At 63.1% G+C, this 57671-nt stretch carries 52 protein-coding genes and 1 tRNA gene (2 of these 53 running past the window's edge); 25 read left to right on the forward strand and 28 right to left on the reverse strand.

Annotated features, from left to right (window positions below; all coding sequences use genetic code 11):
• Together glmU and ACIQH5_RS10650 are read right to left on the reverse strand one after the other, a co-directional pair.
• Positions 1-264, reverse strand: the beginning of a protein-coding gene (gene glmU / locus ACIQH5_RS10645; RefSeq protein ID WP_400402895.1) for a bifunctional UDP-N-acetylglucosamine diphosphorylase/glucosamine-1-phosphate N-acetyltransferase GlmU. The gene continues 1230 nt to the left of window position 1, outside the view; 264 of the gene's 1494 nt are visible here — the first part of the coding sequence; the start codon lies at positions 262-264; the stop codon falls past the left edge of the window.
• Between the two features lie 123 nt (positions 265-387).
• A tRNA-Gln gene (locus tag ACIQH5_RS10650) sits at positions 388-459 on the reverse strand.
• A gap of 289 nt (positions 460-748) precedes the next feature.
• Between ACIQH5_RS10650 and ACIQH5_RS10655 the strand changes: the two genes are divergently transcribed.
• Complete coding sequence (locus ACIQH5_RS10655) at positions 749-1348, forward strand: TetR/AcrR family transcriptional regulator (protein ID WP_400403087.1); 600 nt, start codon at positions 749-751, stop codon at positions 1346-1348.
• 208 nt (positions 1349-1556) lie between these two features.
• Positions 1557-1958 carry a VOC family protein gene (locus tag ACIQH5_RS10660; protein WP_400402898.1) on the forward strand — a complete coding sequence of 134 codons (402 nt, stop codon included), beginning with the start codon at positions 1557-1559 and terminating at the stop codon, positions 1956-1958.
• A gap of 215 nt (positions 1959-2173) precedes the next feature.
• On the opposite strand, the gene ACIQH5_RS10665 is transcribed toward ACIQH5_RS10660, so the two are convergent.
• The 5 genes from ACIQH5_RS10665 to ACIQH5_RS10685 form a co-directional block, all read right to left on the reverse strand.
• Positions 2174-4006, reverse strand: coding sequence for an ABC-F family ATP-binding cassette domain-containing protein (locus tag ACIQH5_RS10665; protein ID WP_400402901.1), 1833 nt, complete (start codon positions 4004-4006; stop codon positions 2174-2176).
• Between the two features lie 51 nt (positions 4007-4057).
• On the reverse strand, positions 4058-5050 hold the full coding sequence (locus ACIQH5_RS10670; protein WP_400402903.1) for a 4-(cytidine 5'-diphospho)-2-C-methyl-D-erythritol kinase: 993 nt from the start codon (positions 5048-5050) through the stop codon (positions 4058-4060).
• Positions 5047-5928 carry a 16S rRNA (adenine(1518)-N(6)/adenine(1519)-N(6))-dimethyltransferase RsmA gene (gene rsmA, locus ACIQH5_RS10675; protein WP_400402906.1) on the reverse strand — a complete coding sequence of 294 codons (882 nt, stop codon included), beginning with the start codon at positions 5926-5928 and terminating at the stop codon, positions 5047-5049. The genes ACIQH5_RS10670 and rsmA overlap by 4 nt, the downstream gene beginning before the upstream one ends.
• Before the next feature lie 26 nt (positions 5929-5954).
• Positions 5955-7121 carry a transglycosylase family protein gene (locus tag ACIQH5_RS10680; RefSeq protein WP_400402908.1) on the reverse strand — a complete coding sequence of 389 codons (1167 nt, stop codon included), beginning with the start codon at positions 7119-7121 and terminating at the stop codon, positions 5955-5957.
• A gap of 291 nt (positions 7122-7412) precedes the next feature.
• Entirely contained in the window at positions 7413-8309 is an 897-nt protein-coding gene (locus ACIQH5_RS10685) for a TatD family hydrolase (protein ID WP_400402911.1), read from the reverse strand.
• Between the two features lie 197 nt (positions 8310-8506).
• On the opposite strand from ACIQH5_RS10685, the gene ACIQH5_RS10690 reads away from it, so the two are divergent.
• Genes ACIQH5_RS10690 through ACIQH5_RS10700 form a run of 3 tightly spaced genes read left to right on the forward strand, consistent with a single transcriptional unit; the run spans position 8507 to position 13564 of the window.
• Positions 8507-9595, forward strand: a complete 1089-nt coding sequence (locus ACIQH5_RS10690; protein WP_024820140.1) for a MoxR family ATPase — start codon at positions 8507-8509, stop codon at positions 9593-9595.
• Between the two features lie 13 nt (positions 9596-9608).
• The gene (locus ACIQH5_RS10695) at positions 9609-11072 is read left to right on the forward strand and encodes a DUF58 domain-containing protein (RefSeq protein ID WP_400402914.1); all 1464 of its coding nucleotides are present in this window, start codon (positions 9609-9611) and stop codon (positions 11070-11072) included.
• Complete coding sequence (locus ACIQH5_RS10700) at positions 11069-13564, forward strand: DUF3488 and DUF4129 domain-containing transglutaminase family protein (RefSeq protein ID WP_400402917.1); 2496 nt, start codon at positions 11069-11071, stop codon at positions 13562-13564. Before ACIQH5_RS10695 ends, ACIQH5_RS10700 begins: the two co-directional genes overlap by 4 nt.
• A 127-nt stretch (positions 13565-13691) precedes the next feature.
• Here ACIQH5_RS10700 and ACIQH5_RS10705 read toward each other — a convergent pair whose 3' ends face one another.
• On the reverse strand, positions 13692-15173 hold the full coding sequence (locus ACIQH5_RS10705; RefSeq protein ID WP_141283012.1) for an NAD-dependent succinate-semialdehyde dehydrogenase: 1482 nt from the start codon (positions 15171-15173) through the stop codon (positions 13692-13694).
• A gap of 159 nt (positions 15174-15332) precedes the next feature.
• The gene (gene rsmI, locus ACIQH5_RS10710) at positions 15333-16202 is read right to left on the reverse strand and encodes a 16S rRNA (cytidine(1402)-2'-O)-methyltransferase (RefSeq protein WP_400403089.1); all 870 of its coding nucleotides are present in this window, start codon (positions 16200-16202) and stop codon (positions 15333-15335) included.
• A 133-nt stretch (positions 16203-16335) separates the two neighbouring features.
• On the opposite strand from rsmI, the gene ACIQH5_RS10715 reads away from it, so the two are divergent.
• Complete coding sequence (locus tag ACIQH5_RS10715) at positions 16336-18249, forward strand: dolichyl-phosphate-mannose--protein mannosyltransferase (protein WP_400402920.1); 1914 nt, start codon at positions 16336-16338, stop codon at positions 18247-18249.
• A gap of 13 nt (positions 18250-18262) precedes the next feature.
• Positions 18263-20095, forward strand: a complete 1833-nt coding sequence (locus tag ACIQH5_RS10720; RefSeq protein WP_400402923.1) for an AMP-dependent synthetase/ligase — start codon at positions 18263-18265, stop codon at positions 20093-20095.
• 44 nt (positions 20096-20139) lie between these two features.
• On the opposite strand, the gene ACIQH5_RS10725 is transcribed toward ACIQH5_RS10720, so the two are convergent.
• Positions 20140-21309, reverse strand: a complete 1170-nt coding sequence (locus ACIQH5_RS10725) for a TIGR01906 family membrane protein (RefSeq protein ID WP_400402926.1) — start codon at positions 21307-21309, stop codon at positions 20140-20142.
• 139 nt (positions 21310-21448) lie between these two features.
• Complete coding sequence (locus tag ACIQH5_RS10730; protein ID WP_400402928.1) at positions 21449-22444, reverse strand: stage II sporulation protein M; 996 nt, start codon at positions 22442-22444, stop codon at positions 21449-21451.
• 109 nt (positions 22445-22553) lie between these two features.
• Between ACIQH5_RS10730 and ACIQH5_RS10735 the strand changes: the two genes are divergently transcribed.
• The gene (locus ACIQH5_RS10735) at positions 22554-23357 is read left to right on the forward strand and encodes an RDD family protein (RefSeq protein ID WP_400402931.1); all 804 of its coding nucleotides are present in this window, start codon (positions 22554-22556) and stop codon (positions 23355-23357) included.
• A 109-nt stretch (positions 23358-23466) separates the two neighbouring features.
• Here ACIQH5_RS10735 and ACIQH5_RS10740 read toward each other — a convergent pair whose 3' ends face one another.
• The 5 genes from ACIQH5_RS10740 to ACIQH5_RS10760 form a co-directional block, all read right to left on the reverse strand.
• A complete protein-coding gene (locus ACIQH5_RS10740; RefSeq protein ID WP_400402934.1) occupies positions 23467-24291 on the reverse strand; it encodes a pentapeptide repeat-containing protein in 825 nt (274 codons plus the stop codon).
• 187 nt (positions 24292-24478) lie between these two features.
• Entirely contained in the window at positions 24479-25699 is a 1221-nt protein-coding gene (locus ACIQH5_RS10745; protein ID WP_400402937.1) for an Ig-like domain-containing protein, read from the reverse strand.
• A gap of 131 nt (positions 25700-25830) precedes the next feature.
• Positions 25831-27309: an adenosylhomocysteinase gene (gene ahcY / locus ACIQH5_RS10750; RefSeq protein WP_400402940.1), complete on the reverse strand. Its 1479-nt coding sequence runs from the start codon at positions 27307-27309 to the stop codon at positions 25831-25833.
• A 45-nt stretch (positions 27310-27354) separates the two neighbouring features.
• Entirely contained in the window at positions 27355-27573 is a 219-nt protein-coding gene (locus tag ACIQH5_RS10755) for a Trm112 family protein (RefSeq protein WP_400402942.1), read from the reverse strand.
• 143 nt (positions 27574-27716) lie between these two features.
• The gene (locus ACIQH5_RS10760; protein WP_062067026.1) at positions 27717-28115 is read right to left on the reverse strand and encodes a DUF3499 domain-containing protein; all 399 of its coding nucleotides are present in this window, start codon (positions 28113-28115) and stop codon (positions 27717-27719) included.
• Positions 28116-28259: 144 nt separating this feature from the next.
• Between ACIQH5_RS10760 and ACIQH5_RS10765 the strand changes: the two genes are divergently transcribed.
• Positions 28260-28778 (forward strand): metallopeptidase family protein, encoded by a 519-nt coding sequence (locus tag ACIQH5_RS10765; RefSeq protein ID WP_400402945.1) that lies wholly within the window; start codon positions 28260-28262, stop codon positions 28776-28778.
• 28 nt (positions 28779-28806) lie between these two features.
• Here the strand turns inward: ACIQH5_RS10765 and ACIQH5_RS10770 are convergent, their stop codons facing one another.
• The 3 genes from ACIQH5_RS10770 to ACIQH5_RS10780 are packed head-to-tail and all read right to left on the reverse strand — an operon-like array spanning position 28807 to position 34437.
• A complete protein-coding gene (locus ACIQH5_RS10770) occupies positions 28807-30474 on the reverse strand; it encodes a DUF5719 family protein (protein ID WP_400402948.1) in 1668 nt (555 codons plus the stop codon).
• A complete protein-coding gene (locus tag ACIQH5_RS10775; RefSeq protein ID WP_400402950.1) occupies positions 30467-33883 on the reverse strand; it encodes a glycosyltransferase family 2 protein in 3417 nt (1138 codons plus the stop codon). Before ACIQH5_RS10775 ends, ACIQH5_RS10770 begins: the two co-directional genes overlap by 8 nt.
• Positions 33884-33894: 11 nt before the next feature.
• Positions 33895-34437: a WhiB family transcriptional regulator gene (locus ACIQH5_RS10780; protein ID WP_014921116.1), complete on the reverse strand. Its 543-nt coding sequence runs from the start codon at positions 34435-34437 to the stop codon at positions 33895-33897.
• Between the two features lie 376 nt (positions 34438-34813).
• On the opposite strand from ACIQH5_RS10780, the gene ACIQH5_RS10785 reads away from it, so the two are divergent.
• Positions 34814-35509, forward strand: coding sequence for a TIGR03089 family protein (locus ACIQH5_RS10785; protein WP_400402952.1), 696 nt, complete (start codon positions 34814-34816; stop codon positions 35507-35509).
• A gap of 3 nt (positions 35510-35512) precedes the next feature.
• On the opposite strand, the gene ACIQH5_RS10790 is transcribed toward ACIQH5_RS10785, so the two are convergent.
• Positions 35513-36079 (reverse strand): GtrA family protein, encoded by a 567-nt coding sequence (locus ACIQH5_RS10790; protein ID WP_400402954.1) that lies wholly within the window; start codon positions 36077-36079, stop codon positions 35513-35515.
• A 180-nt stretch (positions 36080-36259) separates the two neighbouring features.
• On the opposite strand from ACIQH5_RS10790, the gene ACIQH5_RS10795 reads away from it, so the two are divergent.
• The 5 genes from ACIQH5_RS10795 to ACIQH5_RS10815 are packed head-to-tail and all read left to right on the forward strand — an operon-like array spanning position 36260 to position 41881.
• Positions 36260-37447: a 5-(carboxyamino)imidazole ribonucleotide synthase gene (locus tag ACIQH5_RS10795; protein ID WP_400402956.1), complete on the forward strand. Its 1188-nt coding sequence runs from the start codon at positions 36260-36262 to the stop codon at positions 37445-37447.
• On the forward strand, positions 37444-38007 hold the full coding sequence (gene purE, locus ACIQH5_RS10800; protein ID WP_062067006.1) for a 5-(carboxyamino)imidazole ribonucleotide mutase: 564 nt from the start codon (positions 37444-37446) through the stop codon (positions 38005-38007). The genes ACIQH5_RS10795 and purE overlap by 4 nt, the downstream gene beginning before the upstream one ends.
• Positions 38008-38021: 14 nt before the next feature.
• Complete coding sequence (locus ACIQH5_RS10805) at positions 38022-39644, forward strand: LCP family protein (protein ID WP_400402959.1); 1623 nt, start codon at positions 38022-38024, stop codon at positions 39642-39644.
• Positions 39645-39691: 47 nt separating this feature from the next.
• On the forward strand, positions 39692-40942 hold the full coding sequence (manA, locus tag ACIQH5_RS10810; RefSeq protein WP_400402961.1) for a mannose-6-phosphate isomerase, class I: 1251 nt from the start codon (positions 39692-39694) through the stop codon (positions 40940-40942).
• A 3-nt stretch (positions 40943-40945) separates the two neighbouring features.
• Complete coding sequence (locus ACIQH5_RS10815) at positions 40946-41881, forward strand: lipid II:glycine glycyltransferase FemX (protein WP_400402963.1); 936 nt, start codon at positions 40946-40948, stop codon at positions 41879-41881.
• Between the two features lie 147 nt (positions 41882-42028).
• On the opposite strand, the gene glpX is transcribed toward ACIQH5_RS10815, so the two are convergent.
• Entirely contained in the window at positions 42029-43051 is a 1023-nt protein-coding gene (glpX, locus tag ACIQH5_RS10820; RefSeq protein WP_261608935.1) for a class II fructose-bisphosphatase, read from the reverse strand.
• Positions 43052-43251: 200 nt separating this feature from the next.
• Here glpX and ACIQH5_RS10825 point away from each other — a divergent pair, with 200 nt between their 5' ends.
• The 5 genes from ACIQH5_RS10825 to ACIQH5_RS10845 all read left to right on the forward strand — a co-directional run bounded on the left by ACIQH5_RS10825 (position 43252) and on the right by ACIQH5_RS10845 (position 48788).
• On the forward strand, positions 43252-43947 hold the full coding sequence (locus tag ACIQH5_RS10825) for a DUF4245 domain-containing protein (RefSeq protein ID WP_400402965.1): 696 nt from the start codon (positions 43252-43254) through the stop codon (positions 43945-43947).
• A 215-nt stretch (positions 43948-44162) separates the two neighbouring features.
• Positions 44163-44777 (forward strand): carbonic anhydrase, encoded by a 615-nt coding sequence (locus tag ACIQH5_RS10830; protein WP_026542810.1) that lies wholly within the window; start codon positions 44163-44165, stop codon positions 44775-44777.
• An 87-nt stretch (positions 44778-44864) separates the two neighbouring features.
• A complete protein-coding gene (locus ACIQH5_RS10835; protein WP_400402968.1) occupies positions 44865-46292 on the forward strand; it encodes a class II fumarate hydratase in 1428 nt (475 codons plus the stop codon).
• Positions 46293-46434: 142 nt separating this feature from the next.
• Positions 46435-47121, forward strand: a complete 687-nt coding sequence (locus tag ACIQH5_RS10840) for a TetR/AcrR family transcriptional regulator (protein ID WP_400402970.1) — start codon at positions 46435-46437, stop codon at positions 47119-47121.
• Positions 47118-48788 (forward strand): MDR family MFS transporter, encoded by a 1671-nt coding sequence (locus ACIQH5_RS10845; RefSeq protein WP_400402973.1) that lies wholly within the window; start codon positions 47118-47120, stop codon positions 48786-48788. The genes ACIQH5_RS10840 and ACIQH5_RS10845 overlap by 4 nt, the downstream gene beginning before the upstream one ends.
• 2 nt (positions 48789-48790) lie before the next feature.
• Here ACIQH5_RS10845 and ACIQH5_RS10850 read toward each other — a convergent pair whose 3' ends face one another.
• Both ACIQH5_RS10850 and ACIQH5_RS10855 read right to left on the reverse strand, forming a co-directional pair.
• Positions 48791-49267 carry an NUDIX hydrolase gene (locus tag ACIQH5_RS10850; protein ID WP_400402976.1) on the reverse strand — a complete coding sequence of 159 codons (477 nt, stop codon included), beginning with the start codon at positions 49265-49267 and terminating at the stop codon, positions 48791-48793.
• A 124-nt stretch (positions 49268-49391) separates the two neighbouring features.
• Positions 49392-49943, reverse strand: coding sequence for a prepilin peptidase (locus tag ACIQH5_RS10855; protein WP_400402978.1), 552 nt, complete (start codon positions 49941-49943; stop codon positions 49392-49394).
• Between the two features lie 61 nt (positions 49944-50004).
• Between ACIQH5_RS10855 and ACIQH5_RS10860 the strand changes: the two genes are divergently transcribed.
• Entirely contained in the window at positions 50005-50766 is a 762-nt protein-coding gene (locus ACIQH5_RS10860; protein WP_400402980.1) for a hypothetical protein, read from the forward strand.
• A 31-nt stretch (positions 50767-50797) separates the two neighbouring features.
• Positions 50798-51442 (forward strand): GNAT family N-acetyltransferase, encoded by a 645-nt coding sequence (locus ACIQH5_RS10865; protein WP_400402983.1) that lies wholly within the window; start codon positions 50798-50800, stop codon positions 51440-51442.
• Between the two features lie 173 nt (positions 51443-51615).
• Here the strand turns inward: ACIQH5_RS10865 and ACIQH5_RS10870 are convergent, their stop codons facing one another.
• Positions 51616-53010: a PhoH family protein gene (locus ACIQH5_RS10870; protein WP_400402985.1), complete on the reverse strand. Its 1395-nt coding sequence runs from the start codon at positions 53008-53010 to the stop codon at positions 51616-51618.
• A gap of 238 nt (positions 53011-53248) precedes the next feature.
• Positions 53249-54055 (reverse strand): isoprenyl transferase, encoded by an 807-nt coding sequence (locus tag ACIQH5_RS10875; RefSeq protein ID WP_400402988.1) that lies wholly within the window; start codon positions 54053-54055, stop codon positions 53249-53251.
• A gap of 108 nt (positions 54056-54163) precedes the next feature.
• On the opposite strand from ACIQH5_RS10875, the gene ACIQH5_RS10880 reads away from it, so the two are divergent.
• Positions 54164-54805 (forward strand): hemolysin III family protein, encoded by a 642-nt coding sequence (locus ACIQH5_RS10880; protein WP_400402991.1) that lies wholly within the window; start codon positions 54164-54166, stop codon positions 54803-54805.
• A 20-nt stretch (positions 54806-54825) separates the two neighbouring features.
• Here ACIQH5_RS10880 and ACIQH5_RS10885 read toward each other — a convergent pair whose 3' ends face one another.
• Together ACIQH5_RS10885 and mca are read right to left on the reverse strand one after the other, a co-directional pair.
• A complete protein-coding gene (locus tag ACIQH5_RS10885) occupies positions 54826-55098 on the reverse strand; it encodes a hypothetical protein (protein WP_400402994.1) in 273 nt (90 codons plus the stop codon).
• A gap of 106 nt (positions 55099-55204) precedes the next feature.
• Positions 55205-56110, reverse strand: coding sequence for a mycothiol conjugate amidase Mca (mca, locus tag ACIQH5_RS10890; RefSeq protein ID WP_400402997.1), 906 nt, complete (start codon positions 56108-56110; stop codon positions 55205-55207).
• Between the two features lie 75 nt (positions 56111-56185).
• Between mca and ACIQH5_RS10895 the strand changes: the two genes are divergently transcribed.
• Both ACIQH5_RS10895 and greA read left to right on the forward strand, forming a co-directional pair.
• The gene (locus tag ACIQH5_RS10895) at positions 56186-56644 is read left to right on the forward strand and encodes a DUF4307 domain-containing protein (RefSeq protein WP_400403000.1); all 459 of its coding nucleotides are present in this window, start codon (positions 56186-56188) and stop codon (positions 56642-56644) included.
• Between the two features lie 152 nt (positions 56645-56796).
• Positions 56797-57291 (forward strand): transcription elongation factor GreA, encoded by a 495-nt coding sequence (greA, locus tag ACIQH5_RS10900; protein WP_026542824.1) that lies wholly within the window; start codon positions 56797-56799, stop codon positions 57289-57291.
• Between the two features lie 141 nt (positions 57292-57432).
• Here the strand turns inward: greA and ACIQH5_RS10905 are convergent, their stop codons facing one another.
• Positions 57433-57671, reverse strand: partial view of a rhomboid family intramembrane serine protease gene (locus ACIQH5_RS10905; RefSeq protein ID WP_400403002.1) — the end only. The gene runs 376 nt beyond the window's last position; only the last 239 of its 615 coding nucleotides appear in the window; its start codon lies beyond the right edge, outside the window; its stop codon occupies positions 57433-57435.

The raw sequence follows: 57671 nt of genomic DNA on the forward strand, positions 1-57671 counted from the left end.
ACCGGTGCCGGGAACCTCGTCCTGGTCAACAATCAGTGCTTCCGGATCAAGACCGGTGACGTGCTCGGCTACGCGGTCACGCTCATGGCGGACAACCAAGGCCAGTTTCAGTGGATTGATGGCACGTGCGGCAAGAAGGGCGTGGCCAACCATGGAGCGGCCGCCGATTTCGTGGAGGATCTTGGGAGTCCGCGACTTCATGCGCGTTCCGGCACCTGCGGCCAAAACGATCACCGCTGCGGGACCGATGGTTTCGGGGCTCACGTACTGGCTCTCCTTGCTCGGTATGTCCCGGGTAACCCGGCTTCGGAACGCTGCCATCCAACAATGGACCCAGGCACCATGAGAGCCGCTACAGGTACAGAGAAGGAGCGCATTTTCCGACCGTTCCGCCCATAGGATTCGAACCTATACTCCACGGCTCCAAAGGCCGGGGTGCTGCCATTACACCAGAGCGGACCGCGCATGCTTTTGTCCCCCGAATCTTGCGGCCCGGAGGGTTTCCCGGATCACCGGGATGCACACACAAGAATCTAGTTTGCCATGACCACCGCGTGCTTCGCGACTTGACCGCCCCGCATACGCTCCGAGCCTCCCCCTTCCACCCTCCGTGAGCCCCTGCATCAGCCCCTCCAGAGGCTACTTAGGGCATGATGGTCACGTGAGCAACCGCACTGACCTCCCCCGCCCGGCGGCCGCGTCCGAGCCCGCGGAGCACGTCACCCACGCTCCCGCAGTGCGCGTACGGATGACCGGGCAGCAGCGCAAATCCCAGCTCATCGGTGTCGGACGCGCACTCTTTGCAGCCCGCGGACTGGACGGCACCACCATCGAGGAAATCGCCGCCTCCGCCGGTGTTTCCAAACCCGTGATCTACGAGCACTTCGGATCCAAGGAAGGCCTGTACCGGCAGGTGGTGGAGACTGAATTCCATATCCTGCTGGACTCCATCACCGAGGCCCTCAGTACTGAAGCCAAACCCCGGGTGCTGGTGGAAAGGGCGGCGCTGGCCCTCCTGGGGTACATCGAAGACCGCACCGACGGATTCCGGATCCTCATGCGCGACGCTCCGCCCTCGCAGCCCGAGGGCGCCTTTTCCACGCTCCTCTCCCACGTCACTGCCCGTGTGGAACACCTGCTCTCCGACGAGTTCGCGCGCCGGGGGTTCAGCGCGGCCGACGGAGCCATGTACGCCCAGATGCTCGTTGGAATGGTGGCCATGACCGGCCAATGGTGGCTCGACAGCCGCACTCCGGACAAGAGGGCCGTTGCAGCGCACCTGGTGAACCTGGCCTGGAACGGCCTGACGGGGCTGCAAAAAGAGCCCGGGCTCCGCAGCGAGGACTAGGACTATTCCCGCGTTGGGGCCGCCATCCGCGCTGTGGCAGCCATCCTCTGCGTGCTGCTCCTTCGTCGCTTGACGCACGCTGCCGGATGCCAGCCACAACGCTCTCTCACATCCCACCCCCTTGAGCCCCACCCTCTCTCACATCCCACCTGCTTGAGCCCCACCCTCTCTCACATCCCACGTGCTTGATGATTTGTAGGATGTAGTCATGACGGCACCGCAGCTCTATGTCAGCTTCCCCGGGACGGCGCGTGAGGCGCTCGGCTTCTACGCGGAGATTTTCGGCGGGGAACTTTCCTTGTACACCTACGCTGAGTTCAGCCGGACTGACGGGCCGCTTGATGCGATCGCCCACGGCGTCCTGAGTGGGCCGGTTTCACTGGGTGGATCTGACGCTGCGGATGGCGAAAAATCGGTAGCCATGGAAGGCGCCATGCTGTCTTTACTGGGTGCAGCCGCACCACATGTTCTCCACGAGTGGTTCGACAAGCTGGCCGACGGAGGCCGGATCGTGGACCCGCTCGCGCCAAAACCGTGGGGCGCATCAGACGGCCAGGTAGTGGACCGCCACGGGCTGCACTGGCTCATAGGCTACGAACCAGCCCAGTAACCCGAGGATGTGCAAGAGGGATCGCCCCCAAACCCGAGGGATGTGCAAGAGGGATCGCCTCAAGCCTTAGGGATGTGAGAGAGCGTTGGTAATCGGCGGTCAGGCGTTCGGAAGCGGGCGGCTAAGCGACGGCGAAACGCACCAGCTCCGCCCTGCTCGCCGAGGATTTCGTCCTGCTCGCCGAGGATTTCGTCCAGCGCGCCGAGGATTCCGCCCTACTCACCCAGGGTTTCGGCGGCCTCCAGCCATTCGAGCTCCAGGCCCTCTTTTTCCTCAAGCAACTCCTGCAGCTTGGCGTTGAGCTCCCCTAAAGCGTCGAAGTCTCCGGATTCGGACTTCGCAGCCATCTGGGTGTGGAGCTTTTCTTCCTGCTGGGAGATCTTGCCGAGTTGGCGGTCGATCCTGTTGAGGTCCTTCCGGGCTTCACGCTTTTCCGCTTCGCTGGCACCGTATGTAACAGCACCTGACGCGGAGGAACCCGAGGCCGCCGTCGGGGCACTCTGGCCACTGCGGACTGCGCCTGAAGCCAGCGCGGCTTCGCGCAGTTCAAGGTATTGATCCACGCCGCCGGGCAGGCCACGGAGCTTGCCGTCCCCGAGCAGCGCCATCTGGTTGTCGGTGACGCGTTCCAGGAGGTAACGGTCGTGGCTGACCACCACGAGGGTTCCGGGCCAGCCGTCCAGGACGTCTTCGACGGCGGCAAGGGTGTCGGTATCGAGGTCGTTGGTGGGTTCGTCGAGCATGAGGACGTTGGGTTCCCCTACCAGCAGGCGCAGGAGCTGGAGTCGCCGCCGCTCACCACCGGAGAGGTCGCTGACGGGTGTCCACTGCTTTTCCTTGGTGAACCCGAGTTGCTCCACGAGCTGGCCGGCGGTGAATTCTTTGCCGCCCACGTTGAAGGACCGCTTTTCGCGTTCGATGACCTCGATGACGCGAAGGTCGGAGACGTCGTCGAGCTCTTTGACGTCCTGGGTGAGCACGGCGGTGACTACTGTCTTGCCGCGTTTCACCTTGCCTGAGCTGGGCTGGATTTCACCGTTCAACAGCTTCAGCAGAGTGGACTTTCCGGCCCCGTTGACGCCCACCAGGCCAAGCCTTTCACCGGGCGCAAGGCGCAGGGTGATGTTGTCGAACAGCTTCTGTCCCTCGGCTCCGTCGAGGAAGTCCAGCGTCACATTCTCGAGGTCCAGGACGTCCTTGCCCAGGCGTGCGGTGGCCATTTTGCTCAGCGCCACGGAGTCGCGGGGATCCGGCACGTCGGCAATGAGGTCGTTCGCGGCTTCGATGCGGAACTTGGGTTTGGCGGTTCGGGCAGGAGCGCCGCGCCTGAGCCATGCGAGTTCCTTCTTGACCAGCTGCTGACGTTTGCCTTCGACGACGGAGGCCATGCGGTCGCGCTCGGCGCGGGCCAAAACATACGCGGCGTACCCGCCGTCGAACATGTCCACCATGGCGTCGTGGACTTCCCAGGTGTAGTTGCAGACTTCGTCAAGGAACCAGCGGTCGTGGGTAACCACCAGGAAGGCGCCTTGGTTGGCGCGCCAGCGCGTTTTCAGGTGGCGGGCCAGCCAGGCGACGCCTTCGACGTCGAGGTGGTTGGTGGGTTCGTCCAGCATGATGACGTCGTGGTCTTCGATGAGGAGCTTGGCCAGCGCTACACGGCGTTTCTGCCCACCGGAGAGGGCATGAACGTTGGCGTGCCAGTCGACGTCGCCCACCAGTCCGCCCATGACTTCGCGGATTTTGGCGTTGGCGGCCCATTCGTGGTCTGCGCGGTCGCCGACGATCGCAGCGCCCACTGTCAGGTCGCCGTCGAGCACGTCGCCCTGGTCCAGGTAACCGACGTTGACGTCGCCGCGTTTGGTGACGCGGCCGGAGTCGGGCGTCGAACGCAGGGCGAGCAGGCGCATGAGCGTCGATTTACCGTCGCCGTTGCGCCCCACCATGCCGATGCGGTCGCCATCCTCCAAGCCGAGGGTGACGCCGTCGAGGACAGTGCGGGTCGCGAACGAAACCGTGAGGTTTTCGCCGCCAAGCAGGTGGGCCAATGGGTACTACTTTCTACTGCTGGAATGCGGGGGTACAGGAGGTGAGGGGTACTACAGGAGGGTATCGGAGATGATCCGGGCGCCGGGAACGGGACCGTGAACGGCCAGGGCATTGTGTCCGCGGTGGGCCAGTTCTTCCGCAAGAACCGTGGCAGAGACAGAGTCCCGGGCCAACAACGCGATGGTGGGGCCGGAGCCGGACACCATACCGGCGAGGGCGCCGCGCGCTTCACCCAGTCCAATGGTGTCGCGAAGCCGGGGAGCCAGGGTGATGGACGCCCGCTGCAGGTCGTTGATCAGCACCCGGCTGAGGGTCTCAGGGTCTCCGTTGCGCAGGGCCTGGAGGATGGTGGGGTCTACATCAACGGGTTCTGGAATCTCAGCTGCTTCCGAGTCCCGAAGACCGTCAAGCGTGCGGAAAACATCAGGGGTGGACAATCCGTAGTCGGCGAAGACCAGGACCCAGTCCATCTGTGCCTTGGCCAGTGCTGGTGAGAGTTTGTCTCCCACGCCAAGCCCGACGGCGGTGCCTCCCAGAAGCGAAAATGGAACGTCCGCGCCCAGTTCGGCCGCCAGGTGCGCGAGTTCCTCGCGTGAAAGGCCGCTGTTCCAGAGTGCGTCGCACGCCAACAGGGTGGCTGCGGCATCTGCAGAACCGCCGCCCATTCCACCTGCCACGGGAACGCGTTTGGTGATTTCCAGGTGCACACCCGTCGGCTTTTCGGACATTTCAGCCATGATGGCTGCAGCCTTGTAGGCGAGGTTGCGCTCGTCCAAGGGAATGTCCACGCCATCGAGGTCCAGCGTGCTGTCCGGGCTGATGCTGATGGTGATTCCTTCAGCCTCCGTGCTGGTGGCAGCCACTTCCTCATACAGGGAAACGGCCAGGTACACGCTGGCAACCGAGTGGTAACCATCGGGGCGCAACGGACCCACGCTCAGGGAGACGTTGACCTTGCCCGGGGCTTTGACGCGAACCGTGCGGGCATGGAAGCGGTCCCCCACAAACGGGAGGCTGCTGGGTTTACGGCTACCCGGGTTCATGCGTCCACGGGGTGGCGGGCTTCGGCGATCTTGACATAGGCATTGATGTCCAGGACCTCGCCGCGCGCTGTGGGGTCAACACCGGCGGCCACAAGGCACCGCTCAGCTTCGGATGCGCTCCCCGCCCAACCGGCGAGTGCGGCGCGCAGGGTCTTGCGCCGTTGCGCGAACGCGGCATCGATGACGGCGAAGACCTGTTCGCGGGTTGCATGCGTTACCGGGGGCTCGTGCCGGGTGAAGGCCACCAGGCCGGAGTGGATTTTCGGCGCGGGCCAGAACACGTTCATCCCGATCACGCCGGCTTTTCGCATGTGCCCGTACCAGGCCGCCTTGACCGACGGAACACCGTAGATCTTGGAGCCCGGGGTGGCGGCAAGGCGGTCAGCAACCTCATCCTGCACCATGACCAGGCCATGTTGAAGGCTGGGGAAATGCTGCAGCAGGTGAAGCACCACCGGCACGGCCACGTTATAGGGCAGGTTGGCCACCAAAGCGGTGGGAGGCAATGGCAGTTCGGTGACCTTCATGGCATCGGAGAGCACCAGGTGGAAGTTCTCTTCCGCCCCGGGCCGCCACGCGCGCACGGTCTCCGGCAGCTTCGCCGCCAGCACGGGGTCAATTTCGACGGCGACCACCGCCTTGGCCGCGTCCAGCAAGCCGAGCGTGAGGGAGCCGAGGCCTGGGCCTACCTCCAGCACGGTCTCACCGTCGGCGATGTTGGCTGCGGACACAATCCTGCGGATGGTGTTGCCGTCGATCACAAAGTTCTGCCCCAGGGTTTTCGTGGGGCGTACACCGATTTCCTCGGCGAGCCGTCGGATATCTGTGGCACCCATCAAAGGCGCGACGGCGGCGGGTTCGGAATTCGGTTCAGTCACCTAGGTATCGTATCGCCTGTGCGGTGTCAGGCCGCGTGGGCGCAGCCCCAGTCGCTGAGGCCGTTCTTTGCGTAGAGGCGGTTAGCGATGTCAATCTGCTGTGCTTTGCTGGCCAGGCTGGCGTTGGGAGCATAGGCTCCACCACCGTTTGCCAGCCACGTGGGGCTGGAGAACTGCAGTCCGCCGTAGTAACCGTTACCGGAGTTGATGGACCAGTTTCCGCCTGATTCGCACTGCGCAATCCTGTCCCACATGGCTTCGTTCGGGGCGCCCGTGGGGCCGCTGGCTGCGGGGGCAGCGGCTGCTGCTGCCTGCGGTGCGGGAGTGGCGACGGGGCGGGCCTTGGTGCCGACGCTGATCTTCTCAGCTACCGGCTGCGTAGCCACGTTGCTGGATACCAGGGTGCGGGAGGCTTCACGGCCGTCCACGAGGACCAACTTGAACGTCTTGACCAAGGATCCTGCGACGCCTTCCTGGGTCACTTTCTCCTCGCCCTTGAAGAGCTCTGCACTGTCACTCTTGACGCTTTCGAAGGGAACTTCTTCTGTGGCTTCGGCTGTCTTGCTGGTGTCCACGCGGGAGACCTTGATCACCATGTCCTGGACGATGGGAGCATTGCCGGGCTGGGAGATGTGGTCGTTGGCGCCCACGGTGACTCCAGTGTCCTTGAGCACGGTGGCGACGTCGGTCGCCGTCGTGGTGGTGCTGGTGTCCTTGCCGTCAGCTACGACGCTGATGGTCTTGGGAGTGGAAATGGAGACGAAAGAGCCGGTCACTTCCAAGGAGGCTTCCTTGGGCTGGGAGATCTCGGAGGAACTTGCCACGCCGAGTTCGCTCACCAGTCCAGCAACGTCAGGGGATGTGGTGTTGACGGTCTTCCGGGCGCCATCGAGTTCGATGGACACGGCCTTGGCGAGGTTGACGTTGACCACGGAGCCGTTGTCGATCTTCGCGTCGAGTGCCGGTGAAACGCGGTCCGCGTCCTTCAACTCGACCTTGGCCGCCTTGACCACCTGGTCCACAGTGCCGCCGAAGGTCTGGATGGAGCTCACTTTGCCGTCCACGTTGAGGGTGACGGTCTTGTTGTTGCCCACAAAGGCCACAACACCAACCACCAGTGCTGCAACTACCAGCAACTGGGTACCTACTTTGAGGAAGCTGAACTTGCCATCCGTTGTGAAGAACTTGATCACGATCGCCCATTACTCTCAGACCATCCGGGCACGGGGAAAAGCGCAAAAGTAATGCCGACCGCAAAACGCAAGGGCCAGGCAATACGCCTGGTCCCACTCTTGCTGCCGGCATCTGCGCCGCCAAAAAACATTGAACTGATTGCACCGGAATGAACCGGAACAGTTGTCCGAAGGCCTTCCCCGACCCCGGCTATTTGTTTAACACAGTAACCGATCCGTTATAAACGAACCAAGTAACGTGCATACCGGGTATCCAGTGAGACCTCTGGGAGCGGAGTCGAATGAGCCCGCTTAAGCCCAGGATCCGTAGGCATTCAGGGTATTTTCGGCCAATCGCGAACATAGTTCGGACAAGTCATCTCCTGTCACGTCCGCCATGGACCGGACCGTGTAGGGAACCATGTAGCTGGCATTCGGCCTTCCACGGTGGGGATGCGGTGTAAGGAAGGGCGAATCCGTCTCCACCAGAATCCTGCTTGGTTCGGCGACGGCCAGGGCGGCACGGAGGTTCCCCGCGTTCTTGAACGTCATGGTGCCGGCGAAGGACATGTACCAGCCGTTCCGGTTACAGATCCTGGCGAGTTCTTCATCTCCGGAGAAGCAGTGGAAAACCACCCGTTCCGGAGCGCCTTCCTCCTGCAGCACCTGAACAACGTCGTCGTGGGCGTCGCGGTCGTGAATTTGGAGCGTCAGGCCAAGCCGTTTCGCGATGTCGATGTGGCGTCGGAAGGAGTACCGCTGATGTGCCAGCCCCTCACCATGGGTCCGGAAGAAATCCAGCCCTGTCTCACCGATGGCCCGGATGCGCGGATGGCCGGCCAGTTCCTCGATCTCGGCGAGCGCCGATTCCAGCTCCCCACGGGCCGCGTATTCGGGGGCGTCGTTGGGGTGGATGGCCACAGCGCCGAGTAGCCGGGGATCAGCTTCCACGGCCTGCACTGTGAATCTGGACGATTCCAGATCGCATCCCACCTGCACGGCTCCCTGCACGCCCACCGCTTCTGCCGAGTCCATCGCATCCCGGACGGAAACCTCGATCAGGCCGTGCCTGAAGTCCAGGTGCGTGTGGTTGTCCATGACCGCCACGGGGAGCGGCTCCGGCGCTGGCGGGTATTCCCGACGCTGATCTTTTTCTTCTGTTGCATCGGATGGCGCCCTGTAGGGTGCGGGGGCGAGGGAGTTGCACATGCTTCCACCTTAATCGGACTGCGGTCCTCCTTGGGCAACGAGGAAGGTGCGCACCTTAAATTCCATATGGCACATAAATTCGGGAGCGCTATGTCTGCGGCAGCCATTGTCTGGGTAGTCTGGAACGGACAAGCGGCCACCACCAACAGCGTTAAGCGAAGATTGCTGTTGCCTAGGCCACGGCTGAAGGGCGATTCATGGAGTCCAAGCGACAAGTCACCGTTGAACCCTCTCCTGTCCAGGGCGAGGCGTACAGCCCCCTGCCGCGGGATGGCGCGGGACTCAACGGGCATAGGCCGCACGTCATGGACGCGGAGCGGTTCCATGACGCCAGCGAGCGCATCCTGGGTTCCATCAATCAGGTCATTGACGGAAAAGCCGATGCGGCAAAGCTTGCTCTGACGGTCCTCCTGGCCCAAGGTCACCTTCTTCTGGAGGACGTCCCGGGTGTGGGCAAGACCCTGCTGGCAAAGACGCTGGCGCGGAGTGTGGACTGCACGGTGTCTCGAATCCAGTTCACCCCGGATTTGCTGCCCTCCGATGTGACCGGCGTGTCCATCTACAACCAGTCTTCCCGGCAATTCGAGTTCCGCCCCGGCGCCGTGTTCGCGAACATTGTCATTGGCGACGAAATCAACCGTGCATCGGCCAAAACCCAGTCGGCCCTCCTTGAATGCATGGAGGAGCACCAGGTGACCGTGGACGGTCACTCGTACCAGCTGGGTTTGCCCTTCATGGTGGTGGCCACGCAGAATCCCATCGAAATGGAAGGCACATATCCGCTGCCTGAAGCCCAGCGTGACCGTTTCATGGCCCGAATCTCCATGGGCTACCCGGACAAGGATGCCGAGATCGAGATGTTGGAGACCCACCAGGCGTCATCGCCCCTGGTGAAGGTGACTCCTGTGGTGACGGCCGCCGATGTTGCTGCCATGATCGCCACCGTCCAGCAGGTCTACGTTTCAACAGCCATCAAGGAGTACACGGTGGCCATTGGACGGGCCACCCGGGACAGCGCCCGCCTCCGTCTCGGTGCGAGCCCGCGGTCCTTGCTCCAATTGTTGCGGGCGGCCAAGGCCACGGCAGCTTTGGATGGCCGGGATTTTGTCCTCCCGGATGACGTGGTGGACGTGGCCGAGTCGGTGCTGGCCCACCGGATCATTTTGGACCGCAAGGCCGCGAGTTCGGGCGATACACCGCAAAGCATTCTCCGGGGTATTTTCGCTTCCCTGCCCGTTGCCCAGGAACCGCCCGGCGCATGGCGCAGGGACAGGAACAGCGTTTAGGAGACGTGCCCTCATGGCGCTCATGGATCGGCTTCCCAAGCACTTATTCACCAACCGCGGCTGGGGGCTCCTGGCAGCCGGGGCGCTCTCGCTGGGGTGCGCCTACGTCATGGGCAGGCGCGATCTCCTGTCCTTGGCCATTTTGCTGATTCTCCTTCCCTTGGTTGCGCTTGCCGGTGTCAGGGTGCTCAAACCCAAGTTCCAGGTGTACAGGGAGTTCAATCCGTCCACGGTGGAGACCTCAAGCACCACCACTGTTCGCTTGGCTGTTGCCCGTTCCTCGTATGCCACGGGGCAGGTCATTATGGAGGAGCAGTTGCCTCCTCGTTTCGGGGAGCCTCCCGCTTTCCGTTTTCCGGCCAGATCGGCGTCCGGTGGCACCAGCCGCTACGAATATCACCTCCGCTCGGGCAAGCGGGGACAGTTCAGGATTGGTCCGGTCACGGCTGAGTTCAGTGACCCGTTCGGCTTGTCGTTGCGCAGGCACGCCATTGACGACGGCGACATCCTCACCGTGACGCCTGCCGCCGTCGAACTTCCCGTCACCGGCCTCGCCGGTGCGCGCGGCAACGATGGCGTGACGGCCACCCGCATCCGGGCCAATCCCAGCGATGACGACATCATGACCCGTGAGTACAGGCACGGTGACCCCATGCGCCGCGTTCACTGGGCCGCTACCGCACGGCATGGCCAACTGATGGTCCGTCAGGAAGAGTCGGTGACCACACCGGAAGCCACCCTCATCCTTGACCAGAGGTTCTCCGCGTTTGCCGCCGGAAACGGGTCCGTGTTCGGGAGCCGTGACGAAGACTCGGATTTGGTGACCAGTCCCAACTTTGAGTGGATTGTTACGGCGGCGATGTCCATCGCCGCGCACTTGGCGGAACGAAATTACTCCCTGAGGCTCCTTGACTCATTCGGCGGACCGGCGTTCCACCGTTCGCGGTCCGCCACGGATCCGGATGCTGAGGAGTTCCCGGGTGCGGGCGGTCTTCAGGCAATCGCCGAGGCACTGGCGGCCGTGGAGCTCAGCGGTCCCAGGCACATCAGGGCGGAACACCACCGGACCGAGCACGCAGACCACAAATCCGGTTCAGAACACAAAGAAGGCTCCCCCGGCGTAGCCGCAGCAGAGACTGCAGATTCTCCCTTCAACGACCGCCTGATGGACAAACTCTCAGCGCATCGCTTGCGTGGCCCCCTGCTGGCCCTGCTGGGCAACCTGACTCTCGCGGAGGCGCGGGCGCTTGCTCCCGCGGCCGGGTACGGAGCCAATGCCTTCGCCCTGGTGATGACCGATGCTTCACGGAACAATGACGAAGTACTGGAGATTCTGCGCCTGGCAGGGTGGAGAGCGGCCGCTGTCACCTCAAAGACCCTCTTGACTGCAGCCTGGTCAGCCTTTGATGAGGGTGGGATCGTAGCTGCAGCCGATGCAGCTATGGATGTCCGTCGTGGAGCGGCGGTGCCCCGATGACGGCCACGTCCCACCGCGGCTCCCCCAACGCGCCGGTCCAACCCGACGACGGGTCCGCACCGCGACCGTCCGGACCATCACCCCGCGTGAAACCCCCGGGAGCAGGGCCCTATCCATGGGCAATGGCTGGATCAATTGCCGTGGCTGTTCTTGGCGCTGCCTTGTCGCTTAATGGCGTCCTCCGGGGCTGGGCCTGGTTCATGCCGCTGATCACCACAGTGGTGGTGGTTGCGCTGACGCTTGCAGCGCTCCGGGCGCTCCGTGCCCAGCCCTTGCTCGCCACGTTGGCGTCCTTTGCCTCTTTGGCCGGCGTTCTTAGCTTCATTTTCTGCCGTCAGGAAAGCTTGGCGGGGTTCATCCCCACCACCGGAACCTTCACCGCCGTCGGACGCCTTATCAAGCGGGCCGCGGAGACGGTGGTGTCCGAGAGCGCGCCTGTTGCACCCAACGCGGGGATCGTTTTTGTCATGTGCGCCTGCCTGGGCCTCCTGGTGATCTTGATCGATGCCCTTGCCGTTCCCTTGTCCATGCCGGCCGCCAGCGGCATTGGTCTCCTGGCGGTGATGGTGGTCCCGGCCACCATCAAACCCCAGAGCGTGGGAATCGCCGGGTTCATCGGTGCCGCAGTGGGCTACCTGCTGATCCTCGGGTGCAGCCACTGGTTCGCCCCGGACGCCAGGCTGCAGTCCGGTTCGGGACGTGGAGCCGGCCAGTTCAGGCGTTCGGTGGTGACAGGGGGCCTGGCGCTGGCCCTGACCATGACCGTCCCCCTGGTGATTCCCGGCTTCGAAACCGGTACCTTTCCGCAGGGCTCCCGGCTGAGCCCGTGGGGAACTTCCAATGGGCTCAATCCCATGATCACCCTGGGCAACAGCCTCCGCAGCCCCACCGGTTCGGGGCGCATCACGTATGCCACCAGTGCCAGCGCTCCCCTGTACCTAAGATCCGTCACCATTGACAACTTCGACGGCGAAACCTGGGCCCCCGATGATCGGGCCGCCGGGCGCCGGGCGGGTGCGGACAGGATCGAGACCGGATACGCAGTGCAGGGCGAGGTGGTCAACGCCGTGACGTCGGTCAACGCGGGACTGTTTACCAGCCCGTATCTTCCAGCTCCTTTTGCCCCGGCTTCCGTGAACGGCCTCAACGGACGATGGACCTGGGATCCGGCCACGTTGAGCATCATGAGCACGGAGACCACCACCCGCGCGCAACGGTATGTGGTTTTCTCTGCAGCCCCCAAGATCACGGCACAATCCTTGTCCCAGGCCACAGCCGTTCCGCAGGGCATTTCTGAAGACTTTCTGAGGATCCCGGGGAACCTTCCGGACATCGTGCGGCAAACGGCCGATTCTGTCACGGCCTCCGCAGGCAGCAATTACGGGAAGGCTCTGGCCATCCAGAAATACCTGCGTTCAGGCGAGTTCACCTATTCCCTTCAGGCTCCCGTTCAGAACGGTTATGACGGCAATGGTCTCTCGGTCCTGGCTGACTTCCTCGCCGTGAAGAGCGGCTATTGCGTCCACTTCTCCTCCGCCATGGCGGTCATGGCGCGGGCTGAAGGCATCCCCAGCAGGATCGCTGTCGGTTACGCGCCCGGCCGCCTCACGGGTGAGTCGGTGGCCCTTGTGGGTCAGGGATCCTTCCCCGAGTACGAGGTCGACGCCCGGGATGCCCACGCGTGGCCTGAGTTGTACTTCGAAGGCCTGGGGTGGGTCCCCTTTGAACCGACGCCCTCGCGTGGCGTGGTTCCCGAATACGCCACGGAGAGTTCGGTACCCGGCAACCTGAGCACCAATGCCGATGAGAAAGAGGTCCCCACCACCCCTGCCCCCGCCCCGGCTCCTGCCGCCCCGCTCCCCGGCCTGGATACGCCAGCCGCCGGTTCCGCCGCCGTGAACCCGTGGCCGGCCATCGGCGCCGGAGCAGCCGGGGTCTTGGTGCTTGTTGGATTCTTGTGGTCCCCGAGGCTGAGCAGAACGGTTCTCCGGCGACGCCGGCTCAGCCAAAAACCTCCGGACGATGCCGACCTCCCAGGCTATAAGGATCCCGCCCCGGAACTGGCGTGGGCGGAGTTGCAGGATCTCGCCACCGACTACGGCGTGCCATCAAAACCCAGCGAGACGCCGCGGCATTTCTCCGCCCGGTTGCGCTCCAGTTCCGCGCTTGGTGTCACTGGAGGACTCGACGACGCCGCGCATGAGGCAGTCGCGTCCCTCACCTCGGACTTCGAACGGCAGCGGTACGGCCGTACGGGTGCGTCGGCACCGGCAGCGGCCACCCGCGTTGCGGTCATCCGCGAGTCGTTGCGCAACAATGCCCGCTGGCTGGTCCGCTTCCGCGCTGACTGGTTGCCGCCATCCATGATGCGCCGCTGGGTCCACGCACTCGGTGCCCCGTTCCGGGCCGTCGGAAGGTTCGGCAGGGCAACAGCGCGGGCCGTTGCGTTGTCCGGGCGCAGGCTCAAGGGGCTGCTCCCCCAGCGTCGCTAGGTTCCGGACCGCTGATTGGGGTACAGACAGCAAAGGGCCCGACGCCGGAACTTGTGGTTCCGGGGCCGGGCCCCTGTGTTTGTCAGCCGTTCTTGTTGCGAGAGCGGCGAACCGGATCCAGTCCTGCCTAGTCGGCGTACGGGTCCGCGATACCTACGTACTGGGTGTAGAGGTACTCTTCGATGCCTTCGGAACCGCCTTCACGGCCCAGGCCGGACTGCTTGACGCCACCGAAGGGTGCTGCGGCGTTGGAGATCACGCCGGCGTTGAGGCCGAGCATGCCGGTCTCGATCCGCTCGCTGATGCGCAGTCCGCGGTTGAGGTCCTTGGTGAAGACGTAGGCAACCAGGCCGTATTCGGTGTTGTTGGCCAGACGGACGGCGTCATCCTCGGTGGAGAAGGTGATGATGGGCGCTACCGGTCCAAAGATTTCCTCGCGCAGGATGCGGGCATCGGCGGCAACGTTCTTCAGCACGGTGGGCTGGTAGAAGTAGCCGGGGCCCTCGACGGCGGCACCACCGGTGACGGCAGTGGCACCTCCTGCTACGGCTTCGCTGACGAGGGCGTGAACGCCGTCGCGGGCCTTGCCGTCGATCAGCGGGCCCACCTTGGATTCGGCCTCGGTACCGCGGGCGGTGGTCAGGGCACCGATCTTGGCGGCGAACTTCTCCGCGAAGGAATCGGCGATGGACTCGTGCACAATGAAGCGGTTCGCTGCGGTGCAGGCCTCGCCCATGTTGCGCATCTTGGCCGCGATGGCGCCTTCAACGGCCTTGTCCAGGTCGGCGTCTTCGAAAACGACGAACGGAGCGTTGCCACCGAGCTCCATGGAGGTACGCAGGACCTTGTCCGCGGCTTCGCGGATCAAGGCCTGGCCCACCGGGGTGGAGCCGGTGAAGGAAATCTTGCGGAGACGGTCATCCTTGATCAGCGGGCCCGTGACGGCGCCGGCGGTGGAGGTCTGGATGACGTTCAGGACACCGGCGGGCAGGCCGGCTTCCTGCATGACCTGTGCGAACAGCAGGCTGGTCAGCGGGGTCAGGTTGGCGGGCTTGAGCACCATGGTGCAGCCGGCAGCTACAGCGGGGGCGATCTTACGGGTAGCCATGGCCAGCGGGAAGTTCCACGGGGTGATCAGCAGGCAGGGACCCACCGGCTTCTTCTGCACCAGGAGGCGGTTCTTGCCATCCGGAGCTGCAGAGTAACGGCCGGACACGCGGACGGCTTCCTCGGAGAACCAGCGCAGGAACTCGGCACCGTAGGTGACTTCACCACGGGCTTCGGCCAGGGGCTTGCCCATTTCGAGGGTCATCAGCAGTGCGAAGTCTTCGGCACGCTCGGTGACCAGCTCGAAGGCGCGGCGCAGGATCTCGCCGCGTTCGCGCGGTGCGGTGCGGGCCCAATCAGCCTGGGCGGCAGCAGCTGCGTCGAGGGCGGCAGCGCCGTCTTCAGCACCGGCGTCGGAAATGCTGAGGAGGACTTTGCCCGTTGCCGGGTCCTCAACATCAAAGGTCTTTCCGGAACCGGCCGGGCGCCACTGACCGTTGATCAGCAGGCCGGTAGGGACGGAAGCCAGCAGTTCGCTTTCGCGTTCAACCGTGACAGTCATGGCGACTCCTTCGTCTTGGGTGCATTGGAGAATTGCACCACTGGGGTTCGTTGCCGGAAGTGGCTTGAATTACTGCCACGGTACTGCCCCGCGAGAAGCAGTGTCTACGCCTTCACGCACTGCCTCACGGCCGCCGATTTGTGCAGGTGCACAACGGGGTCACCGCGCTGCGAGCACCGCCGAGTAGAGCTCGCGCTTGCTGACCCGGGCCTCCTCGGCCACTGCTGCCACGGCCTCCTTCAGCCGGATGCCTTGGGAAATGAGCTCATTGACCGCTGCAACGTGGTCTTCAGGCTTCCCGGGTTCCTGTTCGGGTGCACCGCCCACTACCACGGCTATCTCCCCACGGACCTCGTTGTTCTCCGCCCACTCCAGCAGTTCACGCAGGGTGCCCCGGATGACTTCTTCGTAGGTCTTGGTCAGCTCACGGCAGACTGCCACCCGGCGCTCGGCCCCGAAGCGCTCGTGCAGCGCCCGCAACATCACTTCGAGCCTGTGCGGAGCCTCGAAGAAGACCATGGTGCGGCGTTCGCCGGCCAGGTCTGCCAGCCGTGAATTCCGGTCCCCCGACTTTCGCGGCAGGAAACCTTCAAAGCAGAAACGGTCGGTGGGCAGGCCTGACAGCGCCAGCGCCGTCAGCACCGCGGAGGGGCCGGGAACGGCAGTAACTGTCAGTCCGGCAGCAACCGCGCCCTCCACCAGGCGGAATCCGGGGTCCGAAACTGCCGGCATTCCGGCGTCGCTGACCATCAGGATGGTCTTGCCCGCGCGGACGTGGTCCAGCAGTTCACCAGTCTTGGCTACCTCATTGTGCTCGTGGTAACTGATGACGCGTCCAGTGACTTCGACACCAAGGGCTGTTACCAGCCGATGCAAACGCCGGGTGTCCTCCGCGGCCACGATGTCAGAGGTGCCAAGGAGCTCGATCAAACGCGCTGAAGCGTCGCCGACGTTGCCGATAGGTGTTGCCGCAAGCACAATCCTGCCAACGCCGGGGGTCGCGCCTGAAGCAGAAGGAGCCTCTTCCAGGTCGTCGTTGAAGGGAGCTTCGTCAGGGGTGCCGCGTTGTTCGTCCACCTGCCAAGCCTAATACCGCACGGGGTTCAAGGATGCAGCCGCGGGGTTCAGGGATACAGCAAGGATGGAAAGGTAGCATGGGCGGGTGAACCAGTCGCCCGTTCCTGCCACCGCTTCCGGATCGCCGGCAGCGTCCCCAGCGAGCCCGGAACCTGGAGACAGCGCGGCGGAGGGCAGCGGTCAGTCGGATACAACGAAACCCGGGGGCACATCACTGGCCAGGCGGAGGGCGGGCTCCATGGGGGCCACGCCTCTGGATGCCGCCGATGACCGCACCGAAGGGCTCCCGCCCGGTCAAGAGCCGCCGGGCCGCGAGCTACCCGGTCATGAGCTGCCCACCGGCGGTTCAACCGCTCGGGTTTCGCCTGGCCGCAGCTTGGAAGGGCACCGTTGGATCGCACGGCCATCCGAGGCCTACACAGCCGCGGCATTGAAGGAACGTCTGATCGGCGCAGCCCAAAGCTGGCGGGACTACCCGGCGTCTTTGCGCTTATGGTTTTGGCTGATCCCTACCCTTACGGCAATCCTGGGCGGCATTCTCCGCTTCTTCCGGCTTGATGCCCCGCACAGCCTGGTTTTCGATGAAACCTACTACGTCAAGGACGCCTACTCCTATGTGGTGAGCGGCTACGAACGCAGTTGGCCGGCCAACGCCAACGACTCCTTCATCGCCGGCAACCCGGATGTTCTCCTCAACACTCCCGAGTACGTCGTCCACCCACCGGTGGGCAAATGGATGATCGCGTTCGGGATGTGGCTGTTCGGTGGAGACAACCCCTTCGGCTGGCGGTTCAGCGCAGCTTTGGCGGGCACGGTGACGGTCTTCCTCGTTTCGCTCATTGCACTGAAGCTGTTCCGCTCACACACCCTCGGGGCCGTTGCCGGTCTCCTGCTGGCCATCGACGGCCACCACCTGGTGCTTTCCCGGACGTCCCTGCTGGACGTATTCCTGGCCCTGTGGATCCTGGCCGCCTTCGGCGCCTTGCTCATGGACCGCGACGACGGCCGCCGTCGTCTGGCTTCCCGGCTTGCCGCGCAGGCGGCTGCCTCGCCGGGTGGCCCCACACCCACCCAGCTGGTGACTGGCCCGTGGCTTGGCATGCGGTGGTGGCGATTGGTTGCAGGTCTTTGCCTTGGCCTCGCTGTAGGGACCAAATGGTCAGCCCTGTTCTTCGTCGCCGCCTTCGGGATCATGACTGTGCTGTGGGACCTGAACGCCCGGCGCATTGCAGGCATCCGGAGCTGGTTCAGCGCCGGCATCATCAAGGACGGCCTGCCCGCGTTCGTGACCATCATTCCGGTCGCTGCCGTCACGTACGTGGCCACGTGGACAGGCTGGTTCCTTTCGAAAGACGCCTATTATCGGCAATGGGCTGTCACCAACCCTGCACCGGGCTGGGATTGGCTTCCCAATTCCGTACGCTCCCTGGCGCATTACCACCTTGAAGCGTACAAATTCCATCAGGGGCTCAGCTCCGACCATCCGTATGAGTCCAGCCCCTGGACGTGGCTCATCATGGGCCGTCCCACCTCGTTTTTCTACCAGACCCCCAAGCAGGGCACTCCCGGCTGCGTCGTTGAGACGTGTTCCTCGGCCATCCTGCCAGTGGGAAATCCGGTGGTTTGGTGGGGCGGGACCATTGCCCTGGTGATCCTGTTGTTCTGGTGGGCCGGCCGCCGCGACTGGCGCGCCGGTGCCATCCTTGCGGGAGTGGCCGCCGGATACCTTCCGTGGTTCATGTACCCGGAACGCACCATGTTCATCTTCTACGCCGTGTCCTTCGAACCGTTCCTGGTTCTGGGCCTGACGTATGTGTTGGGGTTGGTTCTGGGACGTAGCAGCGACCCCGTCTGGCGGCGACGATCCGGTCTCTACATAGTGGCCCTCGTCCTGGTGTTGGCCGTGCTGGCAACGGCATTCTTCTATCCGGTGCTCACGGCGGAGGTCATCAGTTACCAGGAGTGGCGGATGAGAATGTGGATGCCATCGTGGATCTAGGAGGAGGCAAGCAGTGAGGGAAGCAAGCACGGAACTTCTGGTCGAGGCGGACCCGAACACCAACGTGACGGACCTCCTCCTGGAACGCTGCCACAAGGATCCGTTCGGCAACCTTTACGCCCACAAGACGGCGAACGGTTGGCTGAACGTCTCTGCGGCCAGGTTCCTTGCCGATGTCACAGCCCTGGCCAAGGGCTTGATCGCGGGCGGGCTCAACGCTGGCGATCCTGTGGCTGTTTTGTCCCGCTCAAGCTTTGAATGGACGCTGGTGGACTTCGCCATCTGGATGGCCGGCGGGGTCACCGTCCCCATTTATGAGACGTCGTCGGCAAGCCAGATCGAATGGATCCTCGCCGATTCGGGAGCCCGGCGCATCTTTGTGGAGGACTCCGGCAAAGCTGATCTCGTCCATGCACTAGTGGAGAACTCCGCCGTTCTGGGCGAGGACCCCGTGACCATCATCCGGATGGAGCACGACGGCGACGCACCCAACCTGACCAGCGTCTCCGCCGTCGGGATCGGCGTCATGGACAACGAACTGGAGCGCCAGCGCAGCGCAGCGAACCTGGCCAGCGTCGCCTCAATCGTCTACACCTCCGGAACAACCGGCAAGCCCAAGGGCTGCGAAATCACCCACGGCAACTTTGTCCTCGTGGCACGGAACGTCATCCCGTTCCTCCCCGAGCTCCTCATGCAGGAAGGTGCCCGGACGCTGATGTTCCTGCCCTTGGCACACGTCCTAGCCCGTGCGGTCCAGGTTGTCTGCCTGACTGCCGGCATCACCCTGGGTCATAGCGCCGGCGCCAGTGGGCTGATGGCAGACCTGGGCTCTTTCAAGCCAACTTTCCTGCTCGCCGTGCCCCGGATTTTCGAGAAGGTTTACGCCGGGGCCAACCACAAAGCGGCCATGAGCGGTAAGTCCGCCCTCTTCACAGCAGCTTCGGCCACCGCGGTGCAATATTCGACGGCGGTGGACCTCGCCGCCCGTGGCGAGGGGCCAGGTCCGGGCTGGCTTCTGGGCCTGAAGCATTCCACGTTCAACAAGCTCCTCTACCCCAAGGTAAGGGAGCTGTTCGGCGGCGATGTAGGCTACACAGTTTCCGGTGCCAGTCCCCTCAGCCTCCGGGACAACCACTTCTTCCACGGAGCGGGCATTCCGGTTCTTGAGGGCTATGGGTTGACGGAGACCACCGCGCCTTGCACCGTCAATACGCCCAGCATGTCCCGGATCGGTACGGTGGGGATTCCCCTGCCGGGAACCACCATCAGGGTGGCCCAGGACGGGGAAGTGCTGGTCAAGGGCATTGGTGTCTTCAAGGGCTACCACAATGATGGGGAGGCCACCGAGGCTGCCTTCGTTGACGGTTTCTTCCGCACCGGCGATTTGGGCGAACTCGACGCCGACGGATTCCTCACCATCACCGGCCGCAAGAAGGACCTCCTCGTAACCGCCGGAGGCAAGAACGTGGCGCCGGCTCCCTTGGAGGAGAAGCTGCGCGAACACCCCTTGGTGGGACAGGCAGTGGTTGTGGGCGATGGCCGGCCGTTCGTTGCCGCATTGCTTGGCCTGGACCCTGACGGGCTCACGAACTGGTGCGCCGAGAACAAGGTGGGGGTCCTCTCCCCCGAGGAAGCCGCGTCCGATGACCGGGTGAAGGCAGCCGTTCAGTCTGCAGTGGACGAGGCCAACAAGTTCGTCTCAGCTGCTGAATCCATCAAGAAGTTCGCATTCATCACGGCCGAGCTCAGCGTCGAGTCCGGGCACCTGACGCCGTCGCTGAAACTGAAGCGGGCCGCGGTGCTCAGCGACTTCTCAGCGGCAGTGGAAAAGCTGTACGAGAAGTAGCGGCTCCACCTGCTCCGCTCCGGAGCACTTGGAACCGCGCACCCCTAGCGGGTGGCGTCCGTTGTTTCCTTGGACAGGCCGGCATCCTCAGGCGTTTCGTCCGAACCCTCTGCATTCTCGTCCGCGGCCTCCTGCTTGTCCGCAAGGCCACGACGCCGCTTGGTGGGCCACGTGAAGATGAACGTCAGCGTCGCTGCAAGGAACACCAGAGCGCCGATCACGATGCCCGCATCAATCCAGAACTGGCCCGGGAAGAGCCGGATGAGCGTGTCTTCCAGCGAGAAGGTCCACGTTCCATTGGCAAAGAAGATCCGGTGGAACTCTGTGAAGAACTGCTGCCAGCTCAGGGCAGCCAGGACTGCGAGACCAACGATGATGACCAACGTGACGATTGAACCGGCAAACAGACCTCGCCGGATCCCGCCATTGCTTCGCTTGCGCAGATACAGGATGGCGATGATGCTGAGGATGATCAGCAGGAGACCTGCCCCAAAGGAGGACAGGATGACCAGCTTCACGTCGGCCATATGGGAGACTTCGCTGTCCGTGAAGAGCTTCTCCCCGTCCTGGTTGACCAAGCCTCCCAGGTAGCGCGGACCAGCCCAGTTGCTGAGGTAGTCCACGGCGTACGAACCATACGTCATGCGGTCATCAGTGCTGAAGCCATATCCGTCGCCGGGGAATCCCGGACGGTTGTATTCCACCCACAGGAACAGCGGACTGGTAATTGCCCTGACGGCGAGCACCAGGAGAATGACGGGGTAGAAAACGGCCAGCAGCACCTGGAAAATCCGTGGGCCGATCGGCTTCACTTTTGCTGCTTGCTCGCGTTCTGCATTTCGTCGCGCCACTTCATCGTCCGGTGGACGAATCTGGAGAGCCGACGTCGGCAAAGGTTCCGAGTAGTGCGACGGCGCCTTGGTGGTGGAGGTCTCCGCAAGGGTGTCGGCGAACAATGGAGTTTCAGTACCGGTGTCCGCAGCCTCAGCAGCTTTGCGGTCCGCTCGGCTCTCAGGCTGGCCGTTGGCCGGCGTCGCAGTTGAGGGAGTCGCTGCCGATTTGCCTGCCACGGGGGCGGCTCCGGTGTTGGCTGCAGGAGTTGCCTCGGTAGAGCCACCGGACGTCTTCGGCTTCATCCAGTCGAAGGCCGGTTCGTTGGGGTCCTCATGGACGTCCGTGTCCGGTTCTTGTGGTTTTGGGCTCTTGTCGCTCACAGCGGGTTCACTTCCGTAGGCATCCACCGGCGATTGCTTGCTGCCGGCTCTCTTGTCTGCATTCGAGCCTACCGCCCGGCCTTACACAGACACGCGGTGCCACCCCGGCTGCGACCAGATTGAAACGTAACTGTAAGCTCTACGCTGCGATGCTGCGATATCCGGCGTCGTTGGCATCCATGTCTCCCGTGACACCCGCGCGGACTGCTTTCCCGCCAAGGATCAGGGTGTACACCCAGTAACCAGCCAAAACCAGCGCGCCAATAGTGATCTTGGCCCATACGGGGAGCGGGCTCGGTGTCACAAAGCCTTCCACAATGCCGGAGACCAGCAGGACAAGGACCAACCCCATGGCAATGGTGATCAGCGAACGGCCTTCATCGGCCACAGCCTGCAGCCTCGTCCTCGGGCCCGGCCGCACCATGGCCCAGAAAATCTTGAGTCCCGCAGCACAGGCTATAAAGACGGCCGTGAGTTCCATAAGGCCGTGCGGAAGAATGTAGCTGAAGAAAATGTCCATCTTCCCGGTTGCGAGGAAGAGCCCCGCCGCGATTCCCAGCCCCTGCGCGTTCATGAACAGGATGTAGGGCACCCAAAATCCAGTGACGCCGAAGGCGACGGCCTGTGCGGAGATCCAGGCATTGTTTGTCCACACCGCTCCGGCGAAGGAAGCCGCAGGATTCTCGGAGTAGTAGTCGATGAAGTCTTCCTCCACGTACTGCTGCACTCTGGCGTCGCTGGAGGCCACCGCCCTCAACGCCTCAGGCGAGGTGCCAATCCACAGGGCATAAGCACCCGCCACCACCACAAAGGCGAGACCACACCACAGGGTCAGCCACCGGATGCGGTAAAACGCCGCGGGAAGCGAAATGACGAAAAACCGCGCCAGATCCTCCATGAAATTCGAGCGGGCCCCGGTGAACCGCGTCCGCGCCTGGGCCAGCGCTGCGGACAAGGAGGCGGACAATCCCGTCTCGGGCGCAACAGAACGGATCAGGGAAAGGTGCCCGGACACCGTCTGGTAAAGGCGCAGAAGTTCGTCCGCCTCGGCACCCGTCAGCCTGCGCTTGTGCGCCAGGAAATGAAGCCGCGACCATTTGTCCTCATGTACGGCCGAGAAGGCATCAATGTCCACGCCACCACCCTAGCGCCTGTATCCACCGTGCGGTCAGCCCCGCCGCCGCTAGACTCGTTGGTGCGGGCACTCAAAGCGCCCACGGAATTGGCAAAAACTTGGGGGCGGCATGAGTTCAATCATCACAGGCGAGGCAGTGGTCCTCGAGCTTCGCCCCGCCTCCTTTGCCGCGCGGGCCCTGGGCCTCATCCTGGATGTCATCTCCCAGGTGGTCCTCGCAATACTCCTGATCATCCTCATCAGCACAGCTTCCCGGGATCTTGACGACGCCGCCATCCAGGCGCTGGTCCTCAGCAGCGTTGTGTTTTCCGTGGTCATCGTCCCCGTCACTGTGGAAACCCTCACCCGCGGACGCTCGCTGGGAAAGCTCGCAACAGGGCTACGCATAGTCCGCGACGACGGCGGGTCCATCCGCTTCCGGCACGCCCTCATCCGCGGGCTCCTCGGCTTCCTGGAGATCTATATGACCTTCGGCGGACTCGCAATCGGTGTGGCACTTTTCAACGACAAATCCAAGCGCCTCGGCGACATCGTTGCAGGCACCTACTCCCTGCGGCAACGCGTTCCCTCAAAACCCCGGATCATGCCCATGGCCCCGCACCATCTGCAATCATGGGTGGCCATGGCGGACATCGGCAGGGTACCGGATGCCACCGCCCGACGAGCCGGAACTTTCGTGCAGCAGGCCTACCTCATGGCACCGGCGTCGCGCGTCAATATGGCGGCCTCGCTCGCATCTGAACTCGCCCGATACGTGGCCCCTCCCCCTCCGGCCGGCACCATCCCCGAAGACTACATAGGCGCAGTCCTCGGGGAACGGCGCAACCGCGAACTCACCCGACTGCGCCAAGCCGAACAGCGGAACGCCACCATAGGCGAGCGACTCAGGAAGTTGCCGTTCACTGAAGCCTGAAACTTGGCCCGACGATCGGCCGATGGCCGACATCCTCTGCCTGCTCGCTCATTCTTCGCTTAGACGCAGGCTGCCGGATGCCGTCCACCAGCCGCTAACTGGGGAAGTTTTAGTACCAGTGATCCGGTTTGGTGAGTTGTGGGGGTAGGAGTGTGTTGCGATCTCCTTCGGCGGCGTTGATCTGGGGTTGGGTTAGGTAGAGCGCCTTGGAGAGGTCTGCGTTGTGGAGCCGGGCTCCGCGCAGGTCGGCTCCCAGGAGGTCCACGGCGGTGAGGTCAGAGTTAGTGAGATTAGCTCCGATCAGGTAGGCACCGCGGAGGTCTGAACCACAGAGACGCTGGTTCGCGAGGTCAGCTCCCATGAGGTCGGCGCCCGGCTGGAGGCCGCCGTCGGGGGTTTGCCGGTCGTCGGCGCCATAGGAGGCGCGGGCGTCTTCGCTGATCTCCATCAGGAGCGCCCGAACCTCTCCGTGGAGTGTTTCGACGTCGGCGGCCAGGACCGTGGACGCCTCGCCTTGGGCGGTGGTGGCTATGCCCTCGGACAAGTGGTCCGCCGCCGCCGCTAGCTCGGGATCGAAAGTCCGTTGCCTGGCTTCGGCAAGGTACCAGAGCATCTCGTGAAGTTGCCTGACTACTTTGAAAACGGCGAACATCGAGGACTTGGACGACGGGTCCTGTGTCCAACTGGTTCCGGCGAAGGTGTGTTGGGACACCACTTGGCCGGCGCCGAAACAATCAAAGACCGTGCATCCACGGAACCCCCGGGGCCTGAGGCGTTGGTGGATGGTGCAGGAGAAGTCGTCCGCCATGTTCGGGCACGGCGAAGCGGCAGGCTTGTCGATCGCGAAGTCAGCGGATCGGGCGAATCCGAGCGCGGTACAGCAAAGGGCAAAACAGTTGCCGCAGTCCGGGCTGAGGCTTGGTGAAATGGTCATGCGTGCTCCAGGTGAAGAGAAAGGGTCCGGGGGAAAGAGCCGGGGAACCCAGGATCGGGTTCCCTTGAGGGACACCCGTGATCACCTTGGAGGGCAGCACAGAGAGCAGGGCCGACGTGGTGTCAGCGCTGGAGAAAGGGGTCAAAGCGCGCAGGAAAGAATCACTGCAACGATCTTAACAGGAAGCCTAGCGCTGAGCGTAGCTCGCCCAGGGGATGTTCCAGTCTCCGAAGCCTTCCAGCGGTTCCACTGCCGGTGCTCCAGTGTTCAGGATCTGGACGACGTCTCCGGTCTTCATGTTGTTGAAGAACCATTCAGCATCCGCAGGCAGCAAACCCACGCAGCCGTGAGAGACGTTCACCCGGCCGATGGCACCCCACGCCGATTCGAGGGCTTGGTGGACATAGACGCCGGACCATGTAAGGCGGTTGGCGTAGTCCACTACCATCGGGGCGTAGTAGCCCTTGTCTCCGGGCTTCAGGCCGATGCTGCCGGCGTTGAAGTTGGATTTGCGTTCTTGTTCCAGGATCACCGCATAGCCGGTGGGTGAAAGCCAGTCTTCGCCACCCAGGGAAACAGGAGCGGTGTGGACGAGTTGCCCGTCGGAGTAGACGTTCATGGTCTTGGTGGTGTCATCCACTACGGCCACGCGCTGGGGGCCAGTGGTGAAGGTGGAGACCACATCCGCGTTGCCGATCATCTTGTTGCCAAAGTCGACGCCCAGCAGCTTCATGTCCACGGTAACGGTGGTGCCGGAAACCCAGAACGCCTCAGGACGGATCCTGACCTTCTTGTCCGAATACCAGTGCCACGTCACGGGCTGGCCGGACGAAACGGTGATGGCAACCCGCTTCTCCATGGCAACTTTGTCTACAACGGGCTCGCTGAAGTTGATTTCAATGGGCTGCCCGGATCCCGCTACGGTGCCGTGGCGGGGGTAAATGGAAGCGTCCGCCTCGTAGGCTGCGGAAACCGTAGTGAAAGTTTGAGACTTCTTGGTTTCCTTGCCCGCGGTGTCCACCACGGTGAAGGCAAAGCTGTACTGAGTCTTGAACTTCAGGACTTCAAGTGTGGTCCAGGTGCTGCCGTCAGGGCTGGTCTGGCCCTGAACGGACACGCCGCCACCCACCGGCGTCAGCATGACATCCTTCAGCTTGCCGTTGACCGCTTTGATCTGGGGTCCCACCACGGGGTTCCACTCCACAGCGCCGTCCAGCGGAGTGATGCCCAACTCCACGGGTTTGGCCTCCACGGTGGGAGCAGGCGAAGGCGCAACGGCCGCTCCTTGCGGAGAGCCTGCCAGCAGTCCGGGCACCGTGACCACGCCGATTCCGCCCACCACAAGTGCTGCGCAGACTCCAATGATGGCAAGGATCTTGCCCTTTTTCCGTGTGGCGACTTCCGTCATGGTTCCCGTCATCCTGTCCCCCGCAAGCATTACTGAACACCCAATTCTAGCCGAAAGGCCGGACTCGCTGGTCGCGTGTCCGGCCTTTCACCATCGATTTGGGTATTGCCGGCATCGGCAAACAGTGAAGCCTAGTAGCGGTAGTGCTCCGGCTTGTACGGCCCTGCAACGTCCAGATCGAGGTAATCAGCCTGATCCTTGCTCAGTTCCGTCAGCTCAACGCCCAATGCATCCAAGTGGAGGCGCGCAACCTTCTCATCAAGGATCTTGGGGAGGACGTAGACCTGGTTCTGGTACTCGCGCTCTCCAGCGGGCTGGTCCTTCTTGGTCCAAAGTTCAATCTGCGCAATGGTCTGGTTGGCGAAGGAGTTGCTCATCACGAACGACGGGTGGCCAGTGGCGTTGCCCAGGTTGAGCAGCCTGCCCTCGGACAGCACAATGATGGAACGCTCCGAATCAGTGCCTGCCTCGAACACCCACTCGTGGACCTGCGGCTTGATCTCAACCTTCTTGACGCCAGCAATCTTTGCCAGCCCGGCGATGTCGATCTCGTTGTCGAAGTGGCCGATGTTTCCCACGATTGCTTTGTTCTTCATGCCCAGCATGTGCTCGGCCATGATGACGTCCTTGTTGCCCGTGGTGGTGATGAAGATGTCACCCTGGGCGAGCACCGTCTCCAGCTTGGCCACCTGGTAGCCGTCCATCGCAGCCTGGAGCGCACAAATGGGGTCAATCTCGGTGACGATGACGCGTGAGCCCTGGCCGCGCAGCGCTTCAGCGGCGCCCTTGCCGACGTCGCCGTAGCCGCAAACAACCGCAACCTTGCCGCCCATGAGGACGTCCGTGGCCCTGTTGATGCCATCCGGCAGGGAGTGCCGGATGCCGTACTTGTTATCGAACTTGCTCTTGGTCACGGAGTCGTTAACGTTGATGGCCGGGAACAGCAGCTTGCCCTGCTCCGCGAGCTGGTAAAGGCGGTGCACACCGGTGGTGGTTTCCTCGGTGACGCCCTCGATGCGGGCAGCCAGGCGGGTCCACTTCTGCGGATCAGCGGCAAGGGTCCTGCGCAGGAGGTCCAGGACGAGGACGTACTCTTCCGGATCTTCCTCGGTGGCGGTGGGCACGGCTCCCGCGGCTTCGAATTCGACGCCCTTGTGCAGCAGCAGCGTGGCGTCGCCGCCGTCGTCGAGAATCATGTTGGGACCCAACTCCGGGTTGGCGTCAGCGCCGGGCCAGGTGAGGATCTGCTCCGCAGTCCACCAGTACTCCTCAAGGGTTTCGCCCTTCCAAGCGAACACCGGAACACCCTGCGGGTTCTCCGGGGTGCCCTTGCCAACGACGACGGCGGCAGCGGCTTCGTCCTGGGTGGAGAAGATGTTGCAGGAGGCCCAGCGAACTTCCGCGCCCAAGGCAGTGAGGGTTTCGATGAGCACCGCGGTTTGTACCGTCATGTGCAGCGACCCTGCGATCCTTGCACCCTTGAGCGGCTGCGAGGCGCCGAACTCTGCGCGGAGCGACATAAGGCCCGGCATTTCGTGCTCGGCAAGACGGATCTGGTGGCGGCCGGCCTCCGCGAGAGTGATGTCAGCCACTTTGAAGTCAAAAGTCATGGAAGTCCTTAGGGGTACCGTGCGGATGTGGTTCAAGAAGGCGCGTTAGGCCTTGGAATCGTGCTGGCTCGAGGTTGCCGCGTTGGCTGCAGCCAGCAGTTCCGGTGGCAGGAGCAACGGGATGCCGTCCTCAATGGTGTAGCGGAGCTTTTCGCCGTCCGCAGCGGCATCGGTGGAAACCAACTCATCGGCCTCTTGGACCAGCGGTGAACCCGTCACGGGGCAGCGCAGGATGGACAACAGTTCAGGACTGACCTTTGGCATGAATGATGCTCCCTGGGTGGCGCCGGCATGGCGCCGCTGGCGGATATATCTGCAGATTCCAGACTACCGCGCACGGAGAACGTGTTTTGATCCCGACGACGAATTGCGTCCACCGCCCGCGAATCCGGGGGCTGAGGGGCGGGTCAGGACGGTTCGCGGAGGATACGCAGATGCCCTCGCCGGGTGCCCTCGGTACCGGCAGGCGGCTCCATCTGCGCGTGGCTCTGCCGGGCAGGAGTTTCGGTAGTGGCCGAGGCAGCTTCCCGGACCGCGTTGGCAAGTGCCAACAAATCATCCGGACCCGGCTCCTGCGGCGTTGTGGGCATGGCCAAACGCAGGACTTCCCAGCCCCGCGGAACCGTGAGGGACTCGGCATGCTGCGAGCAAAGATCATAGGCATGCGGTTCCGCGTAGGTGGCCAGAGGCCCCAGCACTGCGGTTGACTCTGCGTACACGTACGTCAAAGTGGCCACCGCGGACTGGCGGCAGGCTGATCTGGAACATTGACGAATGGCACCCACAACATCCCAGATTAGCGCCATTGGGCACGGACATTGTGCATTGATCGCCCGTGCCTCACTAACTCACCGCAGTATTGACGAGGCAACTCTTCGGAGTATCACGTCACGCGGCGCGGTGCAGGCCATGAGGTCGCGTTGGCGGGTCCGCCGGACTAAAGTCGATATATGCAGTCACAGCCACATGTTCCCGGATTCACTATCCGGTGGACTGACGCCGATGGCGATCAGGCCCAGGAACACGCCGGTTCGGAAGTGCGGGGATTCCGGCGACGCCGGCGCAACCGGCACGGCCGGGGACTGCGCGGAGAACTAATGCTCCCCAATCTCCCCGGATTCCGCACCCGCGCAGAGCGCTTTGATGACATGGTGCTGGACTCCGCTGAGCGGCTCCAGGACATGTGGGGCAAACAACTGGACGGCGTTCTCTTTGCGGTGGACGAAATTCCGCCCAACCTTGAGCAGCTCGTTGCCATGGGTAACACCGCCCCGTTGGGCTCCTACACACCCGGTGGTCGCGGCGAGGCACCCATGATCACGGTGTACCGTCGGGTGGTTGCGCAAGGCGTTTCCAGCCGGGAGGAGCTCCAGGACCTCGTCCACGACGTGGTGGTGGAGTACACGGCCGAGATGCTCGGCGTGCCTCCTGAGACGCTGGACCCGGTTTACCGGCGTCGATACCAATAAATCTGCTTCGGCTAGTAGCCTGCCGAGACTAGTAGCCCACCGAGACAGGGACCTTCTGCAGTCCTGCGGCCGCATCCTGAATTGCCACGACGGAAACGTCCGTGCGGCCTTGTTTGCCGAGTACCAGCGCGCCGTATACGGGGTCACCCGCGGCAGAAACCACGTAGCCCGCCACCACCGAACCGCCGGACTTCTCCGGTAGCTCAATCATGGAGGTGGTCCCGCCGGACATGTCAACGTCAACGGCCTTGCCCACCTTTCCGTCGGCAGTCACCGGAGCGTAGCTGACCGTGCCCCGCCCCTCAGGGACTCCGAGGCTCAAGAACCTCTGACCCTCCCGGGGTACGGCCACCAGGTGCTGGCTACCGAGACGGGCCGACGACGGCGACCAGGCAAAGTCCGTTGCATCCTCCGCTTTGGTACCTCGCGTTACCCTCGATGATGCCAGGAAGGAGACATCCGAGCTGGCCCTGACGGTGTAGCTGCCGGCTGGAACACCATCAAGGTTGAGGGTGGCCACGGTACCGCCTTTGACCGTCAGCACTCCCCCGTTGGGAATCTTTCGTTCCCCGTTGGCACCATAAAGGCTGACTTGCACCACGGCGTCAGTGGAACCGGGGACGGCGATCTGAAGGGCCGGTACGGCATCCGCGAAACCTGACTTGGCGGCCAGCGCCTTGACGCCCGCCGGATCCTGAATGTCGACGCCGGACATCACCTGCAGGTTCGATGGCCCCGCGCCCGGCGAGAGGTACTCGACGCCACCTGGCGCGATTCCACGCAACACACTCTGTTGGATGGTGGCTGCAACCGGGCCACCTGTACTGCGCACGTGCACGGCAAGTTGCGATTCCCCTGGCGCGAGTCCGGCCAGGTTCACGGAACGGGTGGTGCCCGGAGCCACCAGGAGACCACGAGCCCCCGGCGCCTGGATCTGACCGTCGTATCCATACAATTCGAGGTTGACCGTTGCTGGGGTTTCGGAGGCATTGCTCACGTTCAGCACGGCAGTCCGGCCAACGGCGGTGTTTGCGCCCAACAGCCAAGCATCATTTCCCGGTGGCTGGCATTGAGTGGACGCCAGGCCCCGGAGATCGCCGTCCGTGGCCGAGTAGCTCAGGTTGCCGGCCAAGGACGCTTGCTCGTTCCCAACGGCCTCGGCGCCCACCACAGTAGGGGAAGTCACAGGGCTAATGGACGCGACGCCTGCCGCAAGTACCGGCGGACCAACGGTGGGCGTCGGCGTACTGGTGGGGGAATCTGCGATCCGGGCCACCGTGCCACCACCGAGGGATTCCACGCTGCTCCCCGGCACCGTTCCGGCCGGGTTGCTCAGCACCACAGCGTTCAGGGCACTGGTAGCCGTGGTGGACACCGGACTGAAGTCAGCATCCGTCCCTACCACGGTTCCGTTCACAAGCCTCGCGGGTTCGGGACAAACACCCAAGGCACGGCCGGCAGGTACGTCGGCCTGGCGGATGTCCATGGTGGTCCCCCCGGAAGGTTCAGGCACCATTGACGTCGCGGCCACTGCGCCTCCGCCGGCCGCAAGGATAACCACTGCCGAGAGGACGCCGGTGATGACTCCTTTATTGGAGCTACGGCTGCTCGAGCTGCGGCTGCCGGAGTTCCTGGCCTTCTTGGGCTCGGGGGCTCCAGTGCTTTCGCCGGACTCGTTCTTTTGGTCCTCAGACACTGCTGTACTCCTTACGGAGGGAGACTTCGTCCCTCGACATGCCGGTTCGGCTGCGGCGTGCGGGCATCGGCACGGCCAACAGAACCGTCAATCCAATCACCACTGCCTGCAATATTCCGAACCACAGGGCCCAGGGGTTGGTATAGCGGATTTCAAGGTCACCCCCGCTGGCCGGCAGCTCGAAGGCCTGCGACCAACCGGATGTTGTGGACTCCAGTTGGCGGCCATCCAACCAGGCAGTCCACCCGGGATCGGAGCGTTCGGCGAGGACAATCTTTCGGCCCTCATCCCCCGCTGGCACAGTGGCGTCCACGGACACTTCCTCGGATGGCAGCGTACTCAGGAGATTGCCTTGGGAGTCCATGATGCGCACCCGGTGTGCGGTGTCGGCGGCAGTAGCGGCCTCCTGGTTACGAGGCGTCACCCGCCACAGCCACCCGGCGTCGGTCTGGCCAACGGCCACGAGTCCCGGGACGGCGTCCATCCTGCTGGCCGTCAGTTGGGCGGCGTTGTCTTCTGCCTTAAGGACGATGAATCCGGCACCAAGCTGTTCAAGATCTGCGCGGGGGTCCACGCCCGTGCCCGCCACGATGGTGGCGACGGCCCTGCGCAGGGACGCCGTGGCAGCATCGTCGTCCGCGATTTCCTCACGTCCCGGTGCGCCGATGATGGTCCGTGCAGAAGCAATGGTGGACAAGCTGTCCAGCGTGGTACCTGCTCCGCGCATCAGTGATGAGGAGAAGGCCCCCTGTTCGCCGCTGGTGATGACCAGTGTTCGCGTGCGCTCAGGTCCCTGTCCACGATCAACGGCCGTAGCGGGCAATGTACCCGTCTCTACCGGCCATATGTGGCGGCGGGTGCCAAGGGAGGACGCCTGTTCGGCAGTCCGGGAAGCGGCACTCGATCCGGCAGTGGGCGTGGGCTGGAGGACATTTTGGGCGGCCCAGGCAGCCATGCCCGCAAGGGGGCCGGCAACCAGGAGCGCCATGGCAACAGCCGAGGCAACGCGACGGAGCGGGAGCGGACGCGGGGAGCCTTTCGGCGTCTTTCGTGGCGCCGCGAAGAGCTTCTCAGCCCCAAGAACGGCAGCACCCAGGAGCAACATGCCCGACGCCGATACGGCAGGGCCGGTAAAGGGACCAACGATCACGTTGTTGTTGACACCGGTGGCCACATGGCCCACCAACCAACCGCTCGCAAGCGTAGCCAAAGCAACCAACCAGAACACCCGGGCCAGCGCAGCGCGTTTTCCGGGCAGGAACAAAGCGGCAACAGCGAGGATCAGGACTGGTGCGATGACCAGGAGAGCCAGCAGCAGAGCCCACGGCACAGGGCCTGGACCGAAGACCGCCAAACCGGTCACACCGCCGTCGATAGTGAAAGCCAGGGGTTGGCCGAGAAGCTGCTGCCATAGCGGAGCTGCCTCGAACGTCAGTGGCAATCCGGGATCGGCAAGCAAGGAACGCGGCCTGTCCAGCACGGATATTCCATAGGGCAGGAACAAGGCGACGGTTGGCAGGAGCGACCACCACAGTGTCTTACCCCGTTGCCCGAGGACCACCGCAGCCAGAACCACCGCAACAACCACCGGCCCCAACAACGACGGCGCAGAGGCGGTAACCACGGCCATCGCCAGACCCGCAGCGGCTGCGGCAGTCCACGATGGTGTTCCGTTGATGCCGGGCTTTCCGAGGATCAGGGCAGGACGACGGCTGAGCTGCCTGCCCGCCAACGCCGGGCCCTGGGCTACGGCGGATCCCGAGGCGCGCAACAGGGCGAGCAGCAAAAGTGGCATCATGACGTGGGCCACCAAGGCGCCGGCACGGCCCTCATTGATCGCTATCAGGAGCGCAGGAGCAGCGGACCAAGCCAAGGCGGCCGCAAGCCGGAAACGACGTTTGGTAGTAAGCGCGCCTGACGCGAACCACGCACCCAGAGCGGACAACGGCATGGCAAGGATCAGCAGCCACACCATCGCAGCGTTGCCGTCACCGCCCCCAAAGAGCGAGAGCAGCCACAGCACATAGCCGAACGGATCGCCGTGTCCGGGCAGACCAGCGCCCAGGGAGATCCACCACGTGGACGCATTGGCCCAAATATCACCTGGCGAGGCAGACAACGGCAGGAGCCCGCCACCGGCAACCGTGCCTGAGCGGAGCAGTCCCAGCAGCCCTACGAGTGCCGCGGCGAGGGCCAACAGCGCAGCTGCCACCGCGCCTGTGCCCACCCAGCCACGTTCATTGGTGGCCAGTGCGGCGAAGTCATCTGCAGCGTCCCCGCTAGGTTCCGGGGCAAGAAGATCGGAGAAACCCACGGTGTCGTCGGCTGGGCGGATCGCCTCCAGCAAGGAGCGCCTGTTGGCACGCACCTCCCGTGTAGGCGTCTGCAGTCCGCGGACCACCGAGCGGTGTACGCGGCGTGTCCTGGCCGCAACGCGGCGGCCCTTGGCAATGGCAACGGGCCGGACAAGGGCAGCGATAGTGGCCGTGAACTGCGAGAGGCCATATCCCGGTTCTTTGACCAGGATGCTCAGCACGAGCCGGACCACGGCACCGAACAAAGCGCCCACCGCTTGGAAGGGTACATTCCACCAAGGGGTGTGCTTGAGTCGCAGGTGGATCTGGGCTTTTCGTGCCGCGGAGGATGTGCCCAGACCATGCGGGCGGTGTTCCACATGGAACATCCGGGCACTGGGGACGATGACCACGCGATTGCCCGCGAGCCAGTTTCGCCAACAGAAATCCACGTCATCGCCACTGCCCGGAAGTGCAGGGTCAAAACCTTGCAGCAGCTCCCAGACATCGCGACGGATCAGCATGCCCGCGGAGTTCACGGCGAAGGTGTCGGTCCGGGCATCGTATTGCCCTTGATCCACTTCATCAGCGTCGATCAGTGTCAGGCGTTCAGCCCAGCGGCTCGTCGAAAGTCCTACATCCACCAGGTGCCGCTTGTTATCCCACCCAAGCTGCTTGCAGCCCGCCACCGTTACAGAGGGCGCGCGTTCAACCGCATGGAGAAGTTCCGCCAACGCATCAGGCGCGGGCGCGGCGTCGTCATGCAAAAGCCAGATCCATTCGACGGAAGAGATCTTCGCGCTGCTGTCCGGTGCGGTATTGCGTGCAGCACCCCCGCCAGCATCGCCTTCCGCACCGTGTGCGGCACCTCCTGAGGGAGCGAGCTCCTCCAGGCCGGAGTGGACGGCTGCCCCGAAGCCCGTCTTTGCATGGTGGAACGAGGTCACATTGCTCTGGCCGAGGGCCTCGCTGAGCAATTCAAGCGAGTTATCCGTGGAACCTGTATCAATGCCAATGGCGGCATCTGCCGGACGCGTCTGGTCCGACAATGCCGCCAATGTTCTGGGCAGATAGTTGCCGCCGTCGTGGGAAACCACGACGGCGGTAACATGCACTTCCTTGAGAATTAGACCGCTCGCTTCCTTAGCCGACGACGCTCCCGCTCGGAGAGTCCGCCCCAAATACCGAACCGCTCATCATTGGCGAGAGCATATTCCAAGCACTGCGAGCGGACGTTGCACGCCCCGCAGACCTTCTTGGCATCCCTCGTAGACCCACCCTTTTCAGGGAAGAAGGCTTCAGGATCGGTCTGTGCGCACAGCGCGTCAGTCTGCCAGCCGAGTTCGCCTTCGTCATCGAAGTCTCCCTGGGGAAGGCCGATCCACACGGGTTGCCCCGGTGTTTCGAGGGGACGACGCAGCTCCATGGGAGGGTCGTCCAAATCTTCATCCGGCCCAGCGGGCAGGTCACCAATCAGAGCCTCATGTGCGGCGAGGAGGGCGGTAGCCTGATCCTCCAAAGACTGCTGCACATTCTGGTTGTATCGGTCTGCCGCTTCCGGGTCCGCCGGGTCCACGTACCAATCCCCCGGTACTTCCCGCGAACGGTATTTCACCGACGCATGTTCTGCGACGACTGCATCTTCCTGGATACGCAACGCTTGCCCCATGGCGTCCCTCCTGATTTTGCAGCTGCTGCTTGGATGTGTTTCCGATTCCCGGTGACGTTCCGGTTATCTGTGCAGCGGCGTTGATTACTAATTACACGCGTGTAACTACCCGGCAGTCAAGCCGCGCCGGGATAATAATCAAGAATCTGTAGAAACGTGGGATGCGCCACGCCCAACTTTTTGGCCGCGCCGCCGCGTGTCCCCGCGGGAAATGGAAGCCGCGGATCGCTTCAGGTTAACTTTCATTGAATTTCCGCGGAAAATTACCGCCACACCCCCGGCGCCCCAACGACTGGAGATATTGGGGTGTGTCGCATTTCACAATCACGGCACAAAGCCCAAGGACGCCGCGGAACCAGCGTGGCAAGATTGACGCATGAGCATCCCGGCAGCGAACCTGATGACCGCCCTTCGATCCGGTCATTCAACGTCACCTCGACTCACCTGGTATGGCCCCGACTCCGAGCGGGTTGAGCTTTCAGGCCGCGTACTGGACAACTGGGTAGCCAAGACAAGCAACCTGCTGCAGGACGAACTCGACGCCGAACCCGGGATGTCCATCCGGTTGGATCTCCCGGCGCACTGGAAGTCCTTCGTCTGGGCCCTGGCTGCATGGCAGCTGGGCATGGAGGTGGTCTTCGACGCCACCTCCGCGGATCTCCTGGCAACGGATAAGCCCGACGACGGCGCGGGGGCCGGCTTCGATGCGGTGGTCGCCGTGCCGCTCGCCGCACTTGCGATGCGATGGCCGGGAGAGCTGCCATCCGGCGTCGTGGACTACGCGGCTGAAGTGCGTTCGCACGGCGACGTCTTCATGGCCCACAACGAACCCGAGGCGGGCTTGCCCGCCGTACGTGGAACCGCGGGACTCCCCCACGGCGAACTCATTGACGGTTTTGCGACCACTCAGGAGCCAGGCGTCCGCCTGCTGGTACGCGCGGCCGACGGCCTGGAGCAGTGCCTCGCAGCGTCTTTGGGTGCCTGGAAAGAGGACGGCTCCGTAGTCCTGGTACATCCGGAGCTGGACGTGACCGAGCACCTGCTCGAGAACGAGCGCGTCAGCGGTTCCTAAGCGTTAGAGGTTTTTTACCGAGGGCAATTCGCCGGTTGCAGGATTCGCGCCTGTTTCGGAACCGCTCTTGGACTTGTGGTGAAGCTCGATAATCTCGTGGTCGTGCGAGAATTCGGGTTCGGCGTCCAACTCTTCGTTAAACACCCAGAAGCGGTAAGCGAAGAACCGGAAGATAGTGCCCAGGATGAGGCCAACAACGCTGCCGGCGATGAACAGCGACGGCTTGTCGTTGAGGTCCAGGATGTACTTGGCGAACCACACACAGCCGGACGCAATCAGGAGTCCTACAAGGTTCATGACGGCAAACAGGACGGCCTCACGAACAACGTTGGCCTGTTTGCGATGCCGGAACGTCCAAAAGCGGTTTGCAACCCACGAGAAAATGCTGGCAACAATGGTTGCAATGGCCTTCGCCCACACTTCGCTGCCGTGCATCGGACCGGAAAACAGCCAGATGAAAACCGCCGAGTCAATGACAAAAGCAACACCGCCGACGGCGCCGAACTTTGCTACCTCACGCCAAAAAAGTGAGGCAAGTCCGCGGATGCGATCTGCAAGTGTGGTGATCATGACCCTCCATGGCCGTTGAAAAAGTGGGCCGATGGGCCAACCCCATTTTAGCGCCGATTTCCTTGCGCTGCCTTTGAGAGGGCTGTGAGAAGGCCGATACCGGCCCTTCGCACCACAGAAAACCGTCCGCGGGGGCGGCAGAATCAGTGATCCTGCCGCCGGTTCGGTAGGCTGAACCTTGTGACTTTTCCAGTAATTGGCGTAGTTGGCGGCGGCCAACTCGCACGAATGATGGCTCCGCCCGCTACCGCCCTGGGCTTCGAACTCCGTGTTTTGGCCGAGGGTGAGGACGTTTCTGCCGTGGCTGCAGTGGCCACTGCACCTATTGGCGACTACAAGGACTTGGACGCTCTTCTGGAGTTCTCCAAGGGCCTGGACGTCATGACGTTCGATCACGAACACGTCCCGACGGAACACCTGCAAGCCCTCCTGGATGCCGGAGTCAACGTCCAGCCGGGCCCCGATGCTTTGGTTAACGCCCAGGACAAACTGGTGATGCGTGCTGCCATTGACCGTCTGGGCCTGCCTAACCCGGAGTGGTCAGCGGTCAACACTGTTGATGAGCTGGTGGCCTTTGGGGACAGGATCGGCTGGCCTGTGGTTCTGAAGACGCCCCGCGGCGGCTATGACGGCAAGGGAGTCCGGATGGTTGACTCCCCTGAGGAGGCCGCGGATACCGCCGACTGGTTCCAGGCCATGAGCCCTCTGCTTGCCGAAGCAAAGGTTGATTTCAGCCGCGAACTCTCCGCCCTTGTGGCACGTCGCCCCAGTGGAGAATCCCGTGCCTGGCCGGTGGTTCACACCATCCAAGTGGACGGTGTTTGCGACGAAGTGATCGCGCCCGCCCAAAACATTTCCGTTGAGGTGGCTGCCGCGGCGGAAGAGGCGGCTCTCCGCATCGCCAACGAGCTCGGCGTCACGGGGGTCATGGCTGCAGAACTCTTCGAAACGCCCGGCGTCGGAGTTGGCTTCCTCATCAACGAACTTGCCATGCGCCCGCATAACACCGGTCACTGGACGCAGGACGGTTCTATCACCAGCCAGTTCGAGCAGCACCTGCGTGCTGTCCTGGACCTTCCATTGGGCGCAACCGATGCCTTGGCCCCGGTAGTGGTCATGAAGAACTTCCTGGGCGGCGACAACCAGGATCTCTTCAAAGCCTTCCCCATGGCCTTGGCGTTCGAGCCCGCTGCGAAGGTGCACTCCTACGGCAAGTCCGTCCGCCCGGGCCGCAAGATCGGCCACGTGAACCTCGTTGGCAGCTCGGTTTCCGACGTCGACTCCGTCCGCCAGCGCGCTACCGCGGTGGCCAACATCATTCGTGACGGCCGCAAACCGGAACAGACCACTCTTGAGGAGACCGTATGACTTCGGAAACAACAGCCCCGCTCGTTGGACTCGTGATGGGCTCGGATTCCGATTGGCCCGTTATGGAAGCCGCGGCGGACGCCCTGGCCGAGTTCGGCATCCCTTTTGAGGCGGACGTGGTCTCAGCCCACCGCATGCCTACCGAGATGATCCGCTACGGACAGACGGCACACGAACGTGGCCTCCGCGTCATCATTGCCGGCGCCGGCGGTGCAGCCCACCTCCCCGGCATGCTGGCTTCGGTAACGCCCCTTCCGGTCATCGGTGTCCCGGTTCCCCTCAAGACCTTGGACGGCATGGACTCCCTGTTGTCCATCGTGCAGATGCCCGCCGGTGTTCCCGTGGCCACGGTGTCCATCGCCGGTGCCCGCAATGCCGGACTCCTCGCTGTTCGCATGCTGGCTTCGGGAACCGATGAACTCGCGGCCAAGCTCCGCGCGGACCTCCTCACCTTCGCCCAGGAACTGAACGACGTCGCCACCAAGAAGGGCGAAAACCTGCGCCACAAAGTGGAAGAGGTCTTCTCCCCCGCCAACGCTTCCGCCCGGAGCCCCCGCTAGGAAGGCAGCGGTTGATGACCATGCACAAGACCCCGAGTCAGCCCGGCGCCGCCCTGACTGATCCCGTCCGCTATCCCTCCGGCGCCAGCGCTCCGGTGCGGACCAAACGCGCCTTTGTGCTGGTCCTCCTCACCCTGTTTGTTCCCGGCAGCGCCCAAATCGTTGCCGGTGACCGCAAACTTGGCCGCATTGCCTTGCGCGTCACCATCACGGTGTGGGCCCTCGTCCTGCTCACGCTGTTCATCGCCCTGGTGAATCGAAGCTTGCTGCTCAGCCTCGCCACGCACCCCGTGGGCTCGTTGTTCATCATTGTGATCCTGGTGGCCTTGGCCTTGGGATGGGCTTTCCTGTTCCTCAATACTCTGCGGATCATCAGGCCTGCACTCCTGGCACCGGGAATGCGCCCCATCATCGCCGTGGTCCTGGCAGTATGCACGGTCATTGGCAGCGGATCCCTGGGCTATCTCGCTTACGTCCTGAACGTGAGCCGGAATGCGATCGGCAGCATCTTCAATGCCGGTCCCGCCATTGATCCCGTGGACGGGCGCTACAACTTCCTCATGATGGGCGGCGACGCCGGGGACGATCGGACCGGCCGCCGTCCGGACAGCCTCTCCGTCATCAGCGTCGATGCGAAAACAGGCGAGAGTGCCATCATCTCCGTCCCCCGCAACCTTCAGAATGCGCAGTTCAGCGAGGGTTCGCCCATGCGCAAGATCTACCCGGACGGCTACAACTGCGGCGACGAGTGCCTCATCAACGCCGTCAACACCGAGGTCACCAACAACTACCAGGATCTCTACCCGGGAGTTGCCGATCCTGGTGCGCAGGCCACGCTCGAAGCTGTGTCCGGCACCTTGGGCATCACCGTCCAGGCTTATGTCCTGGTGGACATGGACGGCTTCGCGAAACTCATTGATGCCATGGGTGGCATCGGTATCAAGGCCGGAGGCTGGGTACCCATTAGTGGTCCGGTCACTGACGAGGCCAACGGAATTCACGGCATGCCTGATGGCTGGATCCCGGCAGGTGATCAGCACCTTAATGGCTTCCAGGCCCTGTGGTACGGACGTTCCCGCGAATTCGTGGATGACTACGCCCGCATTGCACGCCAGCAGTGCGTGCAGCAGGCCATGCTCAAGCAGTTGGACCCCGCCACCCTCCTCACAAAGTTCGAGGACATCGCCAACGCCGGCACCAAAGTGGTTGACTCCAACATTTCCTCCAACCAGCTGGGCAGCTTCGTGGATCTTGCCTTGAAGTCCAAGAATCAGCCGGTCAAGCGCCTCACTATCGGCCCCCCGGACTTTGACGCGTCCTTCTCCACTGTGCCGGACTTTGACCTGATCCACTCCAAGGTCCAGGAAACACTGGCGTCGTCCAATACTCCCAAGGCCAGTGACGCCGTCGTCTCCTATAACGGTGCAGCTGCCGGGGCCGTCATGGCCGCCGGTCCGCTGGCCGGGTCCGTAACAGCGGGTCAGTTGCCGTCGCCGTCGTCCGACTTCACCCCGGTGACCACTACACCCGACGGCACGCCCATCACCATCGAGTTGCTCAACGGCCTCAAGGCCCAAGGCGATGAGCAAGGCATCCGAGACCTTGTGGCCACCAACGGACAGTGCGCACCGCTCTAAGCTGCCTTCCGCCCTCACGTTCAGCGCGACGATAAGGACTTTCTTTCGTGTACCAGATTGAAAATGTTTTGCGACCCTATGCGTGGGGTTCGACGACGGCGATCGCCGAGTTGCTGGGGCGGCCGGCACCGGGTGGTCCCGAGGCCGAAATGTGGATCGGAGCCCACCCGGACTCCCCCTCCACAGCCGTCCACCCCAACGGGGTCACTCAGCCGCTCGACGCCTTGATCGCCGCGGATCCCGTGCGCTGCCTGGGCTCGGAAAGCATCGCCGAGTTCGGGCCACGACTGCCGTTCCTCACCAAGTTCCTGGCTGCCGCTCAGCCCCTGTCCCTGCAGGTGCACCCGAGCCTGGACCAGGCGAGGGAGGGCTTCGCCCGCGAGAACGCTGCCGGCATCCCCGCGGACGCGGCAGAACGCAACTACCGGGACGATAACCACAAACCGGAGATGATCTTTGCCCTGACTCCGTTCAAGGCTATGTGCGGTTTCCGGCCACCCGCAGGGTCAAAAGCAGTCTTCGAGCACCTGGCCCGCGTCCTTGATTCCGCTGCCGTCGCTGTTCCGCCGGTGATCACCAACGTCATTTCGGACCTTGCTGTCCACGACGAACCCGCTGCCCTGAAAGCAGCTTTCAGCCGCCTGATCGAGGGCGGAAGCCAGGTTTCCGACGCGATCAACGAAGTAGTGGCCGTATTCTCTGCCGGCGCGCCGTTGGAACCGCACCGTGAGGTGCTCGCTGCGATGCTGGACATCAATGAGGCCTTCCCCGGCGATCCCGGCGTCCTCATATCGCTCCTTCTCAACCACCTGTCCCTGGAGCCCGGCGAGGCCGTATACCTGCCGGCCGGGAACATCCACGCCTACCTCCACGGTTTGGGTGTGGAGGTCATGGCTTCCTCGGACAACGTGCTGCGCGGCGGCCTCACCACCAAGCACCTGGACGTTCCTGAGCTTCTCCGGACCGTTCGCTTCGAAGCTCTGGGAGTGCCGCGTGTCCAGCTCAGCGGGACGGAATTCGGGCAGGAACTGTACCGCCCGCCGTTCAAGGAATTCCAGCTCCAGCGTATTGAGCTTGGCCCGGGCGCCGAGCCGGTGCCCCTGGCACAATCCGGGCCGGCCGTCGTCGTGGTGGTCTCCGGTTCGGTGTTGCTCGATTCCCCCAAAAGCGACCTCCGGCTTGAGCGGGGCGCCGCCGCGTTCATCCCGGACATCGAAGCGCCCGTCAATGTTCACCCCGTGCAGGATGCCACGGACGTCAGTGTTGCCTTCGCAGTGACCACGGGCCTGGGGAACTGATCCATGGAGTTTTTCCTGCAAACGCCCGCGTGGGCGGCTGTCCAGCGTTCCTTGGGACGCCGCGTCCATGAGCAGTCCGGACCCGGATGGAGCTTCCTTGCCGTTGAGGAGAAGAACCCGGCCGGCAAGGTCATTTATGCGCCCTACGGCCCCGTGGCCGAGTCCGTGGAAGCTTTCGACGCCGCCACTGCGGCATTGGTTGCCCTGGCCAAAAAGGAGCGCGCGGTCTTCGTTCGCATGGAGCCTGCCGCGGCAGGCTTTGGAGCGCCCGACGCCGGCACCCTCCTCCGCGCGCGTGGCTTACGCCCGGCACCGGTCAACCAGCAACCGGAGCTCAGCTGGATTGTGGATCTTGAAGGAGACTTCAAGGACGTCCTGGCCGGCATGAAACCGACCAACAGAAACCTCTACCGGAACATCCATAAGAAGGGCGTAACCTTCCGCGCGTCCCAGGATCCGGCGGACATCAACATTCTCCTGCATTTCCTCCACCTGACAGCTGCCCGGAACGGCTTCAAGCCCCAAAGCGATGAGTACCTCACGCAAGTGGCGGCCTCGTTGCTCCCCTCGGGCGCAGGCACACTGTTCATCGCTGAGCTGGAGGGCGAAGCGATAGCTGCTGCTTTCGCCTACGACTCCGCGGACACCCGTGTGTACGCCCACGCGGCCCTGGACGACACCCACCGCAAGCTCAGCGCTGGCATCCCTCTCCTGGTGACCCTGATGGCCGATGCCAAGGAGAAAGGCCTCAAGCACGTGGACCTCTGGGGCGTGGCTCCCGAGGACCAGCCGGACCACAAATGGGCGGGCTTCACGGCCTTCAAGAAGTCCTTCGGCGGCCGCGAAGTGTCCTACCCCGGCACCTGGGACCTCCCGACCAACAAGCTCCGATACGGCGCCTACCAATTAGCGAGAAGCCTCCGGGACAAGCTCCGCTAGGCCCCTCCAGCCCTTATCAGCGCGAAGCCGAACTTGGCACGACACAGAGAAGGACGGCGAGTATCGCGAAAGCGGCATCAAATCGACGAGGTACGAGGAGATAGCCGCCGAGCGATGCTCGCCGTCCTTCTGTTAGCTGCCTAGGGGTTACGGCTTGCGCGCGTAGGTCTCCCACTTGGATGCGTGGTGCTCAGCCTCGACGAAGCGGACCGTCCCGGACTTGGAGCGCATCACGATGGACTGCGTCATGACGCGGTCCTTCTGGTAGCGCACGCCGTGGAGGAGGTCGCCGTCGGTGATGCCGGTTGCTGCGAAGTAGCAGTTGTCCGAGGTGACGAGGTCGTTGGTGGACAGGACGCGGTCGAGGTCGTGTCCGGCGTCGATGGCCTTCTGCTTCTCTTCGTCCGACGTCGGCCACAGGCGGCCTTGGATGACACCGCCGAGTGACTTGATGGCACAGGCTGCAACGATGCCTTCCGGGGTGCCGCCGATGCCCATGAGGGCGTCAACGCCGGTGCCGGTGCGTGCTGCGGCGATGGCGCCTGCGACGTCGCCGTCCATGATGAACTTGGTGCGGGCACCGGCTTCGCGGATTTCTTCCACGAGGGGGCGGTGGCGGTCGCGGTCCAGGATCATGACGTTGAGCTGGTTGACCTTGACGCCCTTGGCCTTGGCGATGAGGTGCAGGTTCTGCTTGACGGGCAGGCGAAGGTCCACCATGTCGGCGGCTTCGGGGCCGGTAACGAGCTTCTCCATGTAGAACACTGCGGAGGGGTCGAACATGGATCCGCGCTCAGCAACTGCCAGCACTGCGAGGGCGTTGTTGATGCCCAAGGCGGTCAGGCGCGTTCCGTCGATGGGGTCCACGGCGACGTCGCACTCGGGACCGGTGCCGTCACCAACCTGCTCGCCGTTGAACAGCATGGGGGCTTCATCTTTTTCGCCTTCACCGATGACCACGACGCCGTTGAAGTGGACGGTGTGAAGGAACGAACGCATGGCGTCGACGGCGGCGCCGTCTGCCTTGTTTTTGTCACCGAATCCTACCCAGTGGCCACCGGCAATAGCCGCGGCCTCGGTGACACGGACGAGTTCAAGCGCAAGGTTGCGGTCGGGTTCGTCGATGCCGACGGCGAGCGACGGCGAAATCGTGGAATACTGCTGGGTCATTGGTGCAGGAGACACTTGAACCTCTTCTTCGAGTGACGATTCACGGGACCGGACATGGTTGCACGGGGCAACCCGGGGTTCCTCTATCAACGATCATAGTCGCCACGTGGTCCGGGAGTCGTTGGATGACCACGGCCCCTATTCTCTGTGGTGAGGTTGGCGGATGTGTGTTCCCTGCCGGGATAAGGGATCATGGAGGGGTGAGTGAAACGCAGGACAAGCCCGCAGCCGAGAACCCATCTGAGGCTGCACCGGCCAACCCCAACCCAGCCCAGGCAGCCACGGATGCCCCCTTTAAACCCGTCATTGCGGCGAAAGCTGCCAAGCGCGCCAACGCTTCTGTCATTGGCATGGTCATTGCGCTGCTGGTCTGTGTCCTGGCTTTCCTCCCCATCGTTTTGATGAACCCGGCGCCCAAGGGTGAGGGTTTCCGGCCTGATGTTGACGTCGCGGCCATCGCACGAAACGCCACAGGTGTGGCGGGATTCACACCGGTCACCCCGGATACGGGCGACACATTCAAACCCAATTACGCCCGCTGGGAGTCCGGTACGGGAAGCGGCGTGCCTACGTGGGAGATCGGTTTCCTGACTCCCAAGGAGAACTTCATCGGCCTGACCCAGACCAACCAGGCGAACCCCACGTGGGTTTTGCAGCAGACGGAGAACCTTCCTGTCACGGGTACCCGCAGCGCGGGCGGACAGGAATGGGAGCTGAGGGATTCCGGCAAGGAAAAGCGCAGCATGGTCCTGGAGTACCGCGGCACCACCATCGTCCTGAGTGGCACGGCAAAACTCGATGAGTTCGCAACCCTGGCGGCCGCCGTCGTGAAGTCCGCAGAGCAGGCGCCCCCGGCAAGTGCGCCGGCTACCGCGACTTCTTCAGCGCAGCCTTAGGCCCCGCAACGCGTCGGGGTTTGCCGAGGGGTTGGATCTCACGCGAAAGAGAAGCCCCAAGACCCGAGACCTCGCCCCTCACAAACGCGCCCGAATAACGGATGACGTTGCGGGGCCCGCTCTTCGCGCTAAAACCCCGCCGAACCCCGCAAAGTAGGCCCCACAACACGCAACAGTTTCACGGACTGCGGTGTCTGCGTCGTAAAGTAAGGCTCGTGCCTACTTACCTGACTCCAGCCCTGGCGTGGCGCCGTCTCCGCGAGGGCAACGAACGCTTTGTTTCCGGCGAATCCCTGCACCCCAACCAGGACGCTTCGCGACGCTCTTCACTTATTGAGAACCAGAATCCCTTTGCCGTGATCTTTGGCTGCTCGGATTCCCGGCTCGCAGCAGAGATCATCTTTGACCTTGGATTGGGTGACGCCTTCGTGGTGCGCACGGCCGGCCAGGTCATTGACGATGCTGTCTTGGGTTCGCTCGAATACAGCATCAGCGAACTCCGTGTTCCCTTGATCGTGATCCTCGGCCATGACAGCTGCGGCGCCGTGAAGGCTACCAAGGCCGCTGTGGAAACCGGTGAAATGCCTCCGGGCTTCATCCGCGATCTCGTGGAGCGCATCACCCCGTCAGTCCTGACGGCCAGGCGCAACAACCAGGACGACGTCAACGACATGGTGGTGGAGCACGTCAAGCAGACCGCAGCCCGTCTTGCTGACAGCTCACGTGTGATTTCCGACGCCATCGACGACGGCCGGGTTGCAGTCATCGGCCTGTCCTACAAGCTCGATGAAGGCCGCGCGGCCCTCGTTTCCGGGATCGGCAAGCTCTAGGAGGCCGTGCTCCGGCCCTGGCGCCGGAGCACGTAGCACTCCCCTTCGGGTTTTCTGTGCGGCGCCCAATCGCCATAAGCTAGCCCCATGACTTCCACCACTGAGTTCCGTATTGAACATGACACGATGGGCGAAGTTCGCGTCCCCGTGAACGCCCTGTACCGCGCCCAGACGCAGCGTGCTGTGGAGAACTTCCCGATCTCCGGCAAGACGCTTGAGCGCACCCACATCGAGGCCCTGGCCCGCGTGAAGAAGGCAGCCGCACTGGCGAACGCCGAACTGGGGGTGCTCGATGGTGAGCTCGCCGAGGCTATCGCCGCAGCTGCCGATGAGGTTGCAACCGGCAAGTACGACGGCGACTTCCCGATTGACGTCTTCCAGACCGGCTCGGGTACGTCCTCCAACATGAACACCAACGAGGTCATCGCAGAACTCGCATCGCGCGCCTTGGCCGCTGCCGGGAGTGACAAAGTTGTCCACCCGAATGACCACGTCAACGCCTCGCAGTCCTCCAACGACGTCTTCCCCACGTCCGTGCACGTTGCCGCCACCTCGGCCCTGATCAACGATCTGATCCCGGCCTTGGAGTACCTGGCAGCATCCTTGGACCGCAAGTCCGCCGAGTTCAAGGACGTCGTCAAGTCCGGCCGCACGCACCTCATGGACGCCACACCCGTCACATTGGGCCAGGAATTCGGCGGCTACGCAGCGCAGGTCCGTTACGGCATCGAGCGCATCAACGCAGCACTCCCCCGCGTTGCCGAGGTCCCCCTCGGCGGCACCGCCGTGGGCACGGGCATCAATACTCCTGCGGGGTTCCCGGAGCGCGTCATCGAACTGCTCGCAGCCGACACCGGCCTGCCGCTGACCGAGGCCCGCGACCACTTCGAAGCCCAGGCAAACCGCGACGGCCTCATCGAAGGCTCCAGCCAGCTGCGCAACATCGCGATCTCCTTCATGAAGATCAACAATGACCTCCGCTGGATGGGCTCGGGCCCCAACACGGGCCTCGGCGAAATCGCCATCCCCGACCTCCAGCCGGGCTCCTCGATCATGCCGGGCAAGGTTAACCCGGTCATCTGCGAAGCATCCATCATGGTTTGCGCCCAGGTCATTGGCAACGACACCGCCATCGCCTGGTCCGGCACCAACGGCGCCTTCGAACTGAACGTCGGCATCCCCGTCATGGCCGCCAACCTTCTTGAGTCCATCCGCCTGCTGGCCAACACCAGCCGCGTCATGGCCGACAAGATGATCGACGGCATCACCGCCAACGTGGAGCGTGCCCGCTTCCTGGCCGAGGCTTCCCCGTCCATCGTGACGCCGCTGAACAAGTACATCGGTTACGAAAACGCAGCAAAGATCGCCAAGATCGCCGTCAAGGAGGGCCTGACCATCCGCCAGGCCACCGAGAAGCTCGGCTTCGTCGGCGAAGGCGAAGGCCAGGTTTCCGAGGCCGATCTGGACAAGGCCCTGGACGTCACCACCATGACGTCCCCGGCCCACAAGGCCTGACCTCTGGTCTAAAACCCACAGTACGACGACGGCCGGTACCTTTCCCACGAAAGGTACCGGCCGTCGTCGTACCCGGAACTATGAGCAACGGCACATCGCCATCTTTTTGCACTTTCTTCTTTAGAGTGCAAAACTTTACTTTGTGAGTAATAGTGCAAATATCGACGGCGGCCTCCGCGAGCGCAAGCGGGCTGCCACGCGAACGGCGATTACCGCCGTCGCGCGTTCCATGACCGCTGCGCATGGCCTTAGCGGTTTCACGGTTGAGGAGGTCTGCGAATCGGCGGGGATTTCACGCCGGACCTTCTTCAACTACTTCCATTCCAAGGAAGACGCCGTGATCGGCTCGTTTTCCGACGAACTGCCCGAAGAGGCACTGGAGGCGTTCACCCGGAATCCTTCCCGGACGCCTGACAGCATCTCCGGGTCGCTCCTCGCAGCTTTGCACGTGCTCACCGTGACGCTGATGGAGCGTTCATCCATCAGCCGCACCGAAGTTCAGCAGTTTATTGCCGCCATCACGGCAGAGCCTCAACTCCTGGCACGGCTCACTCTTGAAGGGGAGGCCCGTGAACGCCAATTCGCAGGGCTCGTTGCCGCCCGCGAGGGTCTGGATCCGGACCACCCTGAAGTCATGACGGCGACTGCACTGTTTGGGGCTGTCTCCAAGAAGACGGCACAGCAGTTCTTTTCCGAGGACAACACCCGCCCGTACCGCGGGATTCTGGAGCAGAACCTCAGTGCCGCACGTAAACTCTTCGCCCAACCGCTGGCCACGAGCCACCAGCTGGGCCCCAACCCCCTTGAAACCTCGAAGGACCCCGCATGAGTACACTCTCGAAGGCAGCTGAACCACTGCTGCTGACCCAGAAACGCATCTGGATCATCTTCTCGGCGCTGATCGCAGGCATGCTCCTGTCCAGCCTCGACCAAACCATTGTTTCCACCGCCATGCCCACCATTGTGGGCAAGCTGGGCGGCGTGGAGCACCAAGCGTGGATCACCACGGCGTACCTCCTTGCCACCACCATCGTGATGCCGATTTACGGCAAGTTCGGTGACATTCTGGGGCGGCGGAATCTGTTCCTCGTGGCCATCGCGTTGTTTACCTTGGCTTCCGTGGGTTGCGCGTTCGCCACCGATTTCTGGGGCTTCGTGATTTTCCGGGCCATTCAGGGCCTGGGCGGCGGTGGTCTCATGATCTTGTCGCAGGCAATCATCGCGGACATCGTTCCAGCCAAGGAGCGCGGCAAGTACATGGGCCCCTTGGGCGCCATCTTTGGCCTGTCCGCAGTGGCCGGGCCTCTGCTGGGTGGGTTCTTCGTTGACCATCTCACTTGGGAATGGGCCTTCTACATCAACATCCCCATCGGCATCGCCGCGTTCATCACCGCTTGGTTCACCCTGACACTGCCGAACAAGAAGGCCGAGAAGAAGATCGACATCCTTGGTGTCCTGTTCCTCTCCGCTGCCACCACGTGCCTCATCTTCTTCACCGACTTCGGCGGCAAGAAGGACGAGGGCTGGGATTCGCCCCTCACGTGGGCCTTTGGCGCAGGTATGGTCCTGGCAGCCTTTGCCTTTGTGATGGTTGAACGTCGCGCCGAGGACCCCATCATTCCTCTCAGCCTGTTCAAGAACCCCATCTTCATCAACGCAACAGCTATCGGCTTCACGTTGGGCCTGGGCATGTTCGCTGCCATCGCCTTCGTTCCCACGTTCCTGCAGATGTCTTCCGGGACTTCCGCGGCTGAATCCGGCCTGTTGATGCTGCCCATGATGGTTGGTCTGATGGGCACGTCCATCTACTCCGGTATCCGCATTTCCAAGACCGGCAAGTACAAGATGTACCCCATCCTGGGTGCAGCGCTCACCATTGCTGCGATGCTGTGGCTCACCACGCTCGCAGCCTCCACCCCCATTTGGGTGATCTGTGTCCAGCTCTTCATCTTCGGTGCTGGCCTGGGCCTGATCATGCAGGTCATCGTCCTGGTGGTGCAGAACTCAGTCCCCGCTGACCAGATAGGTACGGCGACCAGTACCAACAACTACTTCCGCGAAGTAGGTGCATCGCTGGGTGTGGCCGTGTTCGGGGCAATCTTCACCAACCGACTGGCCGAGTCGCTCACCGAGGCCTTTACCGGTGCCGGTGCTTCCACCGAGCAGGCTTCGCAGTCCACCAGCACGCTGGATCCCCAGGCCCTGGCCCAGATGCCCGAACAGTTGCGTGATGCGATCGTCAACGCGTACGCCAACTCCTTGGCCCCTGTCTTCTGGTACCTGGTTCCGTTCATCGCTATCGCGCTGATCCTGGCCATCACGCTGAAGCAGATCCCCCTTTCCGATACCGCCGGCATGGTGGCACGCGGTGAGGCTGTAGGTGGCGAGGAAGCTGACAGGCTTGAGGCCGAGCGTCTTGAGACTGCTCGTCTGGAAGCTGATCTGGCGGCGCCAGGTGGCTTCGATAAGGACCCTGCTGACGCGGGGCGTAAGTAGCGCTAATCCTCTGTCTGGTAGGCCACGGGGCCTTCGGGCTCCGTGGCAAGCCTGATGGCTTCAAGGTTTCCGGCACTCATCTCCGGGAGGTCTTCCAGCGCGAACCACCCGACGGCCAGGGATTCGTCATCATTGACCTGCGCCTCTCCCGAGATGTATCGGCACCGGAACGTGATGTCCAGGAAGTCGCACACGTCGCCGTTGGGGAAGGTCACCGGCCCTACAACGCCGACGCCGATGATGCGCTCGGTCTCGGCCACCACCGCCGTTTCCTCAAAGATTTCCCGCACCAGGCCAGGTGCTGGGTGCTCCCCCGGCTCAAGCATCCCGGTGATGAGTGTCCAGTGACCATTGTCGGCACGCTGGCCCAACAAGACCCTGCCTTCATCATCGAACACCACTCCCCGCACGGCCGGCAGCCAGAGGGGATCGTTGCCGATCTTTTCCCGCAGTTTGAGCACGAATTCGGGTGCACCCATGGTCAGTTTTCCTTCAGTTCAATCGTTGCGTGTGAGTCGCTGGGCTAAGCATGACGCAGCCCGGTGAACACCGAGAATACGGGGAGCGTTGCAATTTGGCCGCAGTTGGCATTGGTCGGAAGTTTCATGCAGGCACAACAGCCATTGCGGCCGCCGCTCCAGCCAGCATGAAGGGGCCAAACGGGATGGTCGAGCGCAGCGTGCCACGCCGGGCAATCAGGATGCCCAAACTCCACAGCCCTCCCAACAGGAAGGCCGCGAACGTTCCGGCAAAGACGTGGCTCCACCCCAGATAGCCCAAGTAGAGGCCCAGCACGCCCGCCAGTTTCACATCGCCGAAGCCCATCCCGGGAGGGTGGATGAGACGCAGCACAAAGTAGAACAACCAGAGCACGGCGCCGCCGGCAACAACGCCCAGCCCGGGTACGCCAAAGAGCACAGCTGCAGCCGTGTCCTCCGTGGGCGAATCACCGAATGAAGCCACGATCGCGGCAGCCAGCAGAAGCACCCCGGCCACCGCATACGACGGAAACACGATGCGGTTAGGCAGCAGGTGGCTCCGGACATCTATCACTGTCAGCCGCACGGCCATGGCCACGAAGTACAGGCAGGCTGCCAGCACCAGCCAAAAGCCCAGAGGGCTGCCGGTCCAGAGGTCTGAAAGTCGTCGGATCACCTTCGGATGCTATCCAACTTTGGCCACCGACCCTGCTTGAACGCTTGGGTAAACTGTGGATATGGGGCGATACAGTGCAAGTGGACCAGGTTTTGACTTGTCCTCCACATTCCGCAATCTTTGCCGTTCTTCGCCATGGAAGTGGACCACCCTCCGCTTCGAATACCTTGAGCGGCCCGCTTCCGGCGCCCGGATCGTCCGGGCCTGGCTCAGGCGACCCGGTGCACTCCGCCTCGAGACCCCTGACGGCCAGCTTCTGCACAGCACCACCGGCATCAACGATTCCCGGGATGATCTTTACGTCAGTTCCACCCGCCGTTCGTGGCTGCTTCCGGCGCACTTGGTCACACCGGTATATGACGACGCCGGCCTGGTCCGCCGACGCCCCGAAGCGGAGTACGGGGAGCCCTCCTTTGGCAACGGTCGCCTCGCCGCCGCACTCGATCCCGTGGAACTTGCCGGCAAGGCACCGGTCCCCCTGGAGTTCCCGGATACAAACCCTGTCTTCCTTGAACAACCGCGCGAGGTGGACCATGAGGGCCGCGTGGCCTTGGAAACAATCGTCACGCCAAGCCGGACGTACGTCCCCTCAGACCCGCAGGAACCGCTGATCTACCCGGGCCGGACACTCATCAGGATCGACGCCGGCACAGGGGTCTGCGTGGCCAGCCAAAGCCTGGACGGCGACTCCTCAGGCAAAGGCCACTGGCTCAAGATCCTGGCCGTGGACGAGTACATGCTGGATGACCTTTTCCTGGCAGAGTCGATGAATCTCACGGACGTCCGCCGCCACATCCCATGGGACATCGGTCCAGCCGCCTGAGCAGCAGCGAGTTCCGCGCTAAGCTACGGCGATGACATCGCTGGCAGAAATTTGGCCCCCGTTCGGACTCAGCCTCAGCACTCCGAGGCTGACCATCCGTCCCGTTCTGGACGAAGACATCCCATCAGCCGTGGCGGCAGCGCGTTCCGGCGTCCACCCACCAGGAAAGAGCCCGTTCAGCATGCCGTGGGCAGAACTCCCGGACCACGAACTCGCGCCAAATATGGCCCAGTGGTACTGGCGCTGCCGGGCGAATTTCACGCCTGAGTCCTGGACCCTGCTCCTGGCCATCTGGCACGACGACGAGTTTCTGGGCGTCCAGGACCTCGGCGCCAAGAACTTCAAGACGCTAAAAACTGTGGGGACAGGATCCTGGCTCAAGCAGTCCGCGCAAGGCCAAGGCTACGGCAAGGAGATGCGTGCCGCCGTCGTGAGTTTCGCCTTCGATTACCTGGGCGCGGAAGTGGCCGAGTCCGAGGCTGCCATCTGGAACCAGCAGTCCCTGGGCGTCTCCACCAGCCTCGGATACGAACCCAACGGCATTTTCCGCGACGGCTGGGGCGAAAAGGTGGAAGAGGTCCAAAGAGTCCGCCTCACCCCCACCACCTTCAAACGCCCCGACTGGACCTTAAAAGTCCAAGGCCACGAAGAGCTGAAAACGTACCTCAAGCTCTAACCGCAGGACGAACCAGCCGTGCTGCGGTCCTTCGCAGAGGAGCGCATCGCGGGCCATCGGACGTCGGAGGTCGCCCAGCGACCGCAGACCGTCCCTATGGCCCGTGTCTAAGCGACGGCGAAGGGCCGTAGCCCGGCGAACCGGGCCACGGCCCTTCGCATCACTTGGAGAGACTAGATTTCAGCCCCTTCGAGCAGCTCCGTCACCAGGGCAGCAATCGGCGACCGCTCGGACCGGGTCAGCGTGATGTGCCCGAACAGCGGGTGGCCCTTGAGGGTCTCCACTACTGCGGCGACGCCGTCGTGCCGTCCCACGCGGAGGTTGTCGCGCTGAGCGACATCGTGGGTGAGGACGATTTTGGAGTTTTGTCCGATGCGGCTCATGACGGTGAGGAGTACGTTTTTCTCGAGTGATTGTGCTTCGTCCACGATCACGAAGGCGTCGTGGAGCGATCGGCCGCGGATGTGGGTCAGCGGCAGGACTTCGAGCATGCCCCGGTCCATGACTTCTTCAACGACTTCCTGGCTTACCAGCGCGCCCAGGGTGTCGAACACGGCCTGCGCCCAGGGGTTCATCTTTTCCGATTCGGAGCCGGGGAGGTAGCCGAGTTCCTGGCCGCCCACCGCGTAGAGGGGGCGGAACACTACTACTTTGCGGTGTTCCTGGCGTTCCAGGACGGCTTCCAGGCCCGCACAGAGGGCAAGCGCGGACTTGCCCGTGCCGGCCCGCCCGCCGATGGACACGATCCCTACCGCCGGGTCCATGAGGAGATCGATGGCCAGCCGTTGTTCCGCTGAGCGTCCGTGGAGTCCGAACACGTCCCGGTCGCCTTTGACGAGCCGGACTTGCTTGTCTGCCCCAACCCTGCCCAGCGCGGAGCCGCGGTTGGAGAGGAGAACAAGCCCCGTGTTGACGGGCAGTTCTGCAGCGGCGGGGATGAAAGCTGGTTCGTGGCCGTAGAGGGTGGTGATTTCCTCTTCGGTTGCATCCACTTCGGCCATGCCGGTCCAGCCGGAGTCCTTGACGAGTTCGTTGCGGTACTCGTCCGCTTGGAGCCCCATGGCAGAGGCTTTGACGCGCATCGGGAGGTCTTTGGACACCACGGTGACGTTGTGGCCTTCGTTGGCCAGGTTCTTGGCGACAGCCAGGATGCGGCTGTCATTGTCGCCTCCACGGAATCCTGCGGGAAGGACTTCCGGGGAAATGTGGTTCATTTCCACCCTGAGCATCCCGCCGTCTTTCCCAATGGGGATGGAGTGGTCAAGTCCCCCATGTTCGATCCTGAGGTCGTCCAAGAGCCTCAGGGCTTTCCGGGCGAAGTAGCCCAATTCGGGGTCGTGGCGTTTTCCTTCCAGTTCGCTGATCACCACGATGGGGACGATCACCTCGTGTTCGGCGAAGCGCAACAATGCGTGTGGATCGGATAGCAGGACGGACGTATCAATCACGTAGCTGCGGCCTGTAGCGGACGGTGTGGTCCGCCCCTTTTGTGAGACCCGCTTGGTGCGAGAGGTAGCTGCACTTTCCCCGTCGGAAACCATTGCGGGCAGTTGCTCAGAAATAGCCACATCGACTCCAGCCCCGGGCAGTTCGCCCGGCCTAATGGTGAAGCGGCTCGGCCGGAAGGCCGGGCGTGGCCTCCCCTGTAACTGGTGCGATAGTCCGCTCCATATACTGGCCTCCCCGATCAGCGGGCGGTTTTGCCTGCTGATGGGATTAACGTAATCCTCAGCACATTCATTTCCGCAATCTGCGCCCGGCAAGTCGCATGTCCGGATCGTTAAATTTTGGTAAACCGGGGTTCGCTTACGCGCCGAATCGCCGCTGGCGTCCGGCATAGTCCCTGAGCGCGCGGAGGAAATCAACCTTCCGGAAGGCAGGCCAGAGGGCTTCGCAGAAGTAGAACTCGCTGTAGGCGCTTTGCCACATGAGGAAGCCTGAGAGCCGTTGCTCGCCTGATGTACGGATGACGAGGTCAGGATCGGGTTGGCCGCGGGTGTAGAGGAACCTGGAGATGTCGTCCACCGAAAGTTCATCTGCAACCTCGGACATGGTGCGTCCTTTGGCCTCGGCGTCGTGCAGAAGTTCCCGTACGGCGTCGACGATTTCACGGCGCCCGCCGTAGCCCACTGCCACGTTCACATGGATTTTTTCGTGAATCGGGGTGCGGGCGGTCAGTTTGTTGAGGCGCTCAGCGAGGTAGTCAGGCAGGAGTTCCGGCGCGCCCATGGCGTGAACAGAGACGTCCACGTCTTCGTCGAGCCGGTCCATGGTGTTCGCGATGATGCCCATGAGGAGGTCCAGTTCTTCACCGGATCGGCTCATATTGTCCGTGGAGAGCATGTAGAGGGTTACTACTTTGACGCCGAGTTCCTGGCACCAGCCGAGGAATTCGTGGATCTTGTCCGCGCCTGCTTGGTGTCCTTGACTGGTGGGGGCATTGAACTGCCGGGCCCATCGACGGTTTCCGTCCACCATGACGCCGATGTGGCGCGGGATTCTGTCTTGCTTGAGAGAGCGCAGCAGCTTGCGCTCATAGAAGCCATAGAGGAAACCGGGCAGCTCCACCGGACTCTCACCTGACTTCCTTGCTTGTACGACGACGGCGCACATCCAAGGCTACCGTCCCGAACTGCCGGGCCGGTGCAGTCGCCGGTCAAATTCCGATCCACTATTTGTTACCACTGGGTAACTTACCGAAACGTAAGTTATTCTTGTCCCATGGCTGAGCTCCTCGAAACCAAGCCCCTCTGGCGTGGCTGGATCCACGCCGTCGCCGCTCCTTTTGCACTCGCTGCAGGGATCGTCCTGGTGACTGTTGCCCCTACTCCGGACCGCAAGATCACCTCAGCCATCTATGCCGTAACGGGCTTCCTGCTGTTTGGAGTCAGCGCCGTTTATCATCGCGGAAACTGGTCCCCCAAGGTCAGAATGCTGCTCAAACGGCTGGACCACACCAACATCATGCTGGTGATTGCCGGCAGCTACACACCGTTGGCATGGTCTTTGCTGGATCGCCCACAGGCCCTGACCTTGCTATGGCTGGTGTGGTCCGGAGCCATAGTTGGCGTTCTCTTCCGGATTCTGTGGACACACGCTCCGCGGTGGCTTTACGTACCGGTGTACATCGCGCTGGGCTGCGGAGCACTGTTCTACCTGCCCCAGTTCTTCGCAGCCAACGCTCCGGCAGCAATGCTCATCTGCGTCGGCGGCGCGCTATACATCGCAGGTGCGGTGTTCTACGCCCTCAAGAAGCCGAACTTCAGCGTCCAGCACTTCGGCTTCCATGAGCTCTTCCATGCCTTCACGGTGCTGGCGTTTGCCGCGCACTTCGTGGCGATAATGTTGGCCGTGCTGAGTTAGGCTGCGTCTTCCAACCAGATTCAGCGGGGTCCACCCTCAGCGGAGTTATCTTCCCCCGCCTCGTCGCCGGCTTCGGCAGCCAAGCGTGCTTCCTCCACCTGTGCACGGTAGCGGACGCGGCGAATCCTGCGGACCATGTCCACGATCAGGAACGTGGTCAGAATCACGATGAAGGCCGTGAGGACGAAGCCCCACGTACCGGGCGTCACCTGATCCTCGGACAGGCCAGGCCGCAGCGTGCCCGTGGGATCGGGCGACGGAGTGACGGTCAGGGCAAGAATCAAGTGATGCACTTTCAAACCTTCTGTGGGAGCTGATGCGTGCCGGCTGGCAGCGCGTGGCCGGTGAGCCGACTGGCCGCACGGTAATTTCTACGAGCGATAGAAACTAGCGGCTTTCCTATCTTATCCCCGCGAACAGGTCCTTTTCCGGCAGTTCGGAAGGGACCCTGGACGTGATCAGGGTGTAGTCCTCCCACGGCCACGCGGTGCGCTGCAGATCCGGTGACACTGCGAAGAAGAAGCCGAGGGGGTCGATCTGGGTCCGGTGCGCACGCAGTGCGTCATCACGGGCTTCAAAGAACTCACCGCAATCAATCTGAGTGGTGGTCTGATGCCCTGCCTTGGGCGCTGTGTGACCTTCCGCGTCGGTTTCCAGCCACGCAGCCAGCCGCTCGGCGTACGGCGACTGCAGCCCGGCCTCTTCCAACGCAAAATGCAGCGCACGGAAGCGGTCCGGGCTGAAGGCGCGGTCGTAGTAGAGCTTGCTGGGCGTCCAAGGTTCACCCATGCCGGGATATCGCTCAGGATCACCTGCGGCGTCAAAAGCTTCCACCGCAACCTTGTGGGCCATGATGTGGTCCGGGTGCGGGTAACCACCGTTTTCGTCGTAGCTAAGGATGACGTGCGGCTGGAAATCACGGACCAGCCGGACCAGAGGCGCAGTGGCGCGCTCCAGCGGCTGCAGGGCGAAGCAGCCCGGCGGCAGCGGCGGAAGCGGGTCGCCTTCAGGAAGGCCCGAGTCCACGAAGCCCAGCCAACGTTGCTTGATTCCCAGGACGGCCGCAGCGTTGGCCATCTCAATGCGGCGGGCGCCTGCCATGTCCCGCTTGGGATGCGGGGCGTCTTCCATGGCGGGATTCTGAATGTCGCCTCGCGAGCCGTCAGTGCAGGTGGCAACCATGACGTCCACTCCGGCAGCGGCGTACATCGCCATGGTTGCTGCCCCCTTGCTGGACTCATCATCCGGATGGGCATGGACGGCGAGCAGTCGAAGCTGCTGGTCGGAACTGCTGGACGCTGTCACGTGACGGCTCCTCTTTCATGGGTCGAGCTTTTGGGGGCGGTGATAGGGCGCCGGGATCGGCACTAAACTGGACGGGTGACTTCAGAGGACCTATCGGCCACCCAAGTACCGGCAAGCACCAGCCTAGCCAATCGTTACGGCGGTAAAAAGCGCGCCATGACGCGCAAGACCAAGCGGAACATTGTCATCGTCGCCCTGGTCCTGGGAATAGGGTTCGCCGCTTATGTGGCAACGGGCTCCGCCCAGGCCCCCGTCACGTTCAAGGACATCGGGTACAGCACCGTGGACGACACCCAGGCAGAGGTTGACTACCAGGTCACAAAGTACCCGGGGGCCACAGCCAAATGTGCCATCAAAGCCTTGGATTCCAAGTTCGCGGTGGTGGGATGGAAGGTTGTGGAGATCGGGCCCAACGATCCCCAGGATGATCCCGACGGTGGCAGCACCACCATGCAGCGAACCGTCCTAAGAACCGAGTCCCCGGCTGTCTCCGGAGTGGTGGACAACTGCTGGATCGTGGACAGCGGCAAATAACTCTCATGTGAGCTAAGCCTCAACCGGTTTGGGTTCGTCCAGAGGATTTACTACAATGGATGAAACCTTCACCCCGTTAAGTTGGTTACTGAGATTCACGAGTGGCCAACTCGGCGGGGTCTTTTGCATTGTCAGATCTAGAGGAGAAATCCGTGTCTACCACCAATAGCGCCACTGCGGCTTGGCTCACCCAGGAAGCTTTCGACCGCTTGCAGGCTGAGCTGGACCACCTTTCCGGCGCTGGCCGGGCGGAAATCGTCCAGAAGATCGAAGCTGCCCGCCAGGAAGGCGACCTCAAGGAAAACGGCGGATACCACGCCGCCAAGGAAGAGCAGGGCAAAATCGAGGCCCGCATCCGCCAGCTCACCGCACTCCTGCGCGATGCCCAGGTGGGCGAGGCTCCTGCCGATGACGGAATCGTTGAGCCCGGCATGCTGGTTGTTGCCCGCATTGCCGGCGACGAAGAGACGTTCCTGCTGGGCTCCCGCGAAATCGCCGGAGATTCCGATCTTGACGTCTTCAGCGAAAAGTCGCCCTTGGGTGCCGCAATCATCGGCCACAAGGAAGGCGACAGCTTGAGCTACGTCGCCCCTAACGGCAAGGAAATCCCGGTGGAGATCGTCTCCGCCAAGCCCTACGTCGCCTAAGCAGCGGCTCACCGGCCTGAAATCACGACGCCGGCCCACCCCTTTGGGGGCGGGCCGGCGTTTTTCGTGTGCGCACCCAACTGGGTAGCAGTTCAGGTCGTTCTCAGCGCTCAGAACGACCTGAACTGCGACCTACTTGGGTTAGGGGGTGAGTTTGGGCTTGGGCCGGAGCAGGATGGCAGCGATGACGCCGCCCACGGCCCCGCCGAGGTGGGCCTGCCAGGAGACGTAGCCAAGTACCGTGGGCAGCACACCGAAGAGGATGCTGCCGTAGGCCATGAACAAAACCACGGAGAGCAGGATCTGCCACCAGTTTCGGTTGAAGAATCCCCGGACCAGCAGGAAGGCGAAGAACCCGAACACCAGTCCGGAGGCCCCCA

It is taken from the genome of Paenarthrobacter sp. NPDC091711 (genome assembly GCF_044756605.1).
Classification (GTDB): Bacteria; Actinomycetota; Actinomycetes; order Actinomycetales; family Micrococcaceae; genus Arthrobacter.

What these genes read in the sequence shown, in the direction of transcription:
- ACIQH5_RS10655 (WP_400403087.1), top strand. Translation starts at nt 749, where the DNA reads ATGACCGGGCAGCAGCGCAAATCCCAGCTCATCGGTGTCGGACGCGCA.
- ACIQH5_RS10660 (WP_400402898.1), top strand. Translation starts at nt 1,557, where the DNA reads ATGACGGCACCGCAGCTCTATGTCAGCTTCCCCGGGACGGCGCGTGAG.
- ACIQH5_RS10670 (WP_400402903.1), bottom strand. Translation starts at nt 5,050, where the DNA reads ATGAACCCGGGTAGCCGTAAACCCAGCAGCCTCCCGTTTGTGGGGGAC.
- ACIQH5_RS10685 (WP_400402911.1), bottom strand. Translation starts at nt 8,309, where the DNA reads ATGTGCAACTCCCTCGCCCCCGCACCCTACAGGGCGCCATCCGATGCA.
- ACIQH5_RS10690 (WP_024820140.1), top strand. Translation starts at nt 8,507, where the DNA reads ATGGAGTCCAAGCGACAAGTCACCGTTGAACCCTCTCCTGTCCAGGGC.
- ACIQH5_RS10695 (WP_400402914.1), top strand. Translation starts at nt 9,609, where the DNA reads ATGGCGCTCATGGATCGGCTTCCCAAGCACTTATTCACCAACCGCGGC.
- ACIQH5_RS10700 (WP_400402917.1), top strand. Translation starts at nt 11,069, where the DNA reads ATGACGGCCACGTCCCACCGCGGCTCCCCCAACGCGCCGGTCCAACCC.
- ACIQH5_RS10705 (WP_141283012.1), bottom strand. Translation starts at nt 15,173, where the DNA reads ATGACTGTCACGGTTGAACGCGAAAGCGAACTGCTGGCTTCCGTCCCT.
- ACIQH5_RS10735 (WP_400402931.1), top strand. Translation starts at nt 22,554, where the DNA reads ATGAGTTCAATCATCACAGGCGAGGCAGTGGTCCTCGAGCTTCGCCCC.
- ACIQH5_RS10740 (WP_400402934.1), bottom strand. Translation starts at nt 24,291, where the DNA reads ATGACCATTTCACCAAGCCTCAGCCCGGACTGCGGCAACTGTTTTGCC.
- ACIQH5_RS10745 (WP_400402937.1), bottom strand. Translation starts at nt 25,699, where the DNA reads ATGACGGAAGTCGCCACACGGAAAAAGGGCAAGATCCTTGCCATCATT.
- ahcY (WP_400402940.1), bottom strand. Translation starts at nt 27,309, where the DNA reads ATGACTTTTGACTTCAAAGTGGCTGACATCACTCTCGCGGAGGCCGGC.
- ACIQH5_RS10755 (WP_400402942.1), bottom strand. Translation starts at nt 27,573, where the DNA reads ATGCCAAAGGTCAGTCCTGAACTGTTGTCCATCCTGCGCTGCCCCGTG.
- ACIQH5_RS10760 (WP_062067026.1), bottom strand. Translation starts at nt 28,115, where the DNA reads ATGGCGCTAATCTGGGATGTTGTGGGTGCCATTCGTCAATGTTCCAGA.
- ACIQH5_RS10765 (WP_400402945.1), top strand. Translation starts at nt 28,260, where the DNA reads ATGCAGTCACAGCCACATGTTCCCGGATTCACTATCCGGTGGACTGAC.
- ACIQH5_RS10780 (WP_014921116.1), bottom strand. Translation starts at nt 34,437, where the DNA reads ATGGGGCAAGCGTTGCGTATCCAGGAAGATGCAGTCGTCGCAGAACAT.
- ACIQH5_RS10785 (WP_400402952.1), top strand. Translation starts at nt 34,814, where the DNA reads ATGAGCATCCCGGCAGCGAACCTGATGACCGCCCTTCGATCCGGTCAT.
- ACIQH5_RS10790 (WP_400402954.1), bottom strand. Translation starts at nt 36,079, where the DNA reads ATGATCACCACACTTGCAGATCGCATCCGCGGACTTGCCTCACTTTTT.
- purE (WP_062067006.1), top strand. Translation starts at nt 37,444, where the DNA reads ATGACTTCGGAAACAACAGCCCCGCTCGTTGGACTCGTGATGGGCTCG.
- ACIQH5_RS10805 (WP_400402959.1), top strand. Translation starts at nt 38,022, where the DNA reads ATGACCATGCACAAGACCCCGAGTCAGCCCGGCGCCGCCCTGACTGAT.
- ACIQH5_RS10815 (WP_400402963.1), top strand. Translation starts at nt 40,946, where the DNA reads ATGGAGTTTTTCCTGCAAACGCCCGCGTGGGCGGCTGTCCAGCGTTCC.
- glpX (WP_261608935.1), bottom strand. Translation starts at nt 43,051, where the DNA reads ATGACCCAGCAGTATTCCACGATTTCGCCGTCGCTCGCCGTCGGCATC.
- ACIQH5_RS10835 (WP_400402968.1), top strand. Translation starts at nt 44,865, where the DNA reads ATGACTTCCACCACTGAGTTCCGTATTGAACATGACACGATGGGCGAA.
- ACIQH5_RS10845 (WP_400402973.1), top strand. Translation starts at nt 47,118, where the DNA reads ATGAGTACACTCTCGAAGGCAGCTGAACCACTGCTGCTGACCCAGAAA.
- ACIQH5_RS10850 (WP_400402976.1), bottom strand. Translation starts at nt 49,267, where the DNA reads ATGGGTGCACCCGAATTCGTGCTCAAACTGCGGGAAAAGATCGGCAAC.
- ACIQH5_RS10860 (WP_400402980.1), top strand. Translation starts at nt 50,005, where the DNA reads ATGGGGCGATACAGTGCAAGTGGACCAGGTTTTGACTTGTCCTCCACA.
- ACIQH5_RS10865 (WP_400402983.1), top strand. Translation starts at nt 50,798, where the DNA reads ATGACATCGCTGGCAGAAATTTGGCCCCCGTTCGGACTCAGCCTCAGC.
- ACIQH5_RS10875 (WP_400402988.1), bottom strand. Translation starts at nt 54,055, where the DNA reads ATGTGCGCCGTCGTCGTACAAGCAAGGAAGTCAGGTGAGAGTCCGGTG.
- ACIQH5_RS10880 (WP_400402991.1), top strand. Translation starts at nt 54,164, where the DNA reads ATGGCTGAGCTCCTCGAAACCAAGCCCCTCTGGCGTGGCTGGATCCAC.